The 54,367-nt window shown below is 61.1% G+C and carries 61 protein-coding genes (2 of these 61 cut by a window edge); 16 read left to right on the top strand and 45 right to left on the bottom strand.

The window, feature by feature from the left end:
* Positions 1–129: the final stretch of an SOS response-associated peptidase gene (locus ACH2DG_RS13085; RefSeq protein ID WP_395026648.1), read on the top strand. 660 nt of this gene lie to the left of the window's left edge; 129 of the gene's 789 nt are visible here — the last part of the coding sequence; the start codon falls outside the window, past its left edge; the stop codon is at positions 127–129.
* 119 nt (positions 130–248) lie between these two features.
* On the opposite strand, the gene xerD is transcribed toward ACH2DG_RS13085, so the two are convergent.
* Together xerD and ACH2DG_RS13075 are read right to left on the bottom strand one after the other, a co-directional pair.
* Entirely contained in the window at positions 249–1,184 is a 936-nt protein-coding gene (xerD, locus tag ACH2DG_RS13080) for a site-specific tyrosine recombinase XerD (protein ID WP_395026646.1), read from the bottom strand.
* Positions 1,185–1,336: 152 nt separating this feature from the next.
* A complete protein-coding gene (locus ACH2DG_RS13075) occupies positions 1,337–2,317 on the bottom strand; it encodes a tripartite tricarboxylate transporter substrate binding protein BugE (protein ID WP_395026645.1) in 981 nt (326 codons plus the stop codon).
* Here ACH2DG_RS13075 and ACH2DG_RS13070 point away from each other — a divergent pair.
* The gene (locus ACH2DG_RS13070) at positions 2,316–2,480 is read left to right on the top strand and encodes a hypothetical protein (protein ID WP_395026644.1); all 165 of its coding nucleotides are present in this window, start codon (positions 2,316–2,318) and stop codon (positions 2,478–2,480) included. The genes ACH2DG_RS13075 and ACH2DG_RS13070 overlap by 2 nt on opposite strands.
* 129 nt (positions 2,481–2,609) lie before the next feature.
* On the opposite strand, the gene ACH2DG_RS13065 is transcribed toward ACH2DG_RS13070, so the two are convergent.
* Positions 2,610–3,581, bottom strand: a complete 972-nt coding sequence (locus tag ACH2DG_RS13065; RefSeq protein WP_395026643.1) for a tripartite tricarboxylate transporter substrate binding protein BugE — start codon at positions 3,579–3,581, stop codon at positions 2,610–2,612.
* Between the two features lie 269 nt (positions 3,582–3,850).
* Between ACH2DG_RS13065 and ACH2DG_RS13060 the strand changes: the two genes are divergently transcribed.
* Genes ACH2DG_RS13060 through ACH2DG_RS13050 form a run of 3 tightly spaced genes read left to right on the top strand, consistent with a single transcriptional unit; the run spans position 3,851 to position 5,500 of the window.
* A complete protein-coding gene (locus ACH2DG_RS13060) occupies positions 3,851–4,780 on the top strand; it encodes an AEC family transporter (protein ID WP_395026641.1) in 930 nt (309 codons plus the stop codon).
* Positions 4,781–4,825: 45 nt separating this feature from the next.
* Entirely contained in the window at positions 4,826–5,176 is a 351-nt protein-coding gene (locus tag ACH2DG_RS13055; protein ID WP_395026640.1) for a GDSL-type esterase/lipase family protein, read from the top strand.
* A 45-nt stretch (positions 5,177–5,221) separates the two neighbouring features.
* Entirely contained in the window at positions 5,222–5,500 is a 279-nt protein-coding gene (locus ACH2DG_RS13050) for a hypothetical protein (protein ID WP_395026639.1), read from the top strand.
* Between the two features lie 56 nt (positions 5,501–5,556).
* Here the strand turns inward: ACH2DG_RS13050 and queG are convergent, their stop codons facing one another.
* Positions 5,557–6,633 (bottom strand): tRNA epoxyqueuosine(34) reductase QueG, encoded by a 1,077-nt coding sequence (gene queG, locus ACH2DG_RS13045; protein WP_395026638.1) that lies wholly within the window; start codon positions 6,631–6,633, stop codon positions 5,557–5,559.
* A gap of 147 nt (positions 6,634–6,780) precedes the next feature.
* On the opposite strand from queG, the gene tsaE reads away from it, so the two are divergent.
* Both tsaE and ACH2DG_RS13035 read left to right on the top strand, forming a co-directional pair.
* On the top strand, positions 6,781–7,278 hold the full coding sequence (gene tsaE, locus ACH2DG_RS13040; RefSeq protein WP_395026636.1) for a tRNA (adenosine(37)-N6)-threonylcarbamoyltransferase complex ATPase subunit type 1 TsaE: 498 nt from the start codon (positions 6,781–6,783) through the stop codon (positions 7,276–7,278).
* A 173-nt stretch (positions 7,279–7,451) separates the two neighbouring features.
* Positions 7,452–8,957 (top strand): N-acetylmuramoyl-L-alanine amidase, encoded by a 1,506-nt coding sequence (locus tag ACH2DG_RS13035; protein WP_395026660.1) that lies wholly within the window; start codon positions 7,452–7,454, stop codon positions 8,955–8,957.
* A 192-nt stretch (positions 8,958–9,149) separates the two neighbouring features.
* Here the strand turns inward: ACH2DG_RS13035 and ACH2DG_RS13030 are convergent, their stop codons facing one another.
* Positions 9,150–9,797 carry a VTT domain-containing protein gene (locus tag ACH2DG_RS13030; protein WP_184711208.1) on the bottom strand — a complete coding sequence of 216 codons (648 nt, stop codon included), beginning with the start codon at positions 9,795–9,797 and terminating at the stop codon, positions 9,150–9,152.
* 117 nt (positions 9,798–9,914) lie between these two features.
* On the opposite strand from ACH2DG_RS13030, the gene mutL reads away from it, so the two are divergent.
* The gene (mutL, locus tag ACH2DG_RS13025; protein ID WP_395026634.1) at positions 9,915–11,972 is read left to right on the top strand and encodes a DNA mismatch repair endonuclease MutL; all 2,058 of its coding nucleotides are present in this window, start codon (positions 9,915–9,917) and stop codon (positions 11,970–11,972) included.
* A 121-nt stretch (positions 11,973–12,093) separates the two neighbouring features.
* Here the strand turns inward: mutL and ACH2DG_RS13020 are convergent, their stop codons facing one another.
* The 4 genes from ACH2DG_RS13020 to ACH2DG_RS13005 form a co-directional block, all read right to left on the bottom strand.
* Positions 12,094–13,659 carry a DHA2 family efflux MFS transporter permease subunit gene (locus ACH2DG_RS13020; protein ID WP_395026632.1) on the bottom strand — a complete coding sequence of 522 codons (1,566 nt, stop codon included), beginning with the start codon at positions 13,657–13,659 and terminating at the stop codon, positions 12,094–12,096.
* Positions 13,660–13,711: 52 nt separating this feature from the next.
* Positions 13,712–14,953: an HlyD family efflux transporter periplasmic adaptor subunit gene (locus ACH2DG_RS13015; protein WP_377780533.1), complete on the bottom strand. Its 1,242-nt coding sequence runs from the start codon at positions 14,951–14,953 to the stop codon at positions 13,712–13,714.
* Positions 14,954–15,047: 94 nt separating this feature from the next.
* Complete coding sequence (locus tag ACH2DG_RS13010) at positions 15,048–16,553, bottom strand: efflux transporter outer membrane subunit (protein WP_395026630.1); 1,506 nt, start codon at positions 16,551–16,553, stop codon at positions 15,048–15,050.
* Entirely contained in the window at positions 16,550–17,170 is a 621-nt protein-coding gene (locus ACH2DG_RS13005; RefSeq protein WP_395026629.1) for a MarR family winged helix-turn-helix transcriptional regulator, read from the bottom strand. Before ACH2DG_RS13005 ends, ACH2DG_RS13010 begins: the two co-directional genes overlap by 4 nt.
* A gap of 480 nt (positions 17,171–17,650) precedes the next feature.
* Between ACH2DG_RS13005 and gdhA the strand changes: the two genes are divergently transcribed.
* Both gdhA and miaA read left to right on the top strand, forming a co-directional pair.
* Positions 17,651–18,997, top strand: coding sequence for an NADP-specific glutamate dehydrogenase (gdhA, locus tag ACH2DG_RS13000; protein WP_395026628.1), 1,347 nt, complete (start codon positions 17,651–17,653; stop codon positions 18,995–18,997).
* A 257-nt stretch (positions 18,998–19,254) separates the two neighbouring features.
* Complete coding sequence (miaA, locus tag ACH2DG_RS12995) at positions 19,255–20,277, top strand: tRNA (adenosine(37)-N6)-dimethylallyltransferase MiaA (RefSeq protein WP_395026659.1); 1,023 nt, start codon at positions 19,255–19,257, stop codon at positions 20,275–20,277.
* A 97-nt stretch (positions 20,278–20,374) separates the two neighbouring features.
* Here miaA and ACH2DG_RS12990 read toward each other — a convergent pair whose 3' ends face one another.
* The gene (locus tag ACH2DG_RS12990) at positions 20,375–21,568 is read right to left on the bottom strand and encodes an MFS transporter (protein WP_395026658.1); all 1,194 of its coding nucleotides are present in this window, start codon (positions 21,566–21,568) and stop codon (positions 20,375–20,377) included.
* Positions 21,569–21,756: 188 nt separating this feature from the next.
* Between ACH2DG_RS12990 and ACH2DG_RS12985 the strand changes: the two genes are divergently transcribed.
* On the top strand, positions 21,757–22,203 hold the full coding sequence (locus tag ACH2DG_RS12985) for a winged helix-turn-helix transcriptional regulator (RefSeq protein ID WP_395026627.1): 447 nt from the start codon (positions 21,757–21,759) through the stop codon (positions 22,201–22,203).
* A 63-nt stretch (positions 22,204–22,266) separates the two neighbouring features.
* Here ACH2DG_RS12985 and cysE read toward each other — a convergent pair whose 3' ends face one another.
* The gene (gene cysE / locus ACH2DG_RS12980; RefSeq protein ID WP_377780074.1) at positions 22,267–23,046 is read right to left on the bottom strand and encodes a serine O-acetyltransferase; all 780 of its coding nucleotides are present in this window, start codon (positions 23,044–23,046) and stop codon (positions 22,267–22,269) included.
* A 40-nt stretch (positions 23,047–23,086) separates the two neighbouring features.
* Entirely contained in the window at positions 23,087–23,899 is an 813-nt protein-coding gene (locus ACH2DG_RS12975) for an RNA methyltransferase (protein ID WP_395026626.1), read from the bottom strand.
* Positions 23,900–24,061: 162 nt separating this feature from the next.
* Here ACH2DG_RS12975 and ACH2DG_RS12970 point away from each other — a divergent pair, with 162 nt between their 5' ends.
* Positions 24,062–24,979: an inositol monophosphatase family protein gene (locus ACH2DG_RS12970; RefSeq protein WP_395026625.1), complete on the top strand. Its 918-nt coding sequence runs from the start codon at positions 24,062–24,064 to the stop codon at positions 24,977–24,979.
* 87 nt (positions 24,980–25,066) lie between these two features.
* Here the strand turns inward: ACH2DG_RS12970 and ACH2DG_RS12965 are convergent, their stop codons facing one another.
* Entirely contained in the window at positions 25,067–25,408 is a 342-nt protein-coding gene (locus ACH2DG_RS12965; RefSeq protein ID WP_395026623.1) for an RcnB family protein, read from the bottom strand.
* Between the two features lie 597 nt (positions 25,409–26,005).
* On the opposite strand from ACH2DG_RS12965, the gene ACH2DG_RS12960 reads away from it, so the two are divergent.
* Both ACH2DG_RS12960 and ACH2DG_RS12955 read left to right on the top strand, forming a co-directional pair.
* Positions 26,006–26,275 carry a hypothetical protein gene (locus ACH2DG_RS12960; RefSeq protein WP_395026621.1) on the top strand — a complete coding sequence of 90 codons (270 nt, stop codon included), beginning with the start codon at positions 26,006–26,008 and terminating at the stop codon, positions 26,273–26,275.
* A gap of 46 nt (positions 26,276–26,321) precedes the next feature.
* Complete coding sequence (locus tag ACH2DG_RS12955; RefSeq protein WP_395026620.1) at positions 26,322–26,486, top strand: hypothetical protein; 165 nt, start codon at positions 26,322–26,324, stop codon at positions 26,484–26,486.
* 8 nt (positions 26,487–26,494) lie between these two features.
* Here the strand turns inward: ACH2DG_RS12955 and ACH2DG_RS12950 are convergent, their stop codons facing one another.
* The 32 genes from ACH2DG_RS12950 to ACH2DG_RS12795 all read right to left on the bottom strand — a co-directional run bounded on the left by ACH2DG_RS12950 (position 26,495) and on the right by ACH2DG_RS12795 (position 53,157).
* On the bottom strand, positions 26,495–27,064 hold the full coding sequence (locus ACH2DG_RS12950) for a lysis system i-spanin subunit Rz (protein ID WP_395026618.1): 570 nt from the start codon (positions 27,062–27,064) through the stop codon (positions 26,495–26,497).
* On the bottom strand, positions 27,061–27,576 hold the full coding sequence (locus tag ACH2DG_RS12945) for an N-acetylmuramoyl-L-alanine amidase (RefSeq protein ID WP_395026616.1): 516 nt from the start codon (positions 27,574–27,576) through the stop codon (positions 27,061–27,063). The genes ACH2DG_RS12950 and ACH2DG_RS12945 overlap by 4 nt, the downstream gene beginning before the upstream one ends.
* A 50-nt stretch (positions 27,577–27,626) precedes the next feature.
* Positions 27,627–28,022 (bottom strand): hypothetical protein, encoded by a 396-nt coding sequence (locus ACH2DG_RS12940; RefSeq protein ID WP_395026614.1) that lies wholly within the window; start codon positions 28,020–28,022, stop codon positions 27,627–27,629.
* Positions 28,019–28,381: a hypothetical protein gene (locus ACH2DG_RS12935; RefSeq protein WP_395026612.1), complete on the bottom strand. Its 363-nt coding sequence runs from the start codon at positions 28,379–28,381 to the stop codon at positions 28,019–28,021. Before ACH2DG_RS12935 ends, ACH2DG_RS12940 begins: the two co-directional genes overlap by 4 nt.
* Positions 28,382–28,483: 102 nt before the next feature.
* Positions 28,484–29,275, bottom strand: coding sequence for a DNA adenine methylase (locus ACH2DG_RS12930; RefSeq protein WP_395026610.1), 792 nt, complete (start codon positions 29,273–29,275; stop codon positions 28,484–28,486).
* On the bottom strand, positions 29,214–29,432 hold the full coding sequence (locus ACH2DG_RS12925) for a Com family DNA-binding transcriptional regulator (protein ID WP_395026608.1): 219 nt from the start codon (positions 29,430–29,432) through the stop codon (positions 29,214–29,216). The genes ACH2DG_RS12930 and ACH2DG_RS12925 overlap by 62 nt, the downstream gene beginning before the upstream one ends.
* A 152-nt stretch (positions 29,433–29,584) precedes the next feature.
* Positions 29,585–30,451 carry a hypothetical protein gene (locus ACH2DG_RS12920; protein ID WP_395026606.1) on the bottom strand — a complete coding sequence of 289 codons (867 nt, stop codon included), beginning with the start codon at positions 30,449–30,451 and terminating at the stop codon, positions 29,585–29,587.
* A gap of 1 nt (position 30,452) precedes the next feature.
* On the bottom strand, positions 30,453–31,115 hold the full coding sequence (locus ACH2DG_RS12915; RefSeq protein ID WP_395026605.1) for a DUF4376 domain-containing protein: 663 nt from the start codon (positions 31,113–31,115) through the stop codon (positions 30,453–30,455).
* A complete protein-coding gene (locus ACH2DG_RS12910) occupies positions 31,116–32,198 on the bottom strand; it encodes a hypothetical protein (protein ID WP_395026604.1) in 1,083 nt (360 codons plus the stop codon).
* Entirely contained in the window at positions 32,198–33,121 is a 924-nt protein-coding gene (locus ACH2DG_RS12905) for a hypothetical protein (protein WP_395026603.1), read from the bottom strand. The genes ACH2DG_RS12910 and ACH2DG_RS12905 overlap by 1 nt, the downstream gene beginning before the upstream one ends.
* A gap of 14 nt (positions 33,122–33,135) precedes the next feature.
* Positions 33,136–37,551, bottom strand: coding sequence for a hypothetical protein (locus ACH2DG_RS12900; RefSeq protein WP_395026602.1), 4,416 nt, complete (start codon positions 37,549–37,551; stop codon positions 33,136–33,138).
* Positions 37,552–37,559: 8 nt separating this feature from the next.
* A complete protein-coding gene (locus tag ACH2DG_RS12895; RefSeq protein ID WP_395026601.1) occupies positions 37,560–37,955 on the bottom strand; it encodes a DUF1799 domain-containing protein in 396 nt (131 codons plus the stop codon).
* Positions 37,956–37,975: 20 nt separating this feature from the next.
* Positions 37,976–38,311, bottom strand: coding sequence for a hypothetical protein (locus ACH2DG_RS12890; RefSeq protein WP_395026600.1), 336 nt, complete (start codon positions 38,309–38,311; stop codon positions 37,976–37,978).
* Positions 38,312–38,407: 96 nt separating this feature from the next.
* On the bottom strand, positions 38,408–39,340 hold the full coding sequence (locus ACH2DG_RS12885) for a phage tail tube protein (protein ID WP_395026598.1): 933 nt from the start codon (positions 39,338–39,340) through the stop codon (positions 38,408–38,410).
* Positions 39,333–39,566, bottom strand: a complete 234-nt coding sequence (locus ACH2DG_RS12880) for a hypothetical protein (protein ID WP_395026597.1) — start codon at positions 39,564–39,566, stop codon at positions 39,333–39,335. Before ACH2DG_RS12880 ends, ACH2DG_RS12885 begins: the two co-directional genes overlap by 8 nt.
* A gap of 19 nt (positions 39,567–39,585) precedes the next feature.
* The gene (locus ACH2DG_RS12875) at positions 39,586–39,963 is read right to left on the bottom strand and encodes a hypothetical protein (protein WP_395026596.1); all 378 of its coding nucleotides are present in this window, start codon (positions 39,961–39,963) and stop codon (positions 39,586–39,588) included.
* Complete coding sequence (locus ACH2DG_RS12870; RefSeq protein WP_395026595.1) at positions 39,963–40,523, bottom strand: HK97 gp10 family phage protein; 561 nt, start codon at positions 40,521–40,523, stop codon at positions 39,963–39,965. The genes ACH2DG_RS12875 and ACH2DG_RS12870 overlap by 1 nt, the downstream gene beginning before the upstream one ends.
* The gene (locus ACH2DG_RS12865) at positions 40,516–40,857 is read right to left on the bottom strand and encodes a head-tail adaptor protein (RefSeq protein ID WP_395026594.1); all 342 of its coding nucleotides are present in this window, start codon (positions 40,855–40,857) and stop codon (positions 40,516–40,518) included. The genes ACH2DG_RS12870 and ACH2DG_RS12865 overlap by 8 nt, the downstream gene beginning before the upstream one ends.
* A 2-nt stretch (positions 40,858–40,859) precedes the next feature.
* Positions 40,860–41,177, bottom strand: a complete 318-nt coding sequence (locus tag ACH2DG_RS12860) for a hypothetical protein (protein ID WP_395026593.1) — start codon at positions 41,175–41,177, stop codon at positions 40,860–40,862.
* 3 nt (positions 41,178–41,180) lie between these two features.
* Entirely contained in the window at positions 41,181–41,582 is a 402-nt protein-coding gene (locus ACH2DG_RS12855; RefSeq protein WP_395026592.1) for a hypothetical protein, read from the bottom strand.
* Between the two features lie 63 nt (positions 41,583–41,645).
* Positions 41,646–43,055: a phage major capsid protein gene (locus ACH2DG_RS12850; RefSeq protein WP_395026591.1), complete on the bottom strand. Its 1,410-nt coding sequence runs from the start codon at positions 43,053–43,055 to the stop codon at positions 41,646–41,648.
* Complete coding sequence (locus ACH2DG_RS12845; RefSeq protein ID WP_395026590.1) at positions 43,052–43,699, bottom strand: HK97 family phage prohead protease; 648 nt, start codon at positions 43,697–43,699, stop codon at positions 43,052–43,054. The genes ACH2DG_RS12850 and ACH2DG_RS12845 overlap by 4 nt, the downstream gene beginning before the upstream one ends.
* Entirely contained in the window at positions 43,699–44,949 is a 1,251-nt protein-coding gene (locus tag ACH2DG_RS12840) for a phage portal protein (RefSeq protein ID WP_395026588.1), read from the bottom strand. Before ACH2DG_RS12840 ends, ACH2DG_RS12845 begins: the two co-directional genes overlap by 1 nt.
* Positions 44,946–46,676, bottom strand: coding sequence for a terminase large subunit (locus ACH2DG_RS12835; protein WP_395026586.1), 1,731 nt, complete (start codon positions 46,674–46,676; stop codon positions 44,946–44,948). The genes ACH2DG_RS12840 and ACH2DG_RS12835 overlap by 4 nt, the downstream gene beginning before the upstream one ends.
* Before the next feature lie 15 nt (positions 46,677–46,691).
* Positions 46,692–47,237, bottom strand: coding sequence for a phage terminase small subunit P27 family (locus ACH2DG_RS12830; protein ID WP_395026585.1), 546 nt, complete (start codon positions 47,235–47,237; stop codon positions 46,692–46,694).
* Between the two features lie 241 nt (positions 47,238–47,478).
* The gene (locus tag ACH2DG_RS12825) at positions 47,479–47,853 is read right to left on the bottom strand and encodes an HNH endonuclease (RefSeq protein ID WP_395026584.1); all 375 of its coding nucleotides are present in this window, start codon (positions 47,851–47,853) and stop codon (positions 47,479–47,481) included.
* Between the two features lie 125 nt (positions 47,854–47,978).
* Positions 47,979–48,434, bottom strand: a complete 456-nt coding sequence (locus ACH2DG_RS12820; RefSeq protein WP_395026582.1) for a hypothetical protein — start codon at positions 48,432–48,434, stop codon at positions 47,979–47,981.
* A complete protein-coding gene (locus ACH2DG_RS12815) occupies positions 48,421–48,816 on the bottom strand; it encodes a hypothetical protein (RefSeq protein WP_395026581.1) in 396 nt (131 codons plus the stop codon). Before ACH2DG_RS12815 ends, ACH2DG_RS12820 begins: the two co-directional genes overlap by 14 nt.
* A 389-nt stretch (positions 48,817–49,205) precedes the next feature.
* Positions 49,206–51,914, bottom strand: a complete 2,709-nt coding sequence (locus ACH2DG_RS12810) for a VapE domain-containing protein (protein ID WP_395026579.1) — start codon at positions 51,912–51,914, stop codon at positions 49,206–49,208.
* Between the two features lie 3 nt (positions 51,915–51,917).
* On the bottom strand, positions 51,918–52,253 hold the full coding sequence (locus tag ACH2DG_RS12805; protein ID WP_395026577.1) for a hypothetical protein: 336 nt from the start codon (positions 52,251–52,253) through the stop codon (positions 51,918–51,920).
* On the bottom strand, positions 52,250–52,744 hold the full coding sequence (locus tag ACH2DG_RS12800; RefSeq protein WP_395026575.1) for a phage regulatory CII family protein: 495 nt from the start codon (positions 52,742–52,744) through the stop codon (positions 52,250–52,252). Before ACH2DG_RS12800 ends, ACH2DG_RS12805 begins: the two co-directional genes overlap by 4 nt.
* A gap of 164 nt (positions 52,745–52,908) precedes the next feature.
* A complete protein-coding gene (locus tag ACH2DG_RS12795; protein WP_395026573.1) occupies positions 52,909–53,157 on the bottom strand; it encodes a helix-turn-helix transcriptional regulator in 249 nt (82 codons plus the stop codon).
* Positions 53,158–53,240: 83 nt separating this feature from the next.
* On the opposite strand from ACH2DG_RS12795, the gene ACH2DG_RS12790 reads away from it, so the two are divergent.
* Positions 53,241–54,047, top strand: a complete 807-nt coding sequence (locus ACH2DG_RS12790) for a helix-turn-helix transcriptional regulator (RefSeq protein WP_395026572.1) — start codon at positions 53,241–53,243, stop codon at positions 54,045–54,047.
* Positions 54,048–54,065: 18 nt separating this feature from the next.
* Positions 54,066–54,367, top strand: the 5' portion of a protein-coding gene (locus ACH2DG_RS12785; protein WP_395026570.1) for a hypothetical protein. It continues 211 nt past the right edge of the window; only the first 302 of its 513 coding nucleotides appear in the window; it begins with the start codon at positions 54,066–54,068; its stop codon lies beyond the right edge, outside the window.

Raw genomic sequence — 54,367 nt, 5'->3', positions numbered from 1 at the left:
GAAGGCGCCTACGACGCCTGGCTGGGCTCCTCCGCCGCCAAGGCCAAGGAGTTCTTGCGCGCTTACCCGGCGCAGAAGCTGCTGGCCAATCCGGTGGAAAAGGGCCGCAAGAATCCGCTGGGGATCTGATTTGCTAGCAGGAAGCGCGCAGCCCGGTAGTGCTTCCAGCCAAAAACCATTGACACATCTTGGCGGGCAACCACTTTCTGCCCTCTTTTAAAGGTGCTCTTTCCATTGAGCTACACCCACTACCCACGCGGATGGTGCTGCCCGTGCAGCACCTTGAGCCGCTCGCGGGCCACATGGGTGTAGATCGTGGTGGTCGATATGTCAGCGTGGCCCAGCAAGAGCTGCACCACACGCAGGTCAGCTCCGTGGTTGAGCAGATGGGTGGCGAAGGCGTGGCGCAAGGTGTGGGGTGACAACGGCGCCGTGATGCCTGCCAGTTGGGCGTATTTCTTGACGATCATCCAGAACGCCACGCGCGTCATGCCGCTGCCGCGCTGGGTCACAAACAGATCAGGGCTTTGGCGCCCTGCCAGTATCACGGGCCTGCTATCGCTCAGATAGCGCTCCAGCCATTGCTGTGCGACCTGCCCGAACGGCACGAGCCGCTCCTTGCTGCCTTTGCCCATCACGCGCAGCACGCCTTCGGCCAGGCCTACCTGCACGCTTTGCAGCCCCACCAGCTCCGACACACGCAGGCCGCTGGCATACATCAGCTCCAGCATGGCGCGATCGCGAAGGCCCAGGGGGCTGCCATCGTCCGGCGCTTCCAGCAAGGCTTCGACCATTTGCGGCGTGAGGGTCTTTGGTACGCGCGGCGGCTGCCTGGCAGCCAGCATGCGGATGGTGGGGTCGGCTGTGATGAGCTGCTCGCGCAGCGCCCAGTGGAAGAACCGCCGCAACACCGTCAGGCGCCGGTTAGCCGTGGTGGCCTTGTCCCCTATCTTGGCGGCAAAGAAAGCCTGCAGCTGCGCTTCGCTGCTGTGCTCCATGGCCGTGCCGGAGTGTTCTTGCACCAGCCATTGGCCGTACAGCGTGAGGTCTCGGCGGTAGGCGGCCAGTGTGTTGCGCGCCAGTCCGTCTTCCAGCCATACGGCGTCTATGAAGCGGTCTATCGCCGGGTGCAGTGACGCTGCGGGTTTGCTGGGAGTGTTGCGCGTGCGATTGACGGGAGCCATGTCCCATCATGGCATGAAATAAAGCGCCCCCCCCCTGTCTGCCTGCGACGCTCCGGTCACCATTCCTGGGAGAGCATTTTTATTGCGATGCGGCCCTGCAACAAAAAAGCCGCCGGCTTGCGCGGGCGGCTTGGTGGGCGCAGATGCCGGAATCAATCCAGCTTCAGATCCTGCTTTTTCACCACGTCCTTGTAGACGGCGAATTCGGCCTTGATCTGCTCGGCAAACTCGGCAGGCGTGTTGCCGACCACCAGCGATCCGGTGTCCTCGATGCGCTTTTTGACAGCCGGGTCGGCCAGCACCTTCTTGGTGGCGGCGTTGATGCGGTCCACCACATCCTTGGGCAGATCTTTCGGGCCCAGGATGCCATAGAAGGCCATGCGGTTCACGGGCTCCAGACCCACTTCCTTGAAGGTGGGCACATTGGGCAGCACGGCCAGGCGCTCAGGCGCGGCCACGACGATGGGCACCAGGCGGTTGTCCTTCACGAAAGGCAGGGTCGACGGCAGATTGTCCAGAATCATGTTGACTTGGCCCGCCACGGTGTCGTTGAGCGCAGGGCCCGCGCCACGGTAGGCGATGTGGGTCATCTGGATACCAGACAGGCTCTTGTAGAGCTCCATCAGCATGTGCTGGATGCCGCCGGTGCCGGAAGACGAGTAGGCGTACTTGTTGGGGTTCTTCTTGAGCTCCGCCTCAAACGCCTTGTAATCCTTGGCAGGGAACTTGGGGTTCACCGCAATGATGTTGGGCGTGGCAGCCACGTTGATGATGGGCGTGAAGTCCTTGATCGGATCGTAGGATATCTTGGGATTGATGGCGGGATTGGTTGCCACCGTGGAGACGGTGGCAATGCCCAGGGTGTAGCCATCAGCGGCGGCGCGTACGGTTTCCACCGCGCCAATGGTACCGCCTGCACCGCCCTTGTTGTCCACCACCACGGGCTGGCCCAGTTCCTTGCCCAGCGGATCGGCGATGACGCGGGCGATGATGTCGGTGGTGCCACCTGCAGCAAATGGAACGATCAGGCGGATGGGCTTGTTAGGATATTTGGAATCCGCCAGAGCGCCCGCGCTGAAGGTGGCTGCAGCAGCAGCGATCAGGGTCAGGCCCACAATAGAGCGACGTTGCATGAAAAATCTCCTCTTTGAAGTAGTGCAGCCACACCTGCAATGCGAACGGATGGTCCGCATTCCGGGCAGCTGCGCAATGCTGTTTGGCACAGCGCGTTTTATACCGGATAAATGCTGCCGCAACGATGCCGATATCACACCAAAAGATGGTGATTTGCCCTAAGCAAGCAGTCGAATCGGCAGCAACCCCCCCCCTTGCCACACTCACCACTGCAGGCAGAAATTGCCTTTCATGAAAAAAGCGGCGGGTGTCGCCACCAGCCGCTTTGTTCAGGTTGACAGGTATCGGCAATCAGTCGAGCTTGAGGCCCTGCTTGTCCACCACGGCCTTGTAGGCGGCGTATTCGTCCTTCATCTGCTGGGCAAACTGCTCGGGCGTGTTGCCCAGGATGACCGAGCCGGTTTCGGCAATGCGCTTTTGCACGTTCGGGTCCTCCAGGGCCTTGCGGGTGGCCGCGTTCACCTTGTCGACAATGTCCTTGGGCAGGTTCTTGGGACCCACGATCCCGTAGTAGGCCGAGCGGTTCACCACGGGTGTGCCCACTTCCGCAAAGGTGGGAATGTCGTCCATGCCCGCCACGCGGCTGGGCGCAGCCACCACGATGGCGCGCAGGCGCTTGTCCTTGATGAAGGGGTAGGCCGACGGCAGATTGTCAAAGATCATATTGACCTGGCCTGCCACCGTGTCGTTCAACGCTGGGCCGCCGCCACGGTACGGAATGTGCACGACGCTCACGCCCGTCTCGGCCTTGAGCATTTCCATCAGCAGGTGGGCAATGCTGCCGGGGCCGGGCGTGGCGTAGGAATACTTGCCGGGATTCTTCTTGAGTTCGGCAATGAATTCCTTGTAGTTGTTGGCCGGAAAGCTCGGGTGCACGGCAATCACGTTGGGCGTGGCAGCCACATTGATGATGGGCGTGAAATCGCGCTGCACGTTGTACGGCATCTTGGCGTTGATGGCCGGGTTCGTCGCCGTGGTCGATACCGTGGCAATGCTCAGGGTGTAGCCGTCGGAAGCGGCGCGTGCAGCTTCCGCAGCACCTACGGTACCGCCACCGCCACTCTTGTTGTCCACCACCACGGGCTGGCCCAGGGCCTTGGCCAGCGGCTCGGAGATGACGCGGGCAATGATGTCGGTGGTGCCGCCTGCAGCAAACGGCACGATCAGGCGGATGGGTTTGGTCGGATAGGCGTCTGCGGCGATGGCGCCGGTGGTGGCTCCCAAAGCCAGTGCCATGGCCAGGCACAGTCGGCGGTTGATCATTTCTTTCGGTCTCCTGGGCTGGCCATCTTTGGGCTCTGCACGCCCGGGCCAGGTTCAATACAGCGCAAAAGGAACTGCCTGCGCAGCCCCATTCGCATTCGTAGCGCAATGCTAGCGGCATTGGCTGGCCATTTCGGGTTCCAGGCAAGGCTCGCGGGCCAGTGTTTTCCCGTAGCTGTGCACGAAACCTGCGCCTGGTTTGACTTGAAGCCACCGCCAGCCTCCAGCCAATGCGACAGCCCGGGCGTTGCGCCCGCACCCGATCCGCTATGCTTGCGGGCGTGAATTACGCCCAACTGCTTTTCCCCGATTTCTCGCTGATCCTCATCGGCTATCTGGTGTGCCGCTACACGGCGCTGAACCGGTCCGTATGGCAGCCGGTGGAAGGCCTGGTGTACTACTTCCTGTTCCCCACCCTGCTGTTCTATTCGATCATCCGCAGCCCGATCGACTGGCAGGGCACCTCCAGCCTGATGCTGGCCGGAATCGGCACGGGCCTGAGCGCCGTGCTGCTGACCTATACCCTGCCGCGCTGGCCCTTCGTCGGCAAACGGGTCAATGCGCGCGACGCCGCCGCCAGCGCGCAGGTGGCGTTCCGCTTCAACTCCTTCATTGGCCTGGCGCTGGCCGAACGTCTGGCGGGCCCCCAGGGCCTGCAGCTGATATCGGTGCTGATCGGTGTGTGCGTGCCCATGTTCAACATTGCGGCCGTCTACCCCATGGCCCGGGGCTCGCAAGCTGGTTTTGTGCGCGAACTGCTGCGCAACCCGCTGATCGTGGCCACGCTCGCCGCGCTCATCTGCAACCTGCTGGGCCTGCGGCTGCCGTCCGTGGTGGAGCCTACCGTGGCCCGCATCGGCCAGGCGTCCATCGTGCTGGGGCTCATGTCTGCCGGTGCCGGCATGCAACTGGGGCTGCTTGCGCAAGGCAAGCTGCTGAGTACATCGGTGCTCGCCATCCGCCACTTCGTCACACCGCTGATCGCGCTGTGCGCCGCGCACTGGCTGCGGCTGTCGCCGCAGCAGGCATCCATTCTGTTGATCTTTTCCGCCCTGCCTACCGCATCGACCTGCTACGTGCTGGCCGCACGCATGGGCTATAACGGTGCCTACGTTGCCGGGCTGGTGACTTTGTCCACCATCTGCGGCATTGCGAGCCTGCCTTTTGCATTGAGCCTGCTCGACTGGTGGCCAATTTAACCCCTCGCAAGGAAATCAGCGCGTGCTTACCGCTGTATCTGCACCATGAAGACCCTGCCCGACGTCAACCGCCGCCATGCCATACAGCGCCTATTAGCTATCACAAGCATAGCCAACAGCGCTTTGTGGATTAGCGCCTGCAGCAGAAAACCGCCCAAGGCCGCAGCCATTCCTCCGGGTGCCACGGTGCTGGCGCTGGGTGACTCATTGACCCAAGGGGTCGGCGCCTCGGCGGCGCAGGCCTACCCGGCCCTGCTGGCCGAGCGCACGGGCTGGAAGGTCGTCAACGCCGGGGTCTCTGGCGAAACCAGCAGCCAGATTGCAGCACGCCTGCCCGAGTTGCTGCAAACGCGACAGCCTGCGCTGGTGATCCTGTGCGCGGGCGGCAACGACTAGCTGCGCCGCAACAGCGCGCAGGCGGCGCAGGCCGAAATCGCCCGCATGCTGCAGTTGTGCAAAAGCCAGGGCGTGCCAGTGCTGCTGGTGGCGGTGCCCGAGCTGAACCTGACCGCCGCCCTCACCGGCCGCATGAGGGACCACCCCATCTACGAAGCGCTGGCCAAGGACGAGAAGGTGCCGCTGCTGGCGGACGCCTGGAGCGAGGTGCTGGGCGATGACGCGCTGCGCGCCGACCAGGTGCATGCCAATGCCGCCGGCTATGCGCGGTTTACCGGATTGCTGCAGGCACAGTTGAAGGCATCGGGTTTCCTGCCTTCCTGAATCCCAGTTTCAAATTGCTACTTACTTGATAGCAAAATGCGCTTGATGGACGTGCGCTACACCTTGTCCTGGCTTAAACCCCAGGCCACATGCTCACGGACCAGAGCGCTGGCGTCGTCGGCCCGCGCAGCCAGGGCCCGGGCATAACGCGCATCGCCGGTTGCACGCCAGGCATTGCCCAGGGCCACAGCCACATTGCGCAGCCAGCGTTCGTGCCCGATGCGGCGGATGGGACTGCCTTCGGTAATGCGCAGGAATGTGGCCTCGTCCCAGGCAAACAGGTGCGGCAGTTGCTGATCGAGCAATGCGCCGCGCGCATCGAAATCGGGAAGGCTGGCGCGCTGGGCAAACTTGTTCCATGGGCAGGCCAGCTGGCAGTCGTCGCAGCCGTAGATGCGGTTTCCGATGGCCGCGCGAAACTCCTCAGGGATAGCGCCATGCAGCTCGATGGTCAGGTACGAGATGCAGCGGCGCGCATCGACCGAATGCGGCTCCACGATGGCCCCGGTCGGGCAGGCATCGATGCAGGCGCTGCACTGGCCGCAGTGCGGTGTCACCGCTTCGGTGGGCGGCAGCGCCAGATCGACAAAGATTTCACCCAGAAAGAACATCGACCCGGCGTCGCGGCTCAGCACCAACGTGTGCTTGCCACGCCAACCCTGGCCGCTGCGGCTGGCAAGCTCGGCCTCCAGCACGGGGGCGGAATCGGTGAAGGCGCGGTGCTGCATGGCACCCACCGCCGCATCGATGCGCTCGGCCAGCTTCTGCAGCCGGTTGCGCAGCACCTTGTGGTAATCGCGCCCCCGGGCATAGATGCTCACCACGCCCTCGCCAGAGCGGGCCTGGCGTTGCCATTCAATCTGTTGCCAGCCATCGGGCGTGCCCTGCGGTAGATAATCCATGCGCGCGGTGATGACGCTGACGGTGCCCGGCACCAGCTCGGCCGGTCGTGCGCGCTTCAACCCATGCGCGGCCATGTAGGCCATCTCGCCATGGAAACCTTTTTGCAACCACTGCATCAATCCGGGTTCAGCAGCCGACAAATCCACGCCGGCCACGCCGATTTGGGAGAATCCCAGCTCGCGCGCCCATCCGTCGATCTGCTCGAGCAGCTGTTGATTGGCCTGTTCCATGACTTTCCACATTTCCCCGATGGACGCAAATTCGAATCAAGCAAGACATTTCACGGAGGAAGATGCCTGTTGGGCATCCTTTTTTGCGCAAGTCCTGGTTTCCATGGGTCATCATTGTAAAAAATTTCAAATCACTGGATCGCCAGCATGAGCACCGACACCATCGCCAGCCCCCGCTTTCCCAGCCATGTATGTGTCTGGCGTGACGAATCCGATACCGCCGCCTTTGCACAGATGCTGGCTGCGCAGCCAGCCCTTGCCAACGCCTACATCACCCTCCACGGCGACCTGGGCGCGGGCAAGACCACGCTGGTGCGCCACTTGCTGCGGGCGCTGGGGGTGCAGGGCCGCATCAAAAGCCCGACCTATGCCGTGGTGGAGCCGCATGAAGGCGCAGGCTTTTCCATCTCGCACTTCGACTTCTACCGGTTCGACGATCCCCGCGAGTGGGAGGATGCGGGCTTTCGGGATATTTTTGCAAGCCCTGGCCTGAAAGTGGCAGAATGGCCGGAAAAGGCTGCAGCGGTAACGCCTATTGCAGATGTAGCTATCAGTATTGAAGCGATTGATGAATCAGAAAGGCGTGTGACGCTGCAAGCGAACACCGCCACTGGCGCATCCATTCTCCAAGGGTTTTCAGCGTGAGCGACACCCCAAAATTTCTCCCGACTCCATCCCTGTCCGCCAGTCCTCTCCACCATGATGTGGGAGGCAATGCTGCCTATGACACCGCCGTGTCGCACGGAACGGCGCGACGCGGCCTAACGCGGCCCGGCCTCTCCCGCCGCAATCTTCTGCGCGGCGGCGGCAGTCTGGTCATGCTGCTGGGCAGCGGCCAGCTCGCATTTGGCGCCAGCATCGTCGCCGTGCGCGTCTGGCCCTCCAAGGATTACACCCGCGTCACCATCGAATCGGACGTGCCGCTCAAGACGGAGCAGCGCTTCGTGCCCACGCCGCCGCGCCTGGCGGTCGACATCGAAGGCATCGACCTGAACCCTGCGCTGCGTGAACTGGTGGCCAAGGTGCGCGCTGACGACCCGAACATCGCAGGCATCCGCGTCGGGCAGAACTCGCCCCAGGTGGTGCGCCTGGTGATCGACCTCAAGCACGATGCCTCGCCGCAGGTGTTCACGCTCAAGCCGTTTGCGCCCTACCAGCACCGCCTGGTGCTCGACCTGTATCCGGCAAAGCCTGCCGACCCACTGGAGAGCCTGATTGCAGAGCGCCTGCTGGAAGGGCGCAGCACCGCCGTGGCGGCCGCGCCTGCGCCCATGCCTCCCCAGCCCTCCACTGTGGCGCCATCGGTAGCGGCCGCGATGGCGGGCGATCCGCCGATGCCTGCTGTGACTGGAACCATCGTGCAGACTCCGCCGCCTGCCACCGTGGCGGCAGCCCCGGAGGTGGACCCGCTGGGCGAGCTGATCGCCAAGAGCGGCAACCGGCCTGCCACACCAACGCCTCCACCCACCGTGGTGGCCGTGGCGCCTCCTCCGGCCCCCGTGGCACCGCCGCCCTCCAGACCGGCGCCTGTGCCCAGCCCTGCGCCTGCACCCACTCCGGCCCCGGCCCGCAACCGGCCTGCTTCGCGCACCGACCGGCTCATCATCGTGGCGCTCGATCCCGGCCACGGCGGTGAAGACCCTGGCGCCACCGGCCCGAGCGGCACGCGCGAGAAAGACATCGTGCTCAAGATCGGCCACATGCTGCGCGAGCGCATCAACAACTCCAGCGTCGGCGGCAATCCCATGCGCGCCTTCATGACGCGCGATGCCGATTTTTTCGTGCCGCTGGGCACCCGTGTCGAAAAAGCCCGCCGCGTGCAGGCCGATCTGTTCATCAGCATCCACGCCGATGCGTTCACCAAGCCCTCCGCCAACGGCGCCAGCGTGTTTGCGCTCAGCGAGCGCGGCGCCACCAGTTCGGCCGCGCGTTGGCTGGCCAACAAGGAAAACCAGTCTGACCTGATCGGCGGCCTGAACGTGGCAGGTGTGGGCGATGCAGATGCCCATGTGCAGCGCGCCCTGCTCGACATGAGCACCACTGCGCAGATCAATGACAGCCTCAAGCTTGGCTCCCACGTGCTGCAGCAATTGGGCGGTTTTGCCCGCCTGCACAAGCCGCGTGTGGAACAGGCCGGTTTTGCCGTGCTCAAGGCGCCCGATATCCCCAGCGTGCTGGTCGAGACAGCCTTCATCTCCAACCCCGAGGAAGAAGCCAAGCTGCGCACCACTGCCTACCAGAACCAGCTGGCCGATGCGATGATGCGCGGCATCCAGGCCTACTTTGCCAAGAATCCACCGCTCGCACGCAACCGGACGGTCTGACAGGGCATAAAGGCCGCCAACCTTGCCACGAAAAAGGAGCCATTCGGCTCCTTTTTGCATTTCACGGTTTCGCTATCAAAACAAGAACGTTTATGGACTTCTGGTATTCGATTTTCAGCATATCCATTGCTGAAACCCAAAACTGGCCCGCGCTGCGAGCCCTGCTTTTTCATGCAGTCCGAAGGCAATGCTTCAAGCGGTCTGCTCGTTCTTGCCGGCGCGCCAGGCGCCAAAGATGGCCAGCAGGCCGGGAATCAGAATCAGGCCCCAGATGATTTTTTCCAGGTTGGCCTTGACCCAGGGCATGTTGCCGAAGAAGTAGCCCGCCGTGCAGATGCCAAAGACCCAGATCAATGCACCCAGCAGGTTGTAGGCAACAAACTTGGCGCGGTTCATGCGGGCCACCCCGGCGACAAACGGCGCAAAGGTGCGGATGAAAGGCATGAAGCGCGCCAGAATCACGGTGATGCCGCCATAGCGTTCATAGAACGCATGTGCCTTGTCAAAGGCCTTGCGGTTGAACCAGCGCGAGTTTTCCCACTGAAACACCTTGGGCCCCAGGTGGTGGCCGATCTGGTAATTGCACTGATCGCCCAGAAATGCCGCCGCAAACAGGATCGCCGTGGCCAGTGGATAGCTCATGAGCCCCGCACCACACATGGCCCCCACAATGAAGAGCAGCGAATCGCCGGGCAGAAACGGCATCACCACCACGCCGGTCTCGACGAACACGATCAAAAACAGCAGTGCATACACCCACATGCCGTAGGTGGTTACAAAAGCTTCCAGGTACTTGTCGACATGCAAAATGAAGTCGACCAGATGCATCACGATTTCCAAAACACGTCCTTCAGAGCGATCAGATCAGATAAGGCAACAGTTGCCAGCGCTATGACTTGGATAGCACAAGCGCGCACTTTACCGCGAATGGTAGTGCCAGGTTCTTAAAATCCCTTTATGACTGCAGAAACGAACGAACAGACGCTGGAAACCCCGGACACTCCCGCCTTGACCGGCACCACGGTACAGCCGCGCCGCCAGATCCAGGACCTGCCCGACGAGCTGGTCAGCCAGATTGCCGCAGGTGAAGTGGTGGAGCGCCCGGCCTCCGTCGTGCGCGAGCTGGTGGACAACGCGCTTGATGCGGGCGCCACCAGCATCACGGTGCGCCTGCTGGCAGGCGGCGTGCGCCTGATCACGGTGGAAGACGACGGCTGCGGCATTCCACGCGAAGAATTGCCGATTGCCCTGCGCCGCCACGCCACCAGCAAGATCCGCAGCCTGCATGATCTGGAGTCGGTGGCCACCATGGGTTTTCGGGGTGAAGCGCTCGCCGCCATCGCCTCGGTGTCGGAGATGGCGGTGCTCTCGCGCCCGCAAGACCAGGACACTGCCTACATGCTCGATGCCCGCAGCGGCGAGCTGCGCCCGGCGGCCCGCAATCCCGGCACCACGATGGAAGTCAAGGAGCTGTTCTTCAGCACCCCAGCGCGCCGCAAGTTCCTCAAGACCGATGCCACCGAGCTGGCCCATTGCATCGAGGCCGTGCGCCGCCATGCGCTCACCCGCCCATCGGTCGGTTTTGCCATCTGGCACGAAGGCAAGCTGGTGGAACAATGGCGCGCCACGCTGGGCGCTGCCGACCTCGATGCCGCGCCCGATGCCGAGACCCGCGAGCAACTGGTGCAGCAGGCGCTGGACAAGCGGCTGGCCGATGTGCTGGGCCATGACTTTCTGGAGCAATCGGTGGTGGTGCACTACCGCGCCGGCCATGTGCTGGTGCGTGGCCGTGCAGGCGTTCCCAATGCGGCCCGCTCCCGCGCCGACCAGCAGTTCTGCTACGTCAACGGTCGCTTCGTGCGCGACAAGGTGCTCACGCACGCTGCGCGCGCCGCGTATGAAGACGTGCTTCACGGCAACCGCCAGCCGGTGTATGCGCTCTACGTCAGCATCGACCCGATGCGCGTAGATGTGAACGTACACCCCACCAAGATCGAGGTGCGCTTCCGTGACAGCCGGGAGGTGCACCAGGCGGTGCTGCATGGCGTGGAAAACGCCCTTGCCGCCCCACGCGCGCACCACCTTGCAGATGCGCCGCCCGCAGCCGCGTCATCAGCTACGGACAGTGCAGCGGTTTTGGAGCCCCAACGGACATCAGCCCTTTCCCCGCAAGCACAGACCGCTATATATTTTGAAGCACCTCCTCGCGTCGATGGCGCCCAGGCGCTGCAACAGGCCGCCGTGCTGTGGGGCCAGGCAGACCGGGCACCTGCAGGTTTGCGGTCACCCCCTTCCACAATGCCACTCCAGGCTGGTACCCCGCCCGCGTGGCGCGCACAGGAGGCATCGCCCGCATGGGTGGTACAGCCCGCCAGCCCGCAACTGGTCCCCACGCTGCCGCCGGAATCTGCCGAAAACCCCTGGCCGCTGGGCCGGGCGGTGGCGCAGATCCATGGCGTCTATATCCTGGCGGAGAACGCCCAGGGCATGGTGATCGTCGACATGCACGCCGCACACGAGCGCATCGTGTACGAGCGGCTCAAAAGCCAGCTGGATGACGGAGGCGCCAGCAGCGCCATCTCCAGTCAGCCTCTCCTGATCCCCGCCACTTTCTCTGCCACCCCTGAGGAAGTGGCAACCGCCGAGGAAAACGCCGAAACACTGGCGCAGTTGGGAATGGAAATCGTCCCCTTCTCGCCCAAGACGCTGGCCGTGCGCGCAACACCCACCACATTGGCGCAAGGCAACCCGGTCGAATTGGCCCGCAGCGTGCTGGCAGAACTGGCCCAGCACGACGCCAGCACCGTGGTGCAGCGGGCGCGCAACGAAATCCTGGGCACCATGGCCTGCCACGGCGCCGTGCGTGCCAACCGGCAGCTCACCATCGACGAGATGAACGCCCTGCTGCGCGACATGGAGCGCACCGAACGCTCCGACCAGTGCAACCACGGGCGACCCACATGGCGGCAATTGACGATGAAAGAGCTGGACGGACTATTCCTGCGCGGACGTTGATCTGCAGGCGCCATTCTTTCTACACGAGCCACAAAAAAGAAGAGCGCCATCGGCGCTCTTCTTTGGTTACTGCAGCCTTGGTACCGATCCGGTCAGCACCATCGCCCTCGGCATTGCCGCATCAGTGCGCAGCCGCTGCGGCATCGGCGCCACCGCCGCCATGGCCTTTGGGGCCCTTGGCCAGCCATACGAGCGGTATCAGCAGCAGAAAGAGCACCGACGATGCCCAGAAGATATCGTTGGCCGCCAGCATGAATGCCTGCTGGTTGACCATGCGGTCCACCTGCGCCAGCGATTGCTGCAGGCTCAGCCCTGTGGCCTGCAGGCTCTGCACCACCTGCGCCGTCGGGCCATCGCCCAGCGTGATGTGCTCCACCAGCTGCGCATGGTGCAGGCTGGCACGGCGCTCCCACAGCGTGGTCGAAATCGAGGTGCCCACCGCGCCGCAGGTGATACGCACGAAGTTCGACAGGCCCGATGCGCTGGGCATCTTCTCAGGCGGAATTTCGCTGAGCGTGATCGTCATCAAGGGAATGAAGAAGCCCGCCATGGCAATGCCCTGCACGATGGTTGGGATCATGATGGTGGTCAAGTCGACCTGGGTGTTGAAGCGCGCGCGCATCCACATCACGATGCCGAACACCAGGAACGACACGGTGGCATAGCGACGCGGGTCCACCTTGTGGATCGTCTTGCCCACCACGGGCGAGAGCACCATCGCCAGCAGGCCCACCGGCGCCATCACCATGCCCGCGTCAGTTGCGGTATAGCCCATGAACTGCTGCAGCCATAGCGGCAGCAGCACCACATTGCCAAAGAACAGGCCGTAGCCTACCGAGATGGCCAGCGTGCCCGCCCAGAAATTGCGGTTCTTGAACAGGCGCAGATCGACCACCGGATGCTTGTCACCCAGCTCCCAGATCAGGAAGTAGGCAAACCCCACCACGGCAATCACCGCGCAGGCTACCACCATCGGCGACTGGAACCAGTCGTGTTCCTTGCCGATGTCGAGCATGATCTGCATGGCCGAGATCCACACCACCAGAAGCCCCAGGCCGATGGCGTCGATGGGCAGCGCCTTGCGCGGTGTGTCGCGGTGGCGGAAGATGAGCCAGGTGGCAAATACCGCCAGAATGCCGACGGGCACATTGATGTAGAAGATCCATGGCCAGCTCATGTTGTCGGTAATCCAGCCGCCCAGCAGCGGCCCCATCACCGGCGCAATGAGGGTGGTCATCGACCAGAAGGCCATGGCCGTGCCCGCCATGGCACGCGGGTAGCTGGCCAGCAGGAGCGACTGCGACAGCGGAATCATGGGCCCTGCCACAAAGCCCTGCAGCACGCGAAAGGCGATCAGCGCGCTCATGTTGGGCGCCAGACCGCACAACCACGACGAGATCACGAACAGCACCACGCTGAGCATGAACAGCCGCACCTGGCCAAATCGCATCGACAGCCAGCCAGTGAGCGGCACCGAGATCGCATTGGCCACGGCAAAGCTGGTGATCACCCAGGTTCCCTGGTTGGCGCTGACGCCCAGGTCGCCCGCAATCGCGGGCAGCGACACATTCGCAATCGAGGTGTCGAGCACATTCATGAACACTGCAGCCGACAGTGCCAGGGTGCCAATGAGCCGCGCCGAGCCTTCGAGCGGCGGGTGCGGCAATGTGGGATTGGAAGTTGCCATAACGCATCCTCGGGCAGCCCTGCGGGCCGCCCCTAGTCAATCAATGGCGCACTTACAGGTGCTTGCCGGCGTTGTTGGTGATGACTTCGGCAATCACCGCGTCAGCGCCCTTGTCCTGCACGTCATACACATTGGTCTGCACCAGCGGCTCCTTGCGTGGCACTTCAGCCAGCAGCTTGCCATCCTGGTTCTGGATATCCACATCCACCAGCATCGACAGGCCTACGCGCAGCGGATGCTCTTCCAGCTGCTTGGGATCGAGCGCAATGCGCACTGGCACGCGCTGCACCACCTTGATCCAGTTGCCCGTGGCGTTCTGCGCAGGCAGCAGCGAGAAGGCCGAGCCTGTGCCCACGCCCAGGCCCTCCACCGTGCCGGTGTATTCGATCTTCTTGCCATACAGATCGGCCGTCATTTTGACGGGCTGGCCCAGGCGCAGGTTGCGCAGCTGGTTTTCCTTGAAGTTGGCTTCCACCCACAGCTGGTTCATCGGCACCACGGTCATCAGCGGCGTGCCGGGCGCCACACGCTGGCCCACCTGCACCGAGCGCTTGCCGACCACGCCCGAGACGGGCGAGACCAGCTCCACCCGCTGCATGGCCAGATAGGCCTCGCGCACCTTGGCGGCCGCTGCCTGCACATTGGGGTGTTCGTTCACGCTGATGCCTTCGGTCAGCGACTGGTTGCTGGCCAGCTGCTCGCGCGCAGTGCTCACGGCCGCCTGTGCTGCGGTAACGGCGGCCTGCGCCGCATCGACCTGGCTTTGCGCATGGCTCAGCTCTTCCTTGGACACGGCGCCGTTGCCGGTCAGCGCCTGGCGGCGTTTGAGGTCGTTCTGGGCGCGGGCCAGATCGTTCCTGGCCTTGGAGACTTCGGCCTGGCGCTGGGCGATCTGGGCGGTGTACGAGCCGTTGTTCACATACAGCGTGCGCACCTGGCGCACAGCCTGGGCCAGGTTGGCCTTGGCCTGCTCAAACGCCACCTTGGCGTCAGCCGGATCCAGGCGCACCATGATCTGGCCTTCCTTCACATAGTCGGTGTCGTCGGCCATGATGGACTGCACCGTGCCTGCCGTCTGCGGTGCAATCTGCACGATATTGCCCTGTACGTAAGCGTTGTCGGTTTCCTCGAAATGGCTGTTCACCATCCAGTCGTAGATGCCGTAGGCAGCGCCCAGCACGACGACGAGGCCGGTCAGGCGGAACAGCCATTTCTTGCGAGGGCTGGAAGATGCGGTGACTGGTTCAGCCTGTGGTGCGGCTGTCTGGGAAGCGGGAGCGTTGGTGTTTGACATGGTGTTGCGTTGCGGTTTTGAACCGGGGGCTCACCCCGGTATTGCTTATGGTTGCGGTACGCGGTATCGATAGCGCTGTTATCCGGACGTTGGATCAGCTGGCTTTCTTCTGGCTGGCTGCGGTGTCGATGGCGGCGGCTGACGGCTCCGGATCGCTGTAGCCACCGCCCAGCGCCTGGGCCAGCGCAGCGTTGGTCTGCAGGATGCGCGCCTCGATATCGACCGACTGGCGGCGCTGGGCCAGCACATTCGTTTCGGCCGACAACACGTTCAGATAGGTGCCCAGCCCTGCGGCATAGCGCTGGTTGGCGATGTCGAGCGCGCTTTGCGCCGCGTCGGCCGCCTTGCGCTGCTCGGGCAACTGGGCATAGGCTGATCTGGCAGAGGCAATCTGGTCGGCCACATCGTGCACGGCATTGATGACGGCCTGGTTATAGCCCTCCACCGCCGCGTCGTAATCGGCCGACTTGCCGCGCAGGTTGGCACGCAGCAGGCCTGAGTCAAAGATCGGCAGGCTCAGCGCCGGGCCCACGCCCCATTCACGTGCATTGGTCTTGGCAAAATTGTTGAAGCCGATGCTCGACAGGCCGATGAAGGCCGTCAGGTTGATGTCCGGATAGAACTCCGCCTTGGCCTCGGCAATGCTCCTGTCTGCGGCTTCCACGCGCCAGCGTGCGGCCACAACGTCGGCGCGGCGGCCCAGCAGGCTGGCAGAGAGCTGCTGCGGAAACTGCGGCAGTTTCAGGCTGGCAATCGGAGCCGCCTGCAGGCTCTGTCCGCTTCCGGGCTGGCCCACCAGCGCCGCCAGTGCGTTCTGCGCCAGGTGTTTTTGCTCACGCACCTGTTCCAGCTGCACACGCGCCTCGGGCACGCCACTTTCGCTCTGGCGCACTTCCAGCGTGGTATCGAGGCCTGCACTGTAGCGGTCGCGCACCAGTTTGAGGGTATGTTCACGCTGGGCAATGGCCCGTTCGGCCACCGTTTCCTGCGCCTGCCAGCGCGCCAGTTGCACATAGGCCTGCACCACGTTGCTGGCCAGCAGCACGCGGGCAGCGTCCCGGTCGGCCTGCGCAGCACGGGCAGAGCCCACCGCAGCGTCCAGCGCCGCGCGGTGCTTGCCAAACAGATCGAGCGACCAGCTTCCGTTGATCCTCGCCTCGGCCGTGCTGTAGTTGTGGCCTGCAATTGGCGGTGGAATCAGGCCGTTGGCCGGTGCATGGTTGCGGTTGGCTGTGGCCTGACCGTTCACCTGCGGGCCGTCGGCAGCTTCGCTCACCTGGGCCATGGCCCAGGCCTTGCGGATGCGGGCCTCGGCAACCTTGAGGCTCGGCCCGTCTGCCAGCGCCGTCTCCACCAGCTGGTTCAGTTGCGAATCGCCCAAGGCCGTCCACCACTGTGCATCGACCGGCGCCACGGCTGCGGCCTGGTCGGCAGCAGACGGCTCCACCACCAAGCCCAGCGACTGCGGGGAGCGTGCGGAGGCTTCGGTGTGGATGCCACCCATATCGGCGCAGCCGGCTATGAAAGTGGTAGCTGCAAGCGCAATGGCAGAAAGCGCCAGTTGGCGATTTCGTGCATAAAGAGGAAAACTGCGATTCATAAGGCCCTCTCCTTGCCGGGCGTGCTGGGGGTATCGGTGGTGGTGTCTGCTGCGCCTGCTGCGGCGTGGCATGGGCCGTTGGCGTCGGGCAGGCACATCTCACTGTTCAAGGTCTGGGGCATGGCTTCATAGATGCGGCGCAGATAGCTCTGGAACTGGGCCAATTCATCAGGTGCCAGCGGGCTGAGCGCTGCGTGGTTCACGCTCTTGACGATGTCGGGCACCTGCACCGCAGCACGCATGCCTTCTTCGGTGAGCCGCAGGCGCACCACGCGGCGGTCGTCGGTGCTGCGTTCGCGTTCGATGATGCCTTTTTCCACGAGGCGATCCACCAGGCGCGTCATCGCTCCCGGCGTCTGCATGGTGCTGCGCGCCAGATCGGCGGCGGTCTGCGCCTCGCCGCTCGCCAGACGGAGAACGGGAATCCATTGCGCCTGGGTCAAACCCAGCGGCTCCATGCGGCGGTCCACTTCGGCGCGTACCACCGTCGAGATGATGCGCATCAACCAGCAAGGGAAATTAGCGGCCTTGATCGGCTCGATCAGCGGACAGCCCGCCTCCAGCGAGTCGCCGTCGCTGTCATCCGGGCCGTGGTCTTGCACGCGAGGATCGGACATGCGCAAACCTCTTTCATATGAAATTATTTACAACGCAATGATTATGCAATCATTCATTGCCTAGGCAATATCATGTCTTGTGAAAGACCCTGACCGGATATCAGATTTGTGCAGCGCAGCATCCGCCTTTTTGACGAGCTGCGGCACATCGGCGACAGCACCTGTTCTGGGTTCTTGCCAGCCAGCTCCCTGCCCCACCCATCCAAGCCCTGATCACCCGGAATGCACTGTTTCAGGGCATTTCCAGCCATGGAGCAGCGGCAAGCACCGCCCCACCAGACCCCGCAAAGCGTAGTGAGACCTTCATTTGACGCCCCGGTTTCCATACGCATTGCGCAGGACACTTTTTACTTTATGCATCAGTGCATGCAGATTCGGCATAATGTCCGTTTTAGTGCGATGACGCACCATCGCTGTGCACACCTCCGGCAACCGTGCAAAAACGGTGCATTCCGGCCCTAGCCCTTGAAAGATCTGTCCATGCAACACCAGTCCCTGGAGCAATTTCTCGCCTACGTCGAACAGCGCAACCCCGGCCAGCCCGAGTTCCTGCAGGCCGTCACCGAAGTGATGGAGAGTCTGTGGCCCTTCATCCAGAAAAATCCACGGTACGCCGAGCACAGCCTGCTGGAGCGCCTGGTCGAGCCCGAGCGCGTGGTGAGCTTTCGCGTGAGCTGGGTGGACGACCATGGCAAGGTGCAGGTCAACCGCGGCTACCGCATTCAGCACAGCATGGCCATCGGCCCCTACAAGGGCGGCCTGCGCTTTCACCCCTCGGTCAACCTGTCGGTGCTCAAGTTCCTGGCGTTTGAACAGACCTTCAAGAACGCGCTGACCACCCTGCCTATGGGCGGCGGCAAGGGCGGCTCCGATTTCGACCCCAAGGGCAAGAGCGAAGCCGAAGTGATGCGCTTCTGCCAGGCCTTCGTGTCGGAACTCTTCCGCCACGTGGGCGCCGACACCGACGTGCCAGCGGGCGACATCGGCGTGGGTGGCCGTGAAGTGGGCTTCATGGCAGGCATGTACAAAAAGCTGGCCAACCGTGCCGACTGTGTCTTCACCGGCAAGGGCCTGTCGTTTGGCGGCTCGCTCATCCGCCCTGAAGCCACCGGCTTTGGCACCGTCTACTTTGCGCAGGAAATGCTCAAGACCCAGGGCAAGGGCTTCGAAGGCCTGACCGTCTCCGTCTCGGGCTCGGGCAATGTGGCGCAGTTCGCCATCGACAAGGCCATGGCCCTGGGCGCCAAGGTGGTGTCGGCATCTGACTCCAGCGGCACCATTTATGACCCCGCAGGCTTTGACGGCGACAAGCTGATCAAATTGATGGAAGTCAAGAACAAGCACTACGGCCGCGTGGCCGACTACGCCAAGCAGGTCACCGGTGTGCAGTACTTTGAAGGCAAGACGCCCTGGTTCATCAAGGCCGATGTGGCCCTGCCCTGCGCCACGCAGAACGAGCTGCACCTGGCCGACGCGCAGGAGCTGATCAAGAACGGCGTGCTGTGCGTGGCCGAAGGCGCCAATATGCCCTGCACGATCGAAGCTGCCAAGGCTTTCGAGAAAGCGGGCGTGCTGTACGCCCCCGGCAAGGCCTCCAACGCTGGCGGTGTTGCCACCTCGGGTCTGGAAATGAGCCAGAACGCCCTGCGCCTGGGCTGGCCTGCCACGGAAGTGGATGCCCGCCTGTTCCAGATCATGGAAGGCATCCACGCGGCCTGCGTGAAGTACGGCAAGCGCGAAGACGGCACTGTTAGCTACATCGACGGCGCCAATATCGCCGGCTTCGTGAAGGTGGCCGACGCCATGCTGGCGCAAGGCGTGCTGTAAACCACGCCTCACTGCCCCGGGCGCATTGCCCGAGGCAGCCACTTGCTCTATGCCCCCGGCGCCCTCCAGCGCCGGGGGCTTTTTTGTTCAATACCAAATGCCCAAAGGCTGCAGCAAGACACCGCAAACGCCCGCAAGGCAAAGCGACATCGCTTTTGGCTCTACACTGGCGATTCCGCTTTACTCACGAATTGATAGCTGCCTGCGAGCGTACCCCGTGCGCCAGCAGTCTTTTTTCTTGCTGATCCACCGTGCCAATCGCTGCTGAATCTCCTCTGTGCCTGGGCCTGGCTGGCCCTACCGCTTCCGGCAAGACCGGTGCCGCCATTGCGCTGGCGCAGCAACTGGCTGGCGTGCGACCGGTCGAGATCATCAGCGTCGATTCCGCCCTCATCTACCGGGGCATGGACATTGGCTCGGCCAAGCCCAGCGCCGAGGAACAGGCCGGTATCCCGCACCACCTGCTCGACATCCGCGACCCGCTGGATTCCTACAGCGCTGCCGAGTTTGTGCGCGACGCGCTGGCGCTGATTGCGCAGATTCACCAGCGCGGCGCCGTGAGCCTGCTGGTGGGCGGCACCATGCTGTACTTCAAGGCGCTGATGGACGGCATCGACGACATGCCTGCGGCCGACGCTGCCGTGCGCGCCGCACTGGACGCCGAAGCCGCCGCGCACGGCTGGCCACATATGCATGCACTGCTTGCCCAGGTAGACCCCGCGACCGCGCAGCGCCTCGCCCCCGGTGACAGCCAGCGCGTGCAGCGCGCGCTGGAAGTGTGGCGCATCACGGGCAAGCCGCTCTCCTATTTCCATGCGCAGGAAAAACGCCCTTCGCCATTGCTGCAACTGGCTCCGGGCTTTCAGCTCTTCAGCCTGGAGCCGGCCGAACGCGCCTGGCTGCATGAACGCATTGCCCTGCGCTACGACCAGATGCTGTCGCAGAACTTTCTGGCCGAAATGCTGCAATTGCGCGCACGCGGCAACCTGCACCTGAATCTGCCGTCGATGCGCTGCGTAGGCTACCGCCAGATGTGGGAAATGCTCGACACCTGCGCTGCGCAGGGCATCCGCGTCACCACCCAGGCCGATGTGCCGCCCGCACTGTGGGCAGACATGCGCGAGCGCGGCATCGCCGCCACCCGCCAGTTGGCCAAGCGGCAAATCACCTGGCTGCGCAGCATGCCGCAGCGCCACACCATTGCCTGCAATACCCCCGATGCGCAGGAGCAATGGCTGGCAGCCGCACGGCAGCAGCTCGCTTCATCCGGCAGGATTTAGTAAAAAGGCCTCATGGCGCTTATGCAGCAAGCGCGAGGCATTCAAAAAATATAGCACTGACTGCTTGCAACCTCCCTGGCCAGCGAGCCAGCCGGCATCAGCCAACCGCCTCCACCTCCATATACCGCCGCGTCAGCCACCAGAAGGCGAGCGCTGCGGCGCTGACTGCTGCGCCCAGCATGCACACACCGCGCCAACCTGCATGCGCGTAAATGGCAGTGGCGCTGATGGCGCCCAGGCCGCTGCCTACGGCATAGAACAGCATGTACGCGGCCACCAGGCGGCTGTGCGCGCCAGACTGGCGGCGGAAGATCAGGCTCTGGTTGGTGACATGCAAGGCCTGGCCCCCCAGATCCAGCAGCACAATGCCCAGCACCAGCGCCCACAGTGCCCAGGCGGAGCCAGGCGCCCAGCCCAGAGCCCCCAACGGCAGCCACGCCAATAGCAACACCACCAGCGCGGCTGCGGAACTGCGCTGCGCAAAACCCTGGTCTGCCCAGCGCCCTGCCCGCGCGGCAGCGAGGGCCCCCGCCACTCCGGCCAGCCCAAACATGCCGATAACCGTGTGCGAATAGCCAAAGGGCGCCGCCCGCAGCGGCAGAACCAGGCTGCTCCAGAAGATGCTGAAAGCGGCAAACATCAACATCGCGAGCATGGCCCGCACCTGCAAGACCCGGTCGCGGCGCAGCAGACCGCCCATGGATGCGATCAATGGCAGGTAGCCGAGCGGATTGGGCTTGAGGGGCAACGAGGGCAGGCGCCACCACAGGGGCAGGCCAATGACCAGCATCATGGCTGCGGAAGAGAAATAGACCCCGCGCCAGCCTGCTGCATCGCCCACCGCCCCGGCAAAGACGCGCGCCAGCAGCAAGCCGATAAAGACACCGCCCTGCGCGCTGCCCACCACGCGGCCCTGCTCGTGGGGCTGGGCCGCGCTGGCGGCATAGGCGATCAGGCCCTGCGTCATGGCAGTACCCAGCAATCCGACGGCCAGCATGCCAGCCATCAACATTGCCGTGGTCTGCGCTGCGCCTACCACCAGCAGGGCCATCACCAGGCCTGCCAGTTGCCAGGCCATCAGTTGGCGTCGGTCAAGGCGGTCACCCAGGGGCACCAGCAACAGCAAAGCCAGCGCACAGCCCAGCTGCGTCGCGGTGATCACGCCACCCACTGCGGCGTAGCTGATGTGGAATTCCTCCGCAAGCGCATCCAGCAAGGGCTGCGCGTAATAGACGTTGGCAACGCTCATGCCACTGGCCACCGCAAAAAGCAGAACCAGGGCGGCAGGCATGCCCACGGGCTGATCGCACGGCTGCGGCACTTGTCCTGCGGAAAACTGGTGAGGCTGCCGAAGCTGGACCTTCATTTTGCACCACTCTTTCAGAATCTAGTTTCAAAACAAAACCAGATGCATTCTATGCAGAGTAGTTTTAAAATGCAACTACACACCCCGTAGCTTTGCAACCCATCGAGGCGTCCATGCCCACCACTGTCCCCCTGAACCCAGAAACCTGCCCGGTTGCGCGCGCACTCGATGCCGTGGGCGACCGCTGGTCGCTGCTCATCGTGCGCGATGCTTTTGATGGTGCGCAGCGCTTCGGAGACTTTCAGCGCAGCCTGGGCGTTGCGCGCAATATCCTGTCCGACCGGCTGCGCAAGCTGGTGAATGCCGGCATCCTGCAGACGCAGCCCGCGTCAGACGGCAGCGCCTACCAGGAATACGCGCTGACGGACAAAGGCAAGCGCCTGTTTGCGGTGGTGGTGGCGCTCAGACAATGGGGGGAGAGCCAGCTGTTCGCGCCCGGCGAGGCGCATTCGGTTCTGGTGGAAAAAAGTACCGGCGCGCTCATCCAGCGCATGGCGCCGCACCTGGTGAGCGGCCAGGAGCTCCTGCCGGACGATGCCGTGGTGCGCAAGCTCGATTGAGGCAAGTCCTTCCCGGCAAGGCAATGCCCGGCCCGCGCCAGTGCACTGGCGCAGCAGCGCCCCTTACTTGCCCACCAGATCGCTGAGCTTCTTGGCTTCGAACTCGGCCTCGCGCTGGGCGTCGCATGGCACGCAGTCGCCCACCTTGCTTTGCACCGACAGCTTCTCGATGGCGGCCCAGAGCATGGTGATCTGCTGCTCATGCCCGGCGGCGCTGTCGATGATGCCGCGCATGGCCTTGGAGAGCGGGTCGTCTTCCTGCGTCACGCCGTAGGCAGCAAACTTCCGGTCTGCCGGGGCTTCGGTCACATCGGCGCTGGCGCCTTCCTTGGACGGGATGATGCGGGCAGGAATGCCCACCGCCGTCGCCCCTGCAGGCACCGGCTTGATGACCACGGCGTTGCTGCCGATCTTGGCGCCGTCGCCCACCTCAAACCCGCCCAGCACCTTGGCGCCAGCGGCCACCACTACATCCTTGCCCAGCGTGGGGTGGCGCTTGGCGCCTTTGTAGAGCGTAGTGCCGCCCAGGGTCACGCCGTGGTAGATGGTGCAGCCATCGCCCACCACGGCCGTCTCGCCAATGACGACGCCCATGCCGTGGTCGATGAAGACATTGCGGCCAATCTGCGCGCCGGGGTGGATTTCGATTCCCGTAAACCAGCGCGCCAGGTGCGAGATGAAGCGCCCCGTCCACTTGAGGCCATGGTTCCAGCACCAGTGTGCAGGGCGTTGCAGCCAGATGGCATGCAGGCCGGGATAACAGGTGATGACCTCCCAGCGGCTGCGGGCCGCAGGGTCGCGGTCCAGGATGCACTGAATATCGGAGCGCAGGCGGTCAAACATGGAAACGTGGAATCTGTTTTCGTAGGGGAAGTCCCGCAGTCTAGCGGCTTGCGGCCTCTGCCGTGCGCAGCATGGCCTTGGCAACACCACGCAGTATGTGGATTTCCTCCTGGGTGAGTTGCGCGCGGTTGAACATCTGGTTGAGGCGCGGCATCAGCTTTTTGGGCGCATCGGGATCGAGAAAACCAACCTCGACCAGGGCCTGCTGCCAGTGCGCCAGCATACCGGCCACCTGTTGCGCATCGGCACGCTCGCCATGCACGGCTGCATCCTGCACGACATAGCCCCCCAGGGCCTGGCGCCAGTCATAGGCCACCACCTGCACGGCCGAAGCCAGGTTGAGCGAGCCGAAATCGGGGTTGGTCGGAATCGACAGTGCAACATGGCAGCGGTAGACGTCTTCATTGGCCATGCCATAGCGCTCGCAGCCGAACAGAAAGGCAATGCCGGTCTCGCCGCTCAACCCGGCTGAGGACTCACCTACCGCATTCGTTGCAGGCAAGACAGGCTGCTGTCCGCCATCCTGCTGCGCCACCAGCTCTCCTTTCAATAGCATCTCAAAATGCGCACGTGGAGTACGGGCGGGCGGGCCGAAGTCGCGCGGCGTCATCGCGGTGGCGCACAGGTGGCTCATGCCCTCCAGCGCCTCCTCCACCGTCTCCACGATGCGGCAGTTGGCCAGCACATCCAGGGCGCCACTGGCACGCTGGATGGTTTCTTCCTTGCGCAGCACATTGCTCCAGCGCGGGCGCACCAGCACCAGGTCGTCAAAACCCATGGTTTTGATGGCGCGGGCAGCAGCGCCCACATTGCCGGCGTGGCTGGTTTCAATCAGGACAAAGCGGGTTTTCATAGAAATCGGAATCCAAATTCGGTCGTCCCAAGCGCGATTTTTTGCGCGCGGGTACAATTTGCCCCCTATTGTCGCTGCCGCATCGTCGGCGCCGATCACCGATTGCTCTTGCCCCAGCGTCCCGCAGCGTCTTTGCTGCCACCTACTACGCCCACACAATTTATGTCGTCTTCCTCCCTGCACCCCATGCTCAATATGGCCATCAAGGCCGCTCGCGCCGCAGGCGCCATCATCAACCGTGCCGCGCTTGACGTGGAAGCGGTGCGGGTGTCGACCAAACAGGTGAACGACTTTGTGACCGAGGTGGACCAGCAGGCCGAGCAAGCCATCATCGAGACCCTGCTGACCGCCTACCCTGGCCACGGCATCCTGGCCGAGGAATCGGGCAACGAGTACGGCAACCGCAACTCGGACCACATCTGGATCATCGATCCGCTGGACGGCACCACCAACTTCATCCACGGCTTTCCCGTGTACTGCGTGAGCATTGCACTGGCCGTGAATGGCCGCATCGAGCAAGCCGTGGTGTATGACCCGACCCGCAACGACCTGTTTACCGCTACGCGTGGCCGTGGCGCCTTCCTCAATGAGCGCCGCATCCGCGTCTCCAAGCGCACCATGCTGCGCGACAGCCTGATCTCCACCGGTTTCCCCTACCGCCCTGGCGACAACCTCAAGCAGTACATGGCCATGCTGGGCGATGTGATGCAACGCACCAGCGGCGTACGCCGTCCCGGCGCTGCGGCACTGGACCTGGCCTACGTGGCGGCCGGTTTCAGCGACGGTTTCTTTGAAGCCGGCCTCAGCATCTGGGACGTGGCGGCAGGCTCTCTGCTCGTGACCGAAGCCGGCGGCTTGGTCGGCAACTTCACCGGTGAAGCCGACTTCCTGGAGCAACGCGAAATCCTGGCGGGCTCCCCCCGCATCTACGGCCAACTGGTGCCCGTGCTGACCAAGTACAGCAAGTTCGCAGGCGCTGGCGACAAGGCCGCTGTGCGCCAGTCGCTGGAAAACGACACTACAGAAAACGCCCCGCAAACCGAAGAAGGCCAGACCCAGGAAGACGGCAAGGCCGAATAAGCCTTCGTTCTGACAAAAAAACCCGCAGGCCTTGCATGGGCCCTGCGGGTTTTTTCATGACACCAACTGGCGCCAGCAGTCGGTGCCTCAGTTGCCAAACACGATCTGCGCAATCACCCCTGACGCAATGGCCACCAGCAGGTAGTCGCCACCGCTCTGAATCCAGTGGTAGCCGCGCGGCGGCGACGACAGCCGGTGGCCTCGCCAGTCGTTGACCACATAGATGTGCTCTCGGTACTCCGGCGGCACGCGCGATCCGCGCACCCAACGGTGATCGGGGCCAGCACCCCGGTGGTCAGAGCGGTCACGCTGGCTGCCACGGTCATCATGGCGTTCCGGGCCTCTCGGCTGTGCCTGTGCAGTGATGGCGCCCGCGCCCAGCGCCGCAGCCATGGCTGCGACAGCGATACGATGCATCCAGTTTGTCATTGGAGACCTCCTTCCTGAGCCCATACCTTCCATACACAAGGCAAAACACTGCCCTGCATGGCTTTCATGATGCCTGCGCCGGACGCGATCGCAAGCCAGGCCACGCCTCCTTTACCGGACTTTTCTCCGAAGTGGCCTGCGCTTTACAAATGCAACGGAAGTCGCCGTACACGTGCTGATGCATCTGGCACAGCCATCCAACCGCTCGTCACTTGAAGGTGCACACTCACATTCATCACCTTGCAGCGCTGGATGGTGTGGCCTTGCGGGTACGGTAAGATGCGCGTTTGGCCGAGGGCAGGCACGGCGGCAGACTGACTGTGGCCGCTGCGTGGAGAGCGCAAACGCGTGCGTGTTGCCCCGGCATTTTGCAGACCCTACCCGCACCGCTCCAGACAATGGATTCAGACACCGAGAAAAATCAAACCGCCGCCAAGAAGGGGGATTTTTCATCACACACGCCGATGATGCATCGGGGTATTTCTATAGCTAAATAGGCAACGGATTTTCATTTCCTACGCTTTTAGCTACGCTCTCTGAATGTTGCCTGCATCCCACGAATACTGTATAAAATTACAGTATTCAACGGAGGTCAACATGAAGGTCATTAAGCAGTACAAATGGCGCATTCTGTGGGCAGGCAAGTGGACTACCACCAACCACCATGCGACCGAGGAAGACATCAAGGTAAACAATCCAGAGGCGATATGCTTGCCTCATACCTTGATCGAGCGCGAGATCCCGGAGACCGATGCCGAGATACTGGCAAACAACCGCCGGTTGTGCACCGGCATCCTGACCAACCGCGCCACGTACATGCCGCCAAAAGAGTTCCTATCCTCTTTTTCCGACGATGTCCCCTTCTGAGAGACAGAAAACTGTAGTGGCGCTATGGCGCACCTGGCGGCAGAACATGCGGGATTTAAACGATGGCTGGTTTCCGTACTACGACACCAGCAAGCAGATCGGATTGTTCTACGAGTACCTGCAGAGCAGCAGGCCAGCCCTACTCGATATGCCGCACAGCGATCCGCTTGCCCAGGTCAAGGCCTGGATACATGCGGATCTGGAAATCTAAGGCGGGGCTCACCTTGGGTGCATGTCTACTTGTCGGTTCTGGGCCTCAACCCCGGCGCACTGCCTGGCGTAGGCTTGTAGATACTGGAGCTTGGCTGCATCGTCTCTGACGCTGGATCTGAGATCAAGAACAGCGAGTCCAGTTTCTCCATCGAGTGCGAGGGTTGCATCGCCCACGCGGCCGGGGACGGCATCGAGGCCCCGGCCACTGTCGTTTGTGCCGGTGCTGCACACGGCTCGCTTGGTGCGGAAGCGCACCCCACAAGTGCCAGCGGCAATACAGCTGCGCAGGCGATCAGTTTCCAGCTTCTCTGCATCTCTCTCTCCCGATAGTTGAGTGTCTACGGCCGCGATTGCGGCCTGGTTGAGCTGTGTGGCCTGCAGCACCAGGTGCTCTACCTGGCGCGCGGCCGTAGCCTGCTCGCCCAGCTGCTTGGCATGGCTCTGCCGGATCTGGGCAATCTGGGCGTCTTTGGCCTGCAGCTGGCTGTCTGTACGCCAGGCATGGAGCGTCCAGCCACCTGCCAGGCCCGCCACGGAAACGGCCACAGCCGCGAGTAAAGTGCGTTCGAGGGTCATGATGTGAGCACCTTTGCAATGGCGCTGGCCACGGCCTGCATGTTGGCCTGCAGCTTATCCAGATCGCCGCGATTGCTGATGAAACACAGCTCGGCAATCAAGCCGCCTGCAGCCACAAAGCCCAGCTTGCCGCGTGCGCTGGCCGACTGATCGATCCAACCCGCATCGCCCCGCACACGCAATGTCAGCACGCTGCTGATGGCAAAGCTGATGCGCTGAGCCAGGGCCTTGGACTTGGGCAGTGCAATCGTCTCCACACCTGAGGCCTGCGGGTTGTCAGAGGCATTGAGGTGGATCTCCAGCGCAATGGCACCGTGTTGAATCAGATTGATGGCCGTGGCAAGCGGCTGGTTGTCACTGCCTGCGCCGTCCGTCCACACCTTGTGGCCCATGGCGCGCAGCTCAGTGGCAATGAGGTTGCGCACGTCCACCGCAATCAGCGCCTCTTTGTAGCCAAAGGCAGTAGCACCGGGATCGGTGTTACTGTGGCCTGCGGTAATCACAAAATCCATAAAGAACCTCTCACGCGCACGTAGCGCAAAAATATGGCGAAGCCATGGGGTTAAGGGGTAGAAGGGCTTCGCACGCCTGCAGCACCAGGTGCGGCAGGCTTGACAGGCTGTTTTGCGGCCGCTTGCGTGGCTACCTGGTTGGCTACCAGCTCGACGGTTTCCGAGGTGTTGGCAAGTGCCGTTGCCGCCTCGCTGGTCGCGGCAGCGGCGCGCTCTGTCTTGCCCGCCAAACTGCTCAATTGCTGACCGTAGGCGGTCTGCAAACGGGACAGCTCTTCACCACCACGATCACGCTCATCGCTCACGCCTAGCCAGTAGCCTGCAGTGAATGCGCCCCAACCAGGCAAAACAATCACCATCAGCACTGCCCAGGTCTTGCTGACCCAATAGCGGGCCTTCTTGACGCCCGCGCCATGGGCCAGGGCTCCAAAATCGGTATTGCTCATCGCTGCCCCCGTAGTTGTGCAATTTCTTGCGTAAGGCGCTGGATCTCGCCCCTGGCCTTGTCCAGCTGCTCGCTCTGACTCCTGATCAGGGCTGACATTTCCGCCATCTGCGCCTGCAGCTTGCCCAGCTCGGCAACACGTTCGTTGCGCTCTCGGGCAAACGCATCGGCGCGCTCGGCCAACTCTTTGTTGGCCGTTCGCAGCTCCTGCGCAATGCCCTTCCATTCGCTGATGGCATCGACCGAGCCGTCACTGTCAGCATCGGCCAGCTTGCGGCCAGGCCTATCGCGCCACAGGAAGTAGCCGATGCCAGCGAGGATGGCAGCGAGCGGCCCGAATTGGTCTAACAGCTTCTGCACTATCGCTGCGTAATCCATTGAGTGCCCCATAAAGAAAAACCCGCCGAAGCGGGAAGAAAAAAGGCCCCTCAAGGGGGCCACATACGCAGCATGCACACTCACTCAGAACAACCCTGCAGGCTCGGCCTGACGATCCCAGTTGTAGATCACCAGCTCACCGCGCTCAACCCGGTTGGCACCACCACCTACCATGTAGTCAAGCGTAAGCGCCTCAAGGCCAAAATCCTTGAAGCACTCACGAATGGCTGGATGGTCATTGATGCTGACCACTGCTTTGCCTTTGATGCTCTTGAGCTTCTTCGCCATCAGCTCGTACTGCTCCCACCCGAACGGCACGCCATAGCCCTCGGTCTCCCAATAGGGAGGATCAAGGTAGAACAGGCTGTGCGGGCGGTCGTAGCGGTCGATACAAGCTGCCCAGTCGAGCTGCTCGATATACACCCCTGCAGCCAGCCGCAGATGCGCGGCAGAGAGGTTTTCTTCGATACGTAGCAGATTCAAGGCAGGCGCAGTGGTGGCAGTACCAAAAGACTGGCCTGATACTTTGCCACCGAAGCAGCTCTGCTGCAGATAGAAGAAGCGCGCCGCACGCTGCACATCGGTCAGCGTCTCCGGCCTGGTCTCCTGCATCCACTTGAAGACCTGGCGGCTGGTGAGCGCCCATTTGAACTGGCGCACAAATTCCTCCAGGTGGTGAGTAACAACGCGGTACAGGTTGACCAGGTCGCCATTCACGTCATTCAACACTTCCACCTCGGCAGGAGACCGGCTAAAGAAGACGGCCGCCCCGCCCGCGAACACCTCCACATAGCAGCTATGCGGGGGAAAGCGTTTAAGAAGAAGGTCTACCAGGCGGCGTTTGCCGCCGATCCAGGGCACGATAGGGTTTGCCATTGTTGTTTTCTACAAATGGCACTCCAGGGCGCTCTGATGTGGGGCTCACGGCCCGCAGATTGTTCAATACCCCGCAGCGGGGGCATTTGATGCTGAGATGGGTGTAGATGCCTTCACCGAGTTTGCGGCCGCAGCTGCCGCACCGAATATCGTCCATTGCAAGAAAATTCCATGGTTGGAACTCCGGTTAGACTATCGCCGCTCTCGCGAGAGTGGCGTGGCCTTGCCGGACTTGCAGGCGTGTTCTGCGGGTTTGGGGCTTGGTACAGTGTTACCGCACTGTGCCAGGTCGCCCCGTCTTTTTTAAAATCAGTTGATCAGGCCGCCAAGGCGCGTGCCAGGTGCAGCCCATGCGACAAAGCTATTGCCATCGACGGCGGGGCCAGGGGCACCAGCAGGCGCTGCCCTGATCGTGATACCTGTTGCCGAATATGAGCCGCCGTAGTCAGTGATACCGCTGCCCACATTCCCGGCCAGCCCCCAAGTACCGCCATCACCACCCCTGCCACCAATAGCCCAGGGCTTTGTCTGCCCGCCAAGCACCGCGCCGGGGTACTCCCGTCTGGTGGCAGACACGCCAAAACCACGGTCGTTTACTGTCAGGGTGCTGAACGATGCAAAGCCTTGCCCCGAGCCTCCATAGCCGTCATCGGAGATAGTGCGCGACGAGTTGTAATCGACAAACCGGCCGTCGCCCGCACTGCCGCTGCCACCTCCTCCGCTGATGATTCCCTGGTTGTTGATCGTGACTGGCACCCGCGTCTTGAATGCGAATGAGCCGGGAACGCCTGCAATACCTGCACCAGAACTCATAGAGGCACCCACCCCACCGATGCGCGTACCCGCAGACACGTTCAACGTGATCCCCCCGGCAAAGGCAGTGCTACCGAGATCAAGCGAGTTGATCAGCGGTGCAGTGATATTGACGATCAGCGGTGCCGATCCATTCCACCCCGCAGCCGTCGCCAGCGACCGGATGTTTGGCTGCACAGCACTGGCGGCAATCGTGAAAGTAAAGGCGTTCGACTTCCCGTAGAAGTGCGTCAGCGTGATGTAGCCAGAAGACGGAATGCCAGCAGCCTTGCCGTAGAGCTTGGTGAAAGTCTGCGGCTGGGGGATGCCGAATTCCGACCCGACTGCTGTCAGCGTTATCAAACCTGTAGACGGGAGCGCCATATCACACCTCCCATCCCTCAAGGATCGTTACGCCCAAGGCCTGCAACCCGCTGACGTTCTCGCAGAGGTCGATCTGCTCTGCCAGTTCGGCTTCGCGCGCAAAGCAGCCCTGCACATGCGCGAAGACCGCAGCGCCAAACATCTTGATAGCCTCTGCATCGAGGGTCACAAAATGGTTTTCGGCCTTCCATCGCACCGTAGTGGCAGGATCGTCAAGCGCGCGGGTGTAAGCGCCGGTAATGGTAGATTGGCTCTCCCGGTCGGTCTTGACCTGGGAGCCATTGATCACAATGCCACCAGTTTCATGCTGAAAACGCACATCGGCCAATACAGTAAGCAGACGCGCCTTCAGCGTGGGGAGATCGGCCACTTCCCGCAGATCCACGGCCACAACAGGGCGCACCCACTCGTCGCCGATCTGCTGGGGTAGCCCGACGCGCGAATCCTCAAACCATTCCAAAGGTCGATCCAGGAGGCGAATAGGTGCATTCGCGTTCTGCTCCTGCAGATCCTCAAGCGTAGGCTCAGGAAGCAGGGGCAGATTGGTTTGAGCCCATGCCTTGAATTCTGGATAGTTGGGGTCTTGGTCATCGAAGCGAATCACCAGGCCATCCGCCAGACGCGTGACGCTCAGATAGTCTCGATTGAATTGATATGCGTCCATTTATGCCACCGATTCAAGTGTTGTTTGTCCAGATGCGCCGTTGTTCTCGATCACGGGCGCATAGGTGCCACCACAGACGATTTCCCCATAGCGGTAGTACAAGCCGCTGCCGTGTCCAAACGTCAAGGCATTGGGAACCATCCTGGTTGTGCCAGGCTCTATAACTGCCAGTGGATAATCAATGAGCACGTTATCCTCAGTCTGGTATTCCTCAAGCACTGTGAGCAGGTATGTCTCTGATGTGGAGCCCATCCCAGGCAAGCGCATCTCAATGAACGACGCGTAATTGGAACCGTAGCCACTGATGCGGTACTGGAAGGGATATGCAAAGAAATAGGAATACGCCCCCAGAATCCGGATCGATGCCCAGGAGTCGCCGCCCGCGCCCGCCGTTGTCTTGGAAAACGTAATCTCTGCTGCCCAGTGCCGCTCCGGACACGACAAGATGAATCTGGAGTACAGGGGGCGGTTGGAGCCACTGAAGCGGCAAAGCGTGATCCACTGCGAACTGGCGGTGTTCAACACCACCTTGCGAGTGCCACCGACAGTCAGCTGAGCGAGAGTAGCTTCGTCTCGTTGCTTGAGCCGCTCGGCGAACGTCTTTTTTCCGGCAATCGACTGATCACCCGTCAGGGTGACATTCCCCGACAGATTCTTCCATGCAGTACTGACCCCTGGCACTTCGGCAGTGACATTGGCAACATTGCGCAGCAACATATAAATGACGCCGTTATGCAGCACGGATGCAGGCATATTCAGCGCACCGGCAAGTGTCGCCCATTCACCCTTGAAGTTGCTGGCCGCCAAGGCCGCATCAACGGATGCATTGGCAAGGGCGAGCGTTGCCTTGGCATCTTCAGTAAAGCCTTTGGACGCGAATGCAAATGTGCGGCTCACGCCTGCATTGGTTTTGACAGCACCGGCCAGCAACTCCAGCTCATCCGTCCAGGGCGGCATGTTCAATGTCACTTGCTCGGCCAACAGAGCAAACTGAGCTGGCTCCATGTCTAGGGTCGGCATCTGGCCCAGATCTCGCACAGCGGGATTGTCTACGGGCAGATCAGGGGGCATTACGGTTGTCATCAAATAACTCCTTTTGCGGAAGCCGCACCAACTACGTCCTGGTTGTTGTCTGGCGACAGATCCATGGAGAGAAAGCCCACGGTGTTGAACCAACTAAAACCAGGCACGTCGGTCGCATAAATCGCTACCGGCTTGTCTTTCATATTGATAAGTTCCTGCAAGGCAAACGGTGCGTCGGCTGCAGGGATATAGACACCTAATTGCAGGTCAATCGAGTTACCCCAAGGGCGCAAGGTGAACTCGCCGTTCTCTTCTTCGTTGCGCTTGCTGTAGTTGTTGATACTGAGCTTGCCGCCCCACTTGGTGCCGTAGTTGCGCTTGCCAGTACCAAAATTGACCCACTTGCCGAATGCCAGGAACCCAATCGATACACGGGCATTGGGCTCACCACTGACGGTGATGGTCACCACAGCCTGTGAGCTCAGCGGGATCTTTTCGAGACGGAACGAGGTGGTCTGGGTGCGCTGCCCAAACCAGTAGTTCCACCACCCTTTGCCCGGGATGCGCAGGCGCATGCTGACTGGCTGCACCAGGTCAAGGCCGCCCACTCCCTTGGTGATGGTCAGATTTAGCTGCGTACCAACAATGCCCTGTATGGACAGGCCATTGATGAATGGCGTGCGGATGACGTACGAGACGCTGCCCACACGCCCCACCTGGCCCGTGCCGATGTACTGATCGAATGGGGCCCAGCGGTTGCTGGGGCGCATGCGCTCCCATCGCGTACCGTCCAGGCTGGGCCGAATGGTAGAGTTTGCGATGGCAGCAGCTGCCTTGTAGACGGCATCACCATCAACACGAAGATCGCCCGCTGCAACCGCCCCCGGCGCCCAGGCCACCTCCCCCGCTGTCACATCGACAGCGGGGATGGAGCCTTCCAGGAACGATGCATCTGTCAGACTGATTGGCGACAGAACAATCATTTCCTTCCTTCCTCTTAAATTACGCCTGTGCCACCGCCGGTGACTCCATTGACGTTTCGGTCTAGTCGCTCCAGAGGCTCTTGCAGGACTTCAATAGCTCCTACAACCTTTGCCAGCATGTTGCGCACTTCCTTCAGCTCTGCGGTGTTATCCGCATTGCCAGGGAGCTTGCCGCCCGCCCATGGGTTGAACGCCTTTGGCACAACGGCTTCGCCTTCGTGGATCTGCGCTACCTGGTCGTATGGCACGTAGTTGATACCCACGGCATACGACGCAAGCCTGCGCCACTGGTTTTTCGCAGCGTCCCACTCAAACTCGCCGCTGGTCTTGAAGCGCTCGAACTCAGCTGCCGAGTAGCCATTGCTATTCATGCTGCCGGTCTCGTTGTAGGTGTACTCACCCGCTGCCGTCTTGCCCATGGAGCCATCGCTGTAGATCGGACGACCATCAGCCGTGAGAGCGACCACCGTCACCCGATTGCCACCAGCGACCGTGCCACCCAAGGTGCCGCCACCGCGGTTACCAGAAGCGGCCGATGAGCCACTACCAACCCGCGCGGCTTCCGCATCCTGCTTTGCCTTCTCCGCACGGATGCGGGCCTGCTCTTCAGGATCGAGCAGCTTATACAGCCGCTCCAGCGCCTCATTGGTGCTCAGCGTGGTTGCCAACTGCTTGGCGTTGTCGCCCCGGATCGTTGCCAGCAGGTCATCCAGCCTTTTAAGCTGGCTGTTGCCAATATCGATCTGCAGCTGCGCATCGGATTTCGCCAGGTCGGCATAATCGCCCAGCTCGGTCAGCTGGTTGGCTAGCACCTTCTTGTCGTAGTCCATCTCCGCTTTGGTGGCATAGTTGGCGAGCACGATGCCTGATTGCGCGGCCCCAATGGCGTTGCGCATGGAATCGGTATCGCCCAGGCCGCCACCGGCACGCAAGCGGCTCAGCTCACGCTCGATGTAGACCCACCCCTGCGCAGACTGCATGGCCGCTGTGTCAGCCACGCTGCCGAACAGGTTGCGAGCAGCATCAGTAACCATCGTGAGATAGCCCGATGCCTTCTGCAGACTGGTCTGCGCATCTTGCGTAAAGGCAGTCCAATACTCCTTTTCGTTGCCGATGGCAGCTTCCACCACCGCGCGGGCATCGCTGATCGCTGCCTGGCGCGCGGCCTCGGCCTCTTGCAAGGCCTTGGTTGCAGACTGAGCTGCCGCCTCCTGCGCAGCACGGGCGTCCTGCGCTGCCCAGATCTGCTCCTGCATGCGCACCAGCTCGGCATCACCATAGGCTTCCAGCTCTTTGCGGCGGCGTGCGCGTTCCAGCTGCTTGGCTTCTTCGTCCTTGCCTTGGGCCTTGAGCAGCTCAAGCTGCATATCGCCCTTGAGCGATGCAATCTGCTCGGCCGCGCTGTAGAGCGTATCCATGGAGTCGGTCAGACCCAGCAGCATGGCGTACAGCTTGCGGCCAGACTCGGTCGTCAGATCCAGCGAGCTGACAAGCGCGCGGAACTCTTCCCGGGTCTTTGGCACGCTGCCCAGCTCGTTTTGGGCGAAGACTTTGCCGATACTCGACTGCAGCTCAGCCAGGCGCTCCGCATCGCTGTAGAACTTGGCGTAGAAGTTGCCCGTTGCCGCAACAAATGCCTCGGCACTACCAAAGGAGTCGATCAACTTGCTGGCCATGTCGGCACCAGCAAGGCCTACGTCGTAGAGCTTGCCTCCCGCCACTTCCAACCAGCCATTGACCAGCTTCAAGCTGCCAGCCAGGCGCTGAAGCGTCTGCAGGCGGGTTTCCTCGCCCTTGGCGTACTGGTCAGTGGTGAGCACCACCTCAGCCATGGCATTGGCAGCGTTGCCGAAGACCTCCTGCAGCTTCGCCATCGCCTCTTCATCGCTCAGCCCCTTGAGGCTGACTTTGAAGTCATAGGTGAAACCGTCCAGCGCAGCGGTGCCCAGGCCCAAGGTATCAGCCATGCTACGGATGGATTCATCCATGGCAAAGAACTGATCGGCAAACGCAGAGCGCGTATTCTCGTCCAGCGCCTCACGCGTGGTCTTGTCGCTGCGGAACAGCCCACCCTTGTAATACTTAAACGAGTTGCCCTCGAAGCCAGTATCACCGCCAAACTTGCCCTCGATGCCGGAGTCTTTGAGCTTGCGACCGAAGAGGCCGCTGAGCACATTTCCAAAGACGCTGCCAACAAGAGCGCCAAGCGCCGTGCCAATACCAGGAACGATGGAGCCGATGTATGCGCCTGCCGCCGTGCCGATGGCACCGCCTACATTTCCCTTGCCCAGCTGTATCAGTGCACCGATGTAGGGTGCAGCTGCGCCCAAGGCCTGCATGCCGCCTGCCAGGAACTCACCGTTCTGCATCATGGTCAGGCCGCCCTCAAAGCCGACCCAGCCACCGGCCATGCCAGCATTGAAGTTGCCGAACATGCCACCAAAGCCACCACCAGGCATGAGGCCACTCGGGATGCCTCCAAAGCCGCCAATGCCACCGCCCGCCATCTGCCCTCCTGCACCACCCGTGCCAGAGATGCCCATGACGTTGCCAACGATGTTCATCACAAAGGGCTGCACAAACAGGCTGCGCAACATACCCTTCAGATACTCTTTGGCATTCATGCCGCCTTGCATCAGCGCATCGGTCAACGAGCTGCTAACGTTCTCATACAGCGACTTCCAGGCAGACTGGGTGGCCTCTGCAGCCTTTGCGGCCCCTTCGGCAAAGCCCTTGGCACCGAGCAAACTATTGCGCTCGCGCAGCGCCTCGATCTCGGCCTGCAGCGCGATCAATTCGCGCGACATGGTGCCGGTCTGGTCGGCCGCCCGCATCAGCTCGGCCGCATGGGCTTCCTTGATAGCGATGGTTTCCAGATTGCGATTTTGGAGAATCGCAAGCCGCTGCGCATCGTTCTTACCAATCAGCTCGATCTCTTCGGCCAGCGACTTGTTGCCGTCAATCAGCGCCTTGGCGCTGGTTTCGAGATCCGAGGTGTACTTGATGCGCGCCTGCCGAGCGGCTTCGAGACCTTCCTTTTCCAGCTTGCGCGCCGCAGCATTCTTTTCCTCTTGCGACCACTCGGCGAGTTTCGCCTTGACGCTGGCCGTCATGGCAGCAGTCAGCTTGACCTTTCCTGTGAGCAGATCGCTTTCTAGCTTGACCAGCTCCTTTTCGGAATCGGTCAGCTGACGGCCCATTTCATCTTCTTTTTGGAGTGCAGCGATTTTTCCACCGATGGATGACATCAGGCCCGCGTAGGCCTGCGCCATCTTGTCGGCCGCCTTGGCACCATCTTCACCGGCCTGCACAAAGTCCTTGACCGCCAGCGTAGGCTTCTTGATGGCAGGCTCAGCATTCGCTGCAGAGACCGATAGCGCATCGATCTGCGCGCGGAACTTCTCGCCCCAGGTCTCACCCTTGAAGGCATCAATCATGTCCTGGCCGGACATCTGCAGGATGCTAAATGCACCCTTGAAGTCGCCATCACTGACCGCCACCGCCGATGCGGCAAGACCGGCCAGGCCTTTGCCGATACTCTGGAAGGTGCGCCACACGTACTGCCCGGCGTCCACAACGTAGCTCAGTGCCTTGATAGCCGTCGTTGTCCAATCCTTGATGCTGCCGTCCGATGCCAGCGCGCGCGTTTCCGCGCGCACCCCATCGGTGCCATTCATCACTGCATTGAAGGCCTGGCTAGCGGTGTTGAGCGCTGGCACCATGCCATTGACAAACTCAGTCTTGAGGGCATCAGAGCTGGCCTGCGAAGCCATGAGCGAGCGCTGAAACTGCTCAGACTGCGCTACCTGCTCGGCAGTTACCTTCGCTTGGATCTCGCCTGCAGTCGCCAGATCCTTCATGAACGGCAGGAGCTTGGCACCCTCTTCGCCCATGATCGCCATGATCGCCGCAGATTTTCCCGCGCCGTCCTCAAACTTATCCAGCGACTTGGCGATCTGCAGAAATTGCTCGTCCGGGGTCAGATCCCGGAATTCTTTGAAATTGAGGCCAATCTTCTTCAAAGCCTCGGCCGCAGGGTCGGATTCCTTCTTGGTCTCCACCATCTTCTGCGTGAGCTGGTTCATGCTGTCTGCCAGCTGGTCAGCCTGCGTACCGCTGTACTTGGCGATAGCAGCCATGCCAGAGAGCTTCTCAACAGAGACACCCGAAATTTCACTCAGGTGCTTCAGCTCGGTTTGCGCGGCCGTGACGCCGAGCACCATATCCTTGAACGCAGCGACCGAAAACGCACCCGCAAGAGCGGCACCAATTCCAACAGCAAAGCTGGCAGCAGACGACTTGATACCGTCCATCGTGTCCTGCACACGCTTGGCTGCATCCAGTGTCTGCTGCTCGGTCTTATTCAGGCCCGCTGCATATTGGGCGTAGTCCAGCCCGAGCTGCACTACGAGGGAGCCTAGAGCAGCCATGTATTACCTCACCTTCGTTCTTTATCGGCCAGCTCCTGGTCAGCAACCAGTACCGCACGCTCCATTAGCTGCAGGCCCGCAAACATGTTTTTGCGCCGTGTGCGACGTATGAAGCGATCCAGCCAGGCGTTGACACCGGCATAGTTGAGGCCCATGCGCTGACCGCTGAAACTAGAGCGCACCCACTGCGTCTGCACATCCTGGAACGCCATCACGACATCCCAGTTTTCAGCCCACACGGGGAAGTCAGCGCCGTTTAGCTCACCGCGCAGTGCCTCGCGCTGCGCCTCGATACGGGCGCGCACCGCATTGATGTCCTTCTCGGGCGCACCAAAGGCGTGCATGCAGGCAAGCACGTCCTCATCGGGCAACCAGGCATCGGCGGGTTCCTCCCGGATGCCCACCCAGTACCTAGCCGCCTCGATCAGTTTTTTGAGCGGATGTCCTTCACGCCCATGCAGTCGAGCCAGTAACGATCTACGGCCGCAGCAACTGCGCCGATGATCTGCAGGAAGCCTTCAAAGTTCTGCTCGTTGAACGGTACTTCTGCACCGTTTTCGTCCTTGATGCCCTTCCAGCCGGTAACCACTTCGCGCAGCAGATCACCGTGCTTGAGCTGCAGGCGACGCTCGCGGTCGTCTTCTCCCGTGCGCTTGCAGATCAACGAGAACGACTCTTCACGCCAAGAGCCATTCGGCGTGCGCTCCTGCGTTTTCACATCGCACTGGAAGGTTTCGGTTTTGGCAAGTACAAAGCCCATGGGAATATCTCCGTAAACAAGAATGCAAAAGGCCGCCCGGTGTGGGGCGGCCTTGTCAAAGGATGGAAAAACAAGTGCGCGTCAGTCGCGCGGGAATCACCGGCAGATGATGACCAGCTCGTCGTCTCCCTGGTCGGGCATCAGGTCGAATGGCAACTGCAACATAGCAATGTCAGCATCGTTGTTCACAGTCCCGATGCCCGACTGCAGACGCGGCATCTGCAACTCGATGATGTTGCCAGCCGTCACACCGTGCACCAGGGCTGCGCTGCCGACATCGCTGGTGCGCACCTTCTCGCCCCAGTTGACCTGGTCAGCCTTGGGCAGCTCAATCGTTGCGCTGCCGGTAGGGCTGCGCGTAGGACTGTGGGCACCCGCGCAATTGATGAGATCGCGCCAGGTGACGGTATTGCCCCAGTTGATGCTGAATGCAGAAGTGCAGGCATTGAGGCCGAAGAAGGTAAACGTGGGTGTATTCGTCTTGCCCACGGTCTTGGGCATGATGAACGCGCTGTAGTCCACCCCTGCAGGCATACCGGGCTCAGTCGCTGCCGAGTAGCTGCCGGTGAACTCGAATTTCATCACCGGGATCTGTTTGGCATTCAGCTCGAAGCTGACATTGCCCTTAGCGCCGCTGACTGTGAACAAAGTGCCGTCCAGATAGCCATACAGGGTCAGCGTCGGTTCGCCCTGGCTGACCGGATTGAATGTGACATCCACGCCAGCGGTAATGGTTTCTGCAAAACCGCAGGCTTGCAACAGCAGACTCCAGGCCGGAGCGGTGCCCGCCACGCCTGATCCGGCAAGCTCCACCTCGAAAGTGAATTTGCGGTGTTCACCCACAAACAGCTTGCCGCTATTTCCCTTGAAGGGCTTCATGAGGTTGCGCTCGACCTGCTCGCCGTCAATCATGTTGAAGACGGGATTGCGCGTCAGGATGGCATTGGTGCCAGGCGACGGCACAACGGGAGTGCCCGACACCGTCTCAACTGCTGCCAACAGCAGCATCTTTTGCATCGACTTAGCCATTGTCTTGCTCCTTTACAGGGGTGGCAGGCACTTTGGTGCGGATGCCGGTTGCGGGATCGCGGACATACTGCCCGCCCTGGCCGGTGTGCACATCACGCGGCGCAAGAGTGCGCGGCTGGTACGCTTCCGGTTTGACGGGTTTTGTGGTTTTGGGCTGCTGTGCAGACGTGTGCACTGCCCCCTGCGGCGTGTCTCCAGCGGAGGCCGCATCTTTGGTTTTGGACATAAATGCTCCAGGTGGTGGGTTAAAAACGCGGGGTACGCAGCCACACGGTCAGGTGTCTGCCGTATTTGCTGGGATCGGGTTCATAGTCAGCATCACCGCAACTGGCCTCATACTGGAAATACTCCATGGCCTCTATGGCGGTGCGGATGGGGCCGCCATGCCGGGCGGCATCGGGGCCTGTAGGGATCAGCGCATCCAGCTCTTCCAGGGTGTCTGCAAGCACGATGATCTGCACTTCGTGACTGTCATAGCCGCCATTCATGCACCAGCCCGTTTCTGGCTCCGTCTCGACATCGAAGACAACAGCCGGAAACGCAGGGTTGGTTGGCAGTTCGACAGCCCAGCAATTGGGAACGGCCGCAAGCGCGGCCGTGATTGATTGGTGGATCGTTGCCATTACTTGCGCCCTAGTTTCTCAACTTCCTTTGCTGCGGCCTGGCCCATGGCGGCAATGACATCAGTCTTCTTACGCTCCAGCGCGGGCCCGATAAATGGCTTGGCATTGACCCAACCGCTAGACTGTGCGCGGCGCTTGCGAATGGACTGCTTGCCCCTCTTGGTGTTACTACGTCTGCTGACGGTTTTGTGACCCAGCTCGACCCAGCGCCAATAGAAGGGATCATTGTCGCGTGTGGACTTGATGCGCCCATCGGCATTGACCGAGAGCTTGCGATTGCCCGCCTTACGCACCTTCCTGGACTGATCACGCCCATGACGCACGCCCAGGTTGTATTGCTCAATTCCCGGCCCTGCCTTGCTCTCGCGTTTAATGGCGATGTTCTCGACCATCGCGCCAGTGCGCACACTGCCGTTAGCCCGTGCAATGGACTTGGCCTCATCCTTGAGGACACGCCCGCCTGCCACGACTACGCGCCGGGCCAAACGGGGAGCATCGCCCCTGGCTTTGCCAAAGTCGGCTTTCAGGCTGCCAATCCCCAGGATTTCGGTTTTAGCCATGGTTCTTGCTCGTGGTGGTGGAGATCATCAGCCACTCCCCCCGCTCGAAGACAGGATTGATGTGAGTGACGTAGTAGTGCTGTCCTTTGAACACAATTCGCAGCGTTGCGGGATCTGCCAGGCCGTCACGCGCATGAACGCGAAATTTGGTAACGGCAATAGCGACTTGGCCGCCCTGCGCGGTGGCATCTGATACCGAGCCAGACTCATGACTGACTCTGGCGAACACCCGTGGAAACAATGGTAACCATTGCTTTTTCATGCCGCCGCTGCTGTCCTTGGTTATCACAAGGTGCTCGACCGCTATGACCTTATCAAGTTCCTGGCTGTGCATGGCTATGCCCCATGATTGCGATGCAGCCGCAGCATGTTGTATGCAGCAGTGCGCTTTCTGTCTTGATCTTCCACGCTGTTAGGCCCGCACAGGACATCAACAAGGACAAGCTGTGCCGCGACAATGTCGGCAGTACACAAAATTGCCTTTGGATTACCACTTGCGTCGGCCGCTTCCTGAGTAGCAAACAAGGGGCCATCAAGGTATTTCAAAGTCTGCGCATGCGCTTGCTCGATTGCGCCTTCTACATCGCCTGCCAGCCCATCATCGAGCCTGAGCCTCTGCAGCGCTTCTTCCTTTGTAGGCTTGACCGCTGGCATGGACTACTCCGAATCCGCAGCAGATGCAGCGGGATCAGGCTCCTGCACACCACCATCAGAAGCATCACCATCGAGTGCAGACGTGTGCACAGGTTGCTGCGTACCATCTGCATCAGTGACAGTGCCATCGAGTGCAGACGTATGCACGGGTTGTAGCGCACCACTTCCGTCAGCCTGCAAACCAGGCTGCAGGCTCTGCGTCTGCGCTGGCCCGGTTGGCTTGGAGTTGGCCGGACGAGAGGGTGAGCGGCGGCGAGCAGGCCCTGCAGGCTTGGTTTCCTCGGGCTCAGCAATCATGCCGTAGCGCTTGTAGTGGGTCAGTGTGACCTTATCCAAGCCTTCTGGCAGCGCATCGCCAGGACGGTAGAGAACACCATCGCGGCGGAAGGATTTTGCGATTTCCATTTCCGAATCTCCAGAAGGCAAACCGCCAGCGCAAAGGCTGGCGGCTTGCTGAGGTGGTTGAGATTACGCAGGGAACTGGCCGGTCACCAGAGCTGCTGGGCGTTCCACGGTGAAGCCAATGCGCTCTTCGCACAGGATGGCAACCATGTTGCGGACGAAGAAATCCGCATGCTCTTCGGCCACGCGCACAGTGACTTCCTCGCGGTCGTACACAGTGCCTGCAAAGCCAGAGCCAGCCAGGAACTCATCGGCCGCCATACCATGCGACTCTACGATCTGCTTGCCCCAGACCCGAGGTGCCGCACCATCGGTAGGAGTGCCGAAGATATAGGCTCCGTCCGTGGTCTTGAGCATCTGGATCTTGGCCCACTCTTCCAGGCTCAGCACCGCAAAGGTCGCGGGGTACAGCGCCTTGGACGCCTGCAGGAATGCCCAACGCAGGTAGTCGATGGAGGTGTGCGCCGCGCCACCTGCAGGCACCACAGGCATGCCCGCAGCGCTGAATGCCGTAGCCTGCGGGACTGCACCCAGCAAATGCCCGTTGGTTCCATCGCCGTACAGGATCTGCGTGTCTTCATTCAGCTTCACGCCGAAGCGCAGACGCCCATCGATCAGGCCCTGCAGTTGCGGCGCATCCGAGAGCACCTGGCGGCTCGCTGGAATCCAGTGCGCGATGGTTTCAACTGCCGAGGTCTTCTTCTCGAAAGTAAGGGCCGATTCGTTCTTGGCCGTACCTTCACCGTTTTGCGGGCCAGCATTGTTGGTGAACAGCTTTTCCTGCACCCACTCGATGGCGTTGGAGCTGATGCTCACTGCCTGGAACAGATCACGCACAGTCAGCGGCTGATCAGGCCCCACCACGATACCGGCCTGGTAGGGCTGGATCAGAACACCCGCGCTGGCTGCAGCACTGGTGACCGCTGCCTTACCGAAGAGCGGCGCTTTCATGGTGACCAGCTCGGCGTTACCACCGCGATAGGTCTTGCACACTTCGGATGCTGCAGCCAGCTGGCCCAGGCTCTTGCGCTGATCCGCATTACCGCCCAGCAGGTTTGCGGCCTTGCGGGCCAGCTCGGTTACTTCGGTGTTGAGCTTTTCGAGGGTCTTTTCAGACTTATCGACCTTGTCAACGGCATCCTGAAATGCGGCCTTGGAAACTGCATCTGCCTTGCCTGCAGTGATTTCCTCCTGCAGCTTTGCCACACGCCCATCCAGTGCTTCGTGCGACTTTCGCACATCGCCTACTGCTTCCTTTGCAACCTTGGCAACATCGGTCAGATGCTCCAGGGCCTTGCGGACATCGCCGCCGATTTCGCCGGTCAAGGCCATTGGCATGCCGCCAGCAATGGCGAGATGCGAAAGCATCTCAGGCGGGACAATGGGCAGGCCGAGCGCAGACAGCGCAGCTGCAATGCCGACAACGGCCAGAAGGCCCAAAGAGAGATGGGTACGGGTAATAGTGAGCTTTTTCATTTCGGGTTCCAATCAAATGCATGCGCGAGGTTCTTGAATTCGTCTGCCAGCGTCACGCTGTCCAGATCACCGTCGCGGTGACCTAGCGACTTGAAGCCGCCAGACGCCAAGGCCTTGGCCTCGCGCTGGCTGTATCCGAGGCCACGCAGCTGCGCCTCGAAATCCTTGATGTTCTTTGCGGCAGATTTGACGCTGTCGATCAGCGCCTCCGGGTTCATGCCGAATGGGACAAGCGAGAATTCCCACAGCACCGCCTCCTTGATGATGCGGACATAGTCGCCGTCACGATCCTCGAAAGTGGCACCGCCATACGGAATGTCGAAGCCGACAGAGAGGCCATCGAGCACGCCTTCCTTCATCAATGCGTAGGAGTCGCGCACATAGCTGACATCGAGTGTCAATTGGCCTTCAACACGCAGACCATGGTCGTCCTGCTCAAACTTGGCCTTGCCTGCCAGCTTCTTGAGGTCGTGGTACATCGCAATGCGTACCTGGCCATCGCGCGTGGTCTTCACGTTGGTGAAGGCGCCAGGCATGATGACATCGCGGCCCAGGTCGATGTTGTTGAACACCGCCGCGTAGCCGGTAAAACTTCCATCGGCCTTGGCTTCTTTCAGTTCAATGGGTGCAATGACGCGCTCCATCATTGATCTCCTTCCTTGGGTTTGAAGTGCTCGCGCAGCAGATCGAGCGGCGCCATATTGAGAGGTGCATACAGATCGTCGCCACCATCAACGCGCGGCAGGTTTTCACGCTCCCGAATCTCGTTGCCGGTGATAGCACTGGCTTGGCGCAATTTCAGGTACTGGTCGGCACGCGCGGTGCTGTCGCCACGTAGCAGGTTGTTCACATCGAACTCGAAATACATGCCCGCTGCGCGCTCGGAAGGTTCCAGCAGGCAGCTGTTGAGGCTGGCCTCGATGCGCGTGAGATAGGCCAGCAACGTGTAATCGAGAAAGTGTTTGTTCGCCTGCTCGGTGTTGTTGTAGCTGGCCTTGTCGGTCTCCATTAGCATGTGCAATGGCACGCGGTAGATGCGCGCTACCTCTGCAATCTGCAGCTTGCGCGCCTCGATAAACTGCGAGTCGTTGTTGGTCGTACTGATCGGCGTGTACTTCGTTCCATCAGCGAAGAAGGGATGCTCGCCCTTCTCCCGCGATTCACGGATGTACTTGGACAGGCTTTTGCGGAACTGATCACGCGATTTTTCGCCCGGGTCGTAGTCGCCGGTGATGATGCCCAGGGGCTGACCACCGCTGCCGAAGAACTCGGCCGCATATTTTTCCAGCGCCACCGACAGGCCCAGGCTGTTGCTGTGGATCTGGTGCGGAGCGAATCCCTCCAGCTGCCCGACGCCACCAAAGCCACGCACCGGCATGATGTCGCGGCGCGTGAGCTGGCGGCGCGCGCCATGGCGATCAGTCAGCCAGTAAATCACGCTGCCATCGCGCCGCACTTCGGGCTGCACACGGCTTTTGTGCACAGGCTGGATCTCGATCACACGCCCTGTGCTCTCAAACCGCGTGATCGGGTTGTAGGCCTGGCCCAGCGTTGCGAGGCTGACAACCATGGATTCCTTCCACTCGGGAGCGGTCAGGTACTCGCATGGTTGCCAGCGCACCAGGGCGTAGCGCGAATCGTCTTTGGCTCTCTCGCGCCCCTTGCTGGTGGTGCGGTAAAGATGGAGCGGCAACGTCCCAACGGTCTCAGCAATCAGACGAATCGCTGACCAGGCAGTCGTGATCTGCAGCTGCGTGGTATCGCTGACGCTGATGTTGGCCCAGGTGCGGCCTGCACCGAGCACGCCCCACCCTTGCGGATCTGTGAGCGATAGATCGGTGCCCTTCAAAACCCAGCCTGCAGCGTGCAGGAGGGAACGGCGGATGATATTCATGTCGTTTCTTCTGCAAATGAATCCCAGAAGGCTTTCGCCTGCCGGGCTTTGGTATCGACTACGGGAATTGACAGCGCACGACCGAGCGCCATGAGCATGGCGAGCACGCCGTCAATCTTGTTTTCTGGGCGCTCTTTGGTAGGTGAACGCAGCTCATTGAACTTGCTGACCTTGACGACGAGATTGCTCATCATCCAGTTCATCACTGGGTTGCCGTCATGCACCAGGTGACCCTCATGCACCAGGTTCTCGACCTCGATCAACGGGCCTGTAAAGAACATGGCCCGCTGGGTGATCTCGACCAGAGGCAACCCTTCGTCCAGCAGCTGCCGCGCAAAGTAGCGCGACAGCGCCGGGTCATATGCAACCTCCTGGACATTGAGGCGATTGCACAGCGCGCGAATGTCATCTGCGATCACATCGAAGTCGGTGATATTGCCGTCGGTGACGACAACATGGCCCTGCTTGACCCAACCACTCAGGTACGCATTGGGGCTGTTCTGCACCGCCACTTCATTCAAGTACAGACGTGTGCACACATGCCACTGGCCGTTCATCTGGTAGACAGCAACCAGTGCAGCAAAGTCCACCTTCTCGGCCAGATCCAGGCCCAACCACACCGGCACATCGCGCGGTATGTCGTCCATACTGACGCCAGGCTTGGCGCAGCCCTCCCAGGCGCGCATGTCCATCCAGGCGCTCTCACCATTCACCCAGACATTGAGGCGCTTGGTGAGAAAGTTGTTGAGGGCGCTCGGCATGGCCTTGGCCTTGCGGGCCGCTGCAGCCATGTCGTCTTCGAGCACCGACTTGCCGTAGTTGGGGTTGGCCTTGGCATGGCTGCTGGGCGCAAAGGGGTCATCTCCGGCATCGATGCTGAAGATGATTCCGAACAATGCCGGATCATCGATAACGCGCTCCAGCACCTTGGTCGTGTGCGTGCGTCGCTCGTAGCAGATACCTCCGATGTCTGTGCCTGCTGTGGTGATGTTCCACAACAATGACTGCTCGCGGGCACCACGCGCGGTGTCGATAACGTCATAGACCGCGCGGGTCTTGTGGGCGTGCAGCTCATCGATCACCGCAAAGTGCACATTCAAGCCGTCCAGCGTAGAGCCCTCGGCGGCCAGCGGCGTGTACTTGCTGGCCGTGTGCGCAACCGTGATGCTGTGCTGCATGAAGGCCACGCCGAGGTAGGTGCGCAGATCCGTCACACGCTCGGCCATGGCCCGGCTGTCATCGAACACGATGCGCGCCTGGTCGCGCGTGGTAGCTGCGCTGTACACCTCGGCACCATGCTCGCCGTCAGCGCTGAGCATGTAGAGTGCCAGCCCGCTGGACAGCGTGGACTTGGCATTCTTGCGAGGAACCTCTACATAGCCCTCACGGTAGCGGCGTACCCATGATTCCCTGCCAGTGACCGGATCTACCTTCTTTGACACCCAACCGAAGACGGTCGTAATGATGAAGCACTGCCAGTCTTCCAGCTCGATGAGCCTGCCTTCCTTGGCCCACTTGCCTTTGATGTGCGGCAGCAGCTCAATGAACTCGCACGGGCGAGCGGCGCGGGCGTGATCAAAGACGTAGGGCCAATCCGCACTGAGCGCTCGGGCCAGGTCGGCCTGCTGGCGTTCCACCGCCAGGCGCACCCACTTGCATGCGGGCACAGCTCCGCTTTGCACATCGCGCATATAGCGCTGTGCTGCGGCAATGTGCTTGTTGATCATGCAAGTGGTTCATGGTTACGGGCCACCCACCACCGCGAAAGCCGCGAAGCCAGTAGGAGCCTGAGGTGCAGCGTCAATGCCCGGCAATGTCGGCTGCACGTAATTGCTGGGTGAGACCCGGCCACGAGCAGCAGGGCTGAGGCCAAAGTGCTGCAAATAGCGATTGACCTGTTCACGATGGTTTTTGATGAGCTGCACCATCACGCTCTGCTGGGCGTAGCCGCTAGGCGTAACCGCGTGGCTGGCCTGGTAGACGGCTTCGGGATAGTCCAGGTTTCGCTCTTCCATCAAACGATTGACCTTGCCGTTGAATGCTTCTTCCAGTTCTGCCAGGCGGCCAGCAGCCTGGCAGTACAGCGCAAGCGCTGTGCGATCCAGGCCACTGACAAGGCCCAGCTCTTCCAGCAGCGGAGTGATCCGCTTCCATTCTTTGCGCCCTTCTCGGCTGAGGTGTTTCGGCGGAGCCGGAATTTCGATTTTGGGGTTGACCCCATCGGCCAGATTCAGCGGGCGCCTTCCGGCATTACCTTCAAGCAACCGCAAAGCTGGCGGTTTTGGCATTGGGCCTCTCTGTCCCATGGTCTATCTCCTATCGGGGTACCCCCCCTCCAAAACCTGCGCGCATGAAAAATGTGGGGGGCGGTCGGTTTCCAGCAAGCGGGTTAAGAACTTTTTCCACCCCCTACCCCCTCCGCAACACGAAATTTCTTTCCAGCGCCCTTGCCGCATCGGTTTTTTTTCAGCCATGGTTGTGCCGAATTTTTTCGCTTGCACGGTATAAAGCGCGCACCGTGCAGGCGAATCAGCGCTCGCGATAGCTAGACCAGGCACGCTGCACCCCACGGGCACGCTCGGCCTCAGACTTTGCATCGTGGCAATCGGCGCATATGGGCTGCACGTTTGATTCCTCATCAAGACCACCTTCCTCTAGAGCGATGATGTGATCTCGCATCGTTGCCAGGGTGACGCGGCCAGCTCTAAAGCAGGGGCGGCATAGCGGCTCGCGCTCGAAGAGCTCTTTACGTAGCTGCTGCAGACGCCTGCCAGTTATGCGCTTCGCGGCCGTAACCTTCTTACTCCATTGCACTTTCGGATGCTTCGCGCACCGGCCAGTGCCATCGGACACCAACACACCGCAACCAGGATGCGAACAAGGACGAGGGGCAGCAGTGGGCATGGCGATGTGGTAATAAAAAACCCGCTGCAGTTGCCTGTAGCGGGTTACCTGTGACGGGCTTATGAGGTGGAGGGGGGAACCTCAGACACACCAATCACAAGATAGCTGGAATGTACACAAAGTCTCTAAGGTGTAAAAGTCCTATTTGCATTCCAACGCATGTTGGTCTGCAGCTGCTCAGCCTCGACGGCAGCGCGGCGCTGTGCTTTGGCCTTTGCCTGGTCTTGCAACCACATATCAATCGCAGCATCAGCCTGCCCAAGCCGCGCATGCACCGTGGCCTCGGCACAACCCAGGTGTACAGCAGCCAGCTTCACCCCGAGGTCGTGCAGGTAGATGTGGTTCAGCGTCTGCACAAGGTGGGGCCTCGCCGTCTCAATGGCCTTGATGGCGGCATCAATCTCCTGCGCATCCTCATCAAAGGCCGGGATGATCGCGCCGTTGTAGCTGCCACGATTGAACACACCGCAATCAACATCGAGCACATTGCGCGTGGCCCAGCCATTACCACCACTCAGCATGCGAGACTTCCACAACGCCCAGTTGTCCAGGCGTTGCCTGATCCGTTCAATGCGCGCCATTGCCGCCTCCCCCATCTCCTGCACTGGCTGGCCGCTCACCTCCGTCCAGTTCAGGATCAAACACAATGGCCCAGTCATCGCCAAAGTTCACCATCGACCAGGCCACCTCTTGCTCCACCGAGCGCATGTTGAATGCCGTCCCTGCGAAGTGCCCCGCCTCCATGGCCCAGAAGCGATTGGGCTCACCCATGCAGCCCTGGCGCACAGCGCGGAACACCGCACCGCCTTCCATCTCTGCCTTCTTCACAATCAGCTCGTAGGTCTTAGGCATGTTGCGCTTGATGTGATCAAGACGCCGTGCCAGCTCTTCAGGCGTGATCTGGATAAGAGGTGCTGATTGAGTTGCCGCCCCTTCTGCCTTATTGAGTGTCCTAGTGTCCATACTGTCCATCCTTTTATATAGAGATCACAGGTAGTCGCTTGCCCACGCGCACGCGCCTGCGCCCACACCCTTGCATGCGCCCGCCCACACATTGGCAGCCGCGCCCTTGCCAACACACACCAATGTCCAAGCAGGCAATGCAGCAGCTACAACCCACCGAATCGAATGGTTTGGAGTAGCTACGGTGTCCATGCAATTCGTTGGACACCGTGGACACTGGACACTTACAGTGCTACGTCATGGGAGAGCAGCAGCCGCTCCCCGCAACTGCACCGCAACGAGGGCAAACACCGGCCCGCGTCCATTCAGGCACACCAGCGCGAATCACGCCTCCCCTGGTGCCTGCGGTGCAGCGCGTATCGCGCGCCGCTGGTTGATAACGATGACGATCAGAAGGGTGCATTCATCCCGTCCTGCGCATCCAGGAATGCAGCAGCGGGCGATGGCACAGGCATTTGTGCCCCGGCCTCCGCTTGCGCTGATACATCGGTTGATTGATCGGCAGAGCTGTCCTCTTGATCCAGGCCAACCACAGCGCCCTCCGAGGGCCAGTTGCGCGGCCGCTCAAAGCCCCAGGCCCGCACGCCATTGATTTGGCGCTTCTTGCGCTCCCAGCCCTCATGTTTGAGCCAGCTGGTGATCTGGGCCTGCAGGCCCGGGGTTGCCTTGGCAGCGTCCTGGCCGAGCGCGTGTGTGAGCTGTGCGATGGTCACAAACTCAGTCATCTTATTCACCACAGCCGCAGATCCGTGCTGCAGCGATTCGCGCATCAGCACCATCAGCAGCTCGCTCTCCACGGCCGTTTCAACCAGGCGGCTTTCCTGCATAGGTTTGAACAGGCGCTCTTCCTCTTCGGGCAGCGGGTTGTACCGCTCTTGCTGCTGGTACAGGGCAAAAGCCTCCGCAAACAACTGAGCCCGGGCTTTCGCCACCCATTCCGTATTGATCACATGGCGAACAGGAATAGGCCAGAAGCGCCGATTGCCCGTGCGGTCGCGCAGGTACGTATCCTCATTGGTCGTACCAGCCAGCACGCATTGGCGCGGGAAGGACTCAACCACAGCGCCGTATGCCACGCGAAAGCGGTCTACCTTGCTGCTCACGAATGCCTTGATGGCGCCCACCTCGGCCTTGCTGAAATGGGTCAGCTCTGCGATCTCGTAGATCCACAGGCCCTGCACCTGTTCCTGCCCTTCCTTGCCCCGGCTCACATCGAAAGGCGTGTCACTGAAATAGGCACTGCTCGCCAGCGTCTCCACCAAAGTAGACTTGCGCAGGCCGCCCTCGCCTTCCAGAACGGGCATGTAATCGAACTTGCAACCAGGCTCCATCACCCGGGCCACCATGCCCAGCAGCCAGTAGCGGCCAACCAGCGTCAGGTACTCCATGAGTTTGGGCCGCAGGCTATCAGGTGACTCGCCCAAGGTATGGATTAGCCATTTATCAACGCGTGGCTTCCCATCCCATTCCAGCCCAATCAGCCAATCACGAATGGGGTGGAATCGCCGGGTATAGGCCACCGTCTGAATGGCTTCTTCCAGCGCCGCCTTCGGGATGGATGGCAGGCCATAGGTATCGGTCAGGTACTTGCCCAGCAGCAGGCTATCAGCGCCGCGCACATCACCGGGCTTGGCGTATTTCCAGGGCCAGGCCACGCGGCACTGCACGCTGTTTGTGAGCTCGTTGTAGCCCAGCACCTCGCACACCGCCTTGTCATGCTCCAGCGCCGCGATCACCAGCTTGCGCGAGACCATCCAGCGCTCTTTTTCCGAGTCCCAGTATGGGCGCAGCCACCAGGGCCTGCCGCCGTCACCATCGTCCTCATCACCAGGCGGCTCATCGCCCCCCGCACCGCCATTACCACCGCCTCCCGTGCTAACGGGGGAATCGCGTTTTTTTTCTGGCGCCGGTGTCTCGGCAGGCTTGGCATCCCAGCCAGGCACATAGGCCTTGGGGAAGAAGCTGTTGACGATGTACTCGCCCGACCAGCCCTCTTTCTCGATGTAGTCCCTGCAATCCCAGCCGCTTTCCTTGGAACCAGGGAACGGCACTCGCAGCAGCTGTACAGACAGACCTCGCTCATGCAACAGACGGCCAATGCCCAACATGGCATGCGCGCCGGGCTGCTGGTCTGGTTTCAAATAGGGTTGCGCATCCTTGAGCGCCTGGCGTTCTTCTTCCGTCTTGAGGGCATTTAGCTCTTTGCGCGGCGGCTTCTCGCGGTGACTATCGCAATCGGGCCAGAGCAGTACAGGGCAGAAGGTCGGCAACCAGTCCCAGGAGCATTTGCTCCATCCCTGACTGCCACCCACCCAGCTGGCAACCACATACGTACCAGGCGCATAGGCATCAAGCGTGGCCTGCAGCACATCGGCCTTCACCTCGCCCTCGACCAGGACAACCGTTTGCCCCTCCACCGGCAATTTTCCGAGCGGAAAGTACAGGGGCTTTGGTTCCACAAAGCCCTTGAACACCCATTTCATTGACCCATTGCGTTCGCTTTGCGCGAACACGTAGGGCATGGTGATCTTCTCTCCGCCACTGCGCAGAAAGCGCACCACGTACCCATACAGCACATCGCCCACGCGGTATTCCGCGACGTGTTGGCGTGCGCTGTCTGGGTAGTTGTGGTGGCTGAAATTTGGCTTCGGTGCGACGGCTGGTACAGGCACCAGCGTTCGCCATTTTTCTTTTTCCTTCACCGGGGCTGCAGGAGGTGGTGGCGGTGCTGGTGGCCGAGGTGCAGGCACTGGCGTGTTGCCACGCCGCACGATGCCCGCAACATCTTCCAGCCGCTCTTCTGCTGCAACGGCCAGTGCGGCCTTGGGCATGCTCAGATCATGGATGGCAGCGTACAGACTCAGTAAGTCCCCGCCCTTTTCGCTGGTGGCGTGATCAAACCAACGCCCAGCTCGCTCGCCCACCATGCAAATGCATAGGCTGCGGCCACTGGCACCGCTCAAGTCGCCGCACTTCCAATCCTCCCCTTCACGCATCCCACCGGGCAACCAGCGAGGCAGCAAGGTATCCATGCGGGCAAGTAGCGCATCGGCCAGATCCTTGTACTTGATCGGCGGCAATTCCCCCTTTGGATGCATCGCTTACCGCCTCCAGCTCTGCAACACTGCCGCCAGCGCGCCAGATCCTGCACTATGACCCAAGCCTCCAGCCCATGGGTTGATTGGCACATACTCGGCCACTGGCTTGTTGCGATACGACACGCGACGCTTGCGCACAATGGTCAGCAGGCCTGCGCGCTTGAGATTTTTCACTGTGTCGGTAGCTGCCTGCACGCTCACTTTGGCGGCAAGGGCCAGCTCGCGCACCGTGGGCGCACGTTCGGGGGTAACAAGTTGCTCGCATGCCTGCAGCAGCGCCTGGCGGACTTCACCGGCAGGACGGCCGCAAATGGGTGTGTGAATGGCGGCTTCCATCATTCGGCACCTCCACCGTTTGACCAGCGGGCCATGGCTGCCCGCATGCGGGCCTTCAGGTTGCGCAGTACCGTTTGACCCGCTGCAATCATTTCGGCCCACTGACCTTCAATCTTGCGCATCTCATTCGGTGTAATAACGCCGTCGGAGAGCGACTCGCCAAGGCTTGCAATCACGTCGCTGAATTCGCGCATCAGCTTCGCCACAAACGCACCCGTGCAGCTACCAGGGTCTACCGATTCAGGTAGCAGGGTTACAACCGCGCCCAAGCTATCTGCCTGCGCATTCAACGCGTCAAGACCGTGCTCGCTACCCACGTCACGGCACAACAACATGATGTCGTGCGCGTCTTCGTAGCCGAGTTTGTAGCCAGGCGCACCGCGCAACTCTTTCTCCAATGTGCTCGGGCTCTTGCCCAGGCGCAGCGCTACAGCGTCCACCCCGCCTGGATAGTTGCGAGCCGCCCTTCGCACCCCATCAATCAATGACGACATATCCACCCCCACTTAAAAAACGCTATAGGCACCGGGCCGCTGTACTGTCACAGTCCACCCCATGCCATCAATAAAAACCACCCCAGCACCAGCGCCCGCGATCTGGAGCAACTGGAAAGCCCCTGGCCGCCGGAGACACAAGCGGCGCAACCGGGCGCTGGCTATCAGCTGGGATGGTTGGAAACTGGCGGCGCAGACATCGGCTTCCACTCGCGCAACCCGTAGATGTGATCAAGCGAAACACACTCGCCCGCAGTAGTTGCAAGCTGCACGATTCGCTTCCCAACATCGATTGATGGCGAGCTTTCACCGCGCTCCCACTGACCCACGGCACTTTGGGTACAACCCATACCCTCGGCAAACCGCTGCTGGGTGTAGCCAAGGGCCAGACGAATGCATTTGATGTTGCTCATAACCCATATAGTAGCATTGCTTCTTGTCGTGGGCAACAGCATTGCTTTTTTGCTTTTATTAGTAGCTACGCTACTGTTGCTGTATGACAGAAAAAAAAGCTCCAATTGCTGATGTGACGGCTCAAGAGGCAATGCGCCTGCGCGCGTTGTGGAACAGCACAGAGCACCCGGGCCAGGCGGTGTTTGGAGAGGAATTCGATATAGGCTCGCAAAGTGCTGTCGGGCAGTTTTTGCGCGGATTACGTCCACTTAGTCTGAAGGCGGCTATTGGATTTGCCAGGGGTCTCAAGTGCAGCATTGAAGATTTCAGCCCCCGCCTTGCATCTACTGCGGCCCAGGCTGCAGCAGTCGGACTACCCCAGGGCAGCAGTTCAGGTTCACCGGCTGAAGAAGTGGCACAGCTTCATATAGGCACGCATGAACAGATGCCGCCGCCTTCTGTGGGCCCGTCTTCGGAAGTCATCATTCCCCAATACGATGCCTTTGGTGCCATGGGGCCAGGCTTTGTACTTGAAGACAATCCGCCAGGCCTAATCAAGAGCTGGCATGTTGATGAACACTGGTTGCGTTTGAATGTTCCGGTATTCACCCATCCAGACAACTTGTGCATCGTGACAGGCTTCGGCCCTTCAATGAAACCACGCTTTAACCCCGGCGATCCTTTACTGTGTGATCGAGGCGTCACAAGTGTGGACACTGACGGTGTCTACTTTTTCAGCGTGGGACGCCATGGCTTTATCAAGCAGCTCCAGCGCATCCCCACTGAAGATGGAATGATTTTGCGCGCCAAGTCCTTCAACAAGGACTACGACCCATTCGACATCACAGCGAAAATGGAGTTTCAATTATTTGGCAAGATCCTCACAGCCTGGAGAAGCGAGCAGTTCTAAACCAACATCAATAAACCAATGAAACGAATCAAACCCCACCATCTTTTTGCATACGCGGCACTTCTCACCATTTCCACCCACGCATCAGCAGATTGGAAATATCAAGATGAGGTAGACAAGATGACTGGCAAGGCTGAAAAGTATGCCATCGCAACCAGCAGCAATTCGCTTGCTCTAGCCTTTCCGTACGCTGGTGCAAACAAAGGGCGCATCTATGTACAAAAGCACCCTCAAAATGGTACTAATGTCTACCTAACTATCGACAAAGGCCAGATTCTCTGTTCTGCCGCTACCAAATGCACTGTACAAGTCAGATTTGA

The organism is Comamonas odontotermitis (assembly GCF_040396735.1).
Classification (GTDB): Bacteria; Pseudomonadota; Gammaproteobacteria; order Burkholderiales; family Burkholderiaceae_C; genus Comamonas; species Comamonas odontotermitis_C.
The sequence above is the reverse complement of the archived record's forward strand: the minus strand, read 5'-3'. Positions and strand labels throughout refer to the sequence as shown.

What these genes read in the sequence shown, in the direction of transcription:
- ACH2DG_RS12810 (WP_395026579.1), bottom strand. Translation starts at nt 51,914, where the DNA reads ATGCATCCAAAGGGGGAATTGCCGCCGATCAAGTACAAGGATCTGGCC.
- ACH2DG_RS12975 (WP_395026626.1), bottom strand. Translation starts at nt 23,899, where the DNA reads ATGAAAACCCGCTTTGTCCTGATTGAAACCAGCCACGCCGGCAATGTG.
- ACH2DG_RS13060 (WP_395026641.1), top strand. Translation starts at nt 3,851, where the DNA reads ATGCTTGCGGGCGTGAATTACGCCCAACTGCTTTTCCCCGATTTCTCG.
- queG (WP_395026638.1), bottom strand. Translation starts at nt 6,633, where the DNA reads ATGGAACAGGCCAATCAACAGCTGCTCGAGCAGATCGACGGATGGGCG.
- ACH2DG_RS12985 (WP_395026627.1), top strand. Translation starts at nt 21,757, where the DNA reads ATGCCCACCACTGTCCCCCTGAACCCAGAAACCTGCCCGGTTGCGCGC.
- ACH2DG_RS12855 (WP_395026592.1), bottom strand. Translation starts at nt 41,582, where the DNA reads ATGGAAATCGCAAAATCCTTCCGCCGCGATGGTGTTCTCTACCGTCCT.
- ACH2DG_RS12795 (WP_395026573.1), bottom strand. Translation starts at nt 53,157, where the DNA reads ATGAGCAACATCAAATGCATTCGTCTGGCCCTTGGCTACACCCAGCAG.
- cysE (WP_377780074.1), bottom strand. Translation starts at nt 23,046, where the DNA reads ATGTTTGACCGCCTGCGCTCCGATATTCAGTGCATCCTGGACCGCGAC.
- ACH2DG_RS12905 (WP_395026603.1), bottom strand. Translation starts at nt 33,121, where the DNA reads ATGATTGTTCTGTCGCCAATCAGTCTGACAGATGCATCGTTCCTGGAA.
- ACH2DG_RS12845 (WP_395026590.1), bottom strand. Translation starts at nt 43,699, where the DNA reads ATGGAGCGCGTCATTGCACCCATTGAACTGAAAGAAGCCAAGGCCGAT.
- ACH2DG_RS12825 (WP_395026584.1), bottom strand. Translation starts at nt 47,853, where the DNA reads ATGCCCACTGCTGCCCCTCGTCCTTGTTCGCATCCTGGTTGCGGTGTG.
- ACH2DG_RS12965 (WP_395026623.1), bottom strand. Translation starts at nt 25,408, where the DNA reads ATGACAAACTGGATGCATCGTATCGCTGTCGCAGCCATGGCTGCGGCG.
- tsaE (WP_395026636.1), top strand. Translation starts at nt 6,781, where the DNA reads ATGAGCACCGACACCATCGCCAGCCCCCGCTTTCCCAGCCATGTATGT.
- ACH2DG_RS13010 (WP_395026630.1), bottom strand. Translation starts at nt 16,553, where the DNA reads ATGAATCGCAGTTTTCCTCTTTATGCACGAAATCGCCAACTGGCGCTT.
- ACH2DG_RS12930 (WP_395026610.1), bottom strand. Translation starts at nt 29,275, where the DNA reads ATGGCAAACCCTATCGTGCCCTGGATCGGCGGCAAACGCCGCCTGGTA.
- ACH2DG_RS12955 (WP_395026620.1), top strand. Translation starts at nt 26,322, where the DNA reads ATGCGGGATTTAAACGATGGCTGGTTTCCGTACTACGACACCAGCAAG.
- ACH2DG_RS12865 (WP_395026594.1), bottom strand. Translation starts at nt 40,857, where the DNA reads ATGCACAGCCAGGAACTTGATAAGGTCATAGCGGTCGAGCACCTTGTG.
- ACH2DG_RS13020 (WP_395026632.1), bottom strand. Translation starts at nt 13,659, where the DNA reads ATGGCAACTTCCAATCCCACATTGCCGCACCCGCCGCTCGAAGGCTCG.
- ACH2DG_RS12790 (WP_395026572.1), top strand. Translation starts at nt 53,241, where the DNA reads ATGACAGAAAAAAAAGCTCCAATTGCTGATGTGACGGCTCAAGAGGCA.
- ACH2DG_RS12805 (WP_395026577.1), bottom strand. Translation starts at nt 52,253, where the DNA reads ATGATGGAAGCCGCCATTCACACACCCATTTGCGGCCGTCCTGCCGGT.
- ACH2DG_RS12990 (WP_395026658.1), bottom strand. Translation starts at nt 21,568, where the DNA reads ATGCCTGCCGCCCTGGTTCTGCTTTTTGCGGTGGCCAGTGGCATGAGC.
- ACH2DG_RS12925 (WP_395026608.1), bottom strand. Translation starts at nt 29,432, where the DNA reads ATGGACGATATTCGGTGCGGCAGCTGCGGCCGCAAACTCGGTGAAGGC.
- ACH2DG_RS12860 (WP_395026593.1), bottom strand. Translation starts at nt 41,177, where the DNA reads ATGCCAGCGGTCAAGCCTACAAAGGAAGAAGCGCTGCAGAGGCTCAGG.
- ACH2DG_RS12950 (WP_395026618.1), bottom strand. Translation starts at nt 27,064, where the DNA reads ATGACCCTCGAACGCACTTTACTCGCGGCTGTGGCCGTTTCCGTGGCG.
- ACH2DG_RS13035 (WP_395026660.1), top strand. Translation starts at nt 7,452, where the DNA reads ATGCTGCTGGGCAGCGGCCAGCTCGCATTTGGCGCCAGCATCGTCGCC.
- ACH2DG_RS12850 (WP_395026591.1), bottom strand. Translation starts at nt 43,055, where the DNA reads ATGAAAAAGCTCACTATTACCCGTACCCATCTCTCTTTGGGCCTTCTG.
- ACH2DG_RS13055 (WP_395026640.1), top strand. Translation starts at nt 4,826, where the DNA reads ATGAAGACCCTGCCCGACGTCAACCGCCGCCATGCCATACAGCGCCTA.
- ACH2DG_RS12940 (WP_395026614.1), bottom strand. Translation starts at nt 28,022, where the DNA reads ATGAGCAATACCGATTTTGGAGCCCTGGCCCATGGCGCGGGCGTCAAG.
- ACH2DG_RS12840 (WP_395026588.1), bottom strand. Translation starts at nt 44,949, where the DNA reads ATGAATATCATCCGCCGTTCCCTCCTGCACGCTGCAGGCTGGGTTTTG.
- ACH2DG_RS12945 (WP_395026616.1), bottom strand. Translation starts at nt 27,576, where the DNA reads ATGGATTTTGTGATTACCGCAGGCCACAGTAACACCGATCCCGGTGCT.
- xerD (WP_395026646.1), bottom strand. Translation starts at nt 1,184, where the DNA reads ATGGCTCCCGTCAATCGCACGCGCAACACTCCCAGCAAACCCGCAGCG.
- ACH2DG_RS12890 (WP_395026600.1), bottom strand. Translation starts at nt 38,311, where the DNA reads ATGGGCTTTGTACTTGCCAAAACCGAAACCTTCCAGTGCGATGTGAAA.
- ACH2DG_RS12830 (WP_395026585.1), bottom strand. Translation starts at nt 47,237, where the DNA reads ATGCCAAAACCGCCAGCTTTGCGGTTGCTTGAAGGTAATGCCGGAAGG.
- ACH2DG_RS13015 (WP_377780533.1), bottom strand. Translation starts at nt 14,953, where the DNA reads ATGTCAAACACCAACGCTCCCGCTTCCCAGACAGCCGCACCACAGGCT.
- ACH2DG_RS12800 (WP_395026575.1), bottom strand. Translation starts at nt 52,744, where the DNA reads ATGTCGTCATTGATTGATGGGGTGCGAAGGGCGGCTCGCAACTATCCA.
- ACH2DG_RS12885 (WP_395026598.1), bottom strand. Translation starts at nt 39,340, where the DNA reads ATGGCTAAGTCGATGCAAAAGATGCTGCTGTTGGCAGCAGTTGAGACG.
- gdhA (WP_395026628.1), top strand. Translation starts at nt 17,651, where the DNA reads ATGCAACACCAGTCCCTGGAGCAATTTCTCGCCTACGTCGAACAGCGC.
- ACH2DG_RS13075 (WP_395026645.1), bottom strand. Translation starts at nt 2,317, where the DNA reads ATGCAACGTCGCTCTATTGTGGGCCTGACCCTGATCGCTGCTGCTGCA.
- ACH2DG_RS13065 (WP_395026643.1), bottom strand. Translation starts at nt 3,581, where the DNA reads ATGATCAACCGCCGACTGTGCCTGGCCATGGCACTGGCTTTGGGAGCC.
- ACH2DG_RS13005 (WP_395026629.1), bottom strand. Translation starts at nt 17,170, where the DNA reads ATGTCCGATCCTCGCGTGCAAGACCACGGCCCGGATGACAGCGACGGC.
- ACH2DG_RS13070 (WP_395026644.1), top strand. Translation starts at nt 2,316, where the DNA reads ATGAAAAATCTCCTCTTTGAAGTAGTGCAGCCACACCTGCAATGCGAA.
- ACH2DG_RS12880 (WP_395026597.1), bottom strand. Translation starts at nt 39,566, where the DNA reads ATGTCCAAAACCAAAGATGCGGCCTCCGCTGGAGACACGCCGCAGGGG.
- ACH2DG_RS12960 (WP_395026621.1), top strand. Translation starts at nt 26,006, where the DNA reads ATGAAGGTCATTAAGCAGTACAAATGGCGCATTCTGTGGGCAGGCAAG.
- ACH2DG_RS13050 (WP_395026639.1), top strand. Translation starts at nt 5,222, where the DNA reads ATGCTGCAGTTGTGCAAAAGCCAGGGCGTGCCAGTGCTGCTGGTGGCG.
- ACH2DG_RS12870 (WP_395026595.1), bottom strand. Translation starts at nt 40,523, where the DNA reads ATGGCTAAAACCGAAATCCTGGGGATTGGCAGCCTGAAAGCCGACTTT.
- ACH2DG_RS12820 (WP_395026582.1), bottom strand. Translation starts at nt 48,434, where the DNA reads ATGGCGCGCATTGAACGGATCAGGCAACGCCTGGACAACTGGGCGTTG.
- ACH2DG_RS12875 (WP_395026596.1), bottom strand. Translation starts at nt 39,963, where the DNA reads ATGGCAACGATCCACCAATCAATCACGGCCGCGCTTGCGGCCGTTCCC.
- mutL (WP_395026634.1), top strand. Translation starts at nt 9,915, where the DNA reads ATGACTGCAGAAACGAACGAACAGACGCTGGAAACCCCGGACACTCCC.
- ACH2DG_RS12970 (WP_395026625.1), top strand. Translation starts at nt 24,062, where the DNA reads ATGTCGTCTTCCTCCCTGCACCCCATGCTCAATATGGCCATCAAGGCC.
- ACH2DG_RS12910 (WP_395026604.1), bottom strand. Translation starts at nt 32,198, where the DNA reads ATGACAACCGTAATGCCCCCTGATCTGCCCGTAGACAATCCCGCTGTG.
- ACH2DG_RS12900 (WP_395026602.1), bottom strand. Translation starts at nt 37,551, where the DNA reads ATGGCTGCTCTAGGCTCCCTCGTAGTGCAGCTCGGGCTGGACTACGCC.
- ACH2DG_RS12815 (WP_395026581.1), bottom strand. Translation starts at nt 48,816, where the DNA reads ATGGACACTAGGACACTCAATAAGGCAGAAGGGGCGGCAACTCAATCA.
- ACH2DG_RS12835 (WP_395026586.1), bottom strand. Translation starts at nt 46,676, where the DNA reads ATGATCAACAAGCACATTGCCGCAGCACAGCGCTATATGCGCGATGTG.
- ACH2DG_RS12920 (WP_395026606.1), bottom strand. Translation starts at nt 30,451, where the DNA reads ATGGCGCTCCCGTCTACAGGTTTGATAACGCTGACAGCAGTCGGGTCG.
- ACH2DG_RS12915 (WP_395026605.1), bottom strand. Translation starts at nt 31,115, where the DNA reads ATGGACGCATATCAATTCAATCGAGACTATCTGAGCGTCACGCGTCTG.